Raw genomic sequence first — 43,424 nt, 5'->3', positions numbered from 1 at the left:
GGCTACGGGTCTGAGCGCACGATAAATTTTGAATAGCCACTTACCAAGAACCGTCCCAAGAGCTTCAGGTTCGGCGGTTAGCGCTACCGGGTTATAACGCTGTGCAGATTGGCCTTGCCAGACCTTCAAAACTTCGCCGTTTCTGGCAGAAGCATCGTCCCGACTCTATTTATCTGGCAACCCAGGGCCCGCTGGGCTGGGCAGCTCGACAGGCTGCACGCCAACTGAACATACCTTTAGTGGCTGGCTGGCATACTAATTTCGATCACTACTGCCATGACTACGGGGTTTCCTGGCTAGCTGCCGCCACGCGGCGATATTTACGCTACTTCCATAACGGCTGCGACCTTACCCTTGTGCCCACTCAACAACAGGCTGAAGCGCTACGCGCTCAGGATATCCGCGGTGTAAAGGTACTCTCACGCGGCATTGATGGCGATATATTTTCCCCAGCCCACCGCGACGACACCCTACGCGAACAGTGGGGGGTTAGCGAACATCAACCTGTTGCGCTGTATGTGGGCCGCTTAGCTCCAGAAAAAAACCTCGCGTTACTGCAAGAAACGCTGCAGGCCATGAGTGACGTACGCCCCGATATGGCACACGTCATTGTTGGCGATGGCCCAGGCCGCGCTCAGTTACAAAAAGCGCTACCAGATGCTCATTTCACCGGTTTTGTGAATAAACAGGCACTAGCACGCCACTATGCCAGTGCCGATATATTTATTTTCCCCTCTCAGTCAGAAACATGGGGAAATGTGGTGACTGAAGCCATGGCCAGCGGGCTAGCAGTCGTGGCCTATCACCACGCCGCCAGCGCTGAGCTGATTCAAAGCAGGCACAACGGCATCACCGTTCCCCCTGGCGATGCGCTTGCCTTTCAACAGGCTGCCGTCGCGTTATGCCAGCACCCTGCTGACTACGCTCGCCTAGGTAGAACCGCCCGCCTACGCGCGCTAGAGCAAAGCTGGCCGGGAATCGCAGAGCAGTTCTTACGCTATTTACAAAACGCCCAGGAGGCTCACCATGCGTCCGCGTCCGCTTGTCGTATTCGATCGTCTTGATGTCTTTGAATGGCAGCTTTGCCAACGGGTAACACACCTATCGCTTTATCGCCCCTGGCGGCTAACGCTGCAAACGGCAAGTAAGCTGGGAGACTGGCCTGTCTGGGTATTATTAATCGCTGCACAGCCCTGGTTACAGCCTAACGGTGCTTGGCGAATCATGCAGTACAGCGCCATCGCACTGTTTGCAGTCGCTATTTATAAGTTGGTAAAAACGCGGCTGTGTCGCGAACGTCCGTTTATCACCTACCTCGGTGGCGTCCACTGTGGCGAGCCTGCCCGAGACAAATACAGCTTCCCCAGTGGTCACACCATGCATGCGGTGATGTTCAGCGTGTTGGTCGCCGCTCATACCCCCTGGTTGCTACCTATTGTGATTCCCCTTAGTTTACTGATTGCCATTTCGCGGGTGGGGCTTGGGCTGCATTATGTCAGCGATGTCATTGCTGGCGCAGCCATGGGCTATGGCTTTGCGCTACTGAGTCTTTATTGGATGGGATAACCCTCTGCGGTTGGTCGCTCAACGCCGTATCAATAAAAGCAAAAAGCCACCAACGTGGACGCAGGTGGCTTTTGGTATTGTCGATTAACTATCTATTGTTTTAATTATCTACATATCGGGAGGCATATCGTCACGATCCTCTATTGTGGTCATAAACGATGTCTTGAACATCATATAAAGACCGACTCCCGAAAACCCTAGAAACAGCACAAACATGCATAACATCAATACCATCGCCATAGCGCTTGTCCCTGGAAGTGTGCGGCTGCGACGTTGACGTCTTCTAACCGCTACATTTTGGTTTACACCAGAGGATAGACCAAAATGTCACGCTTATTGATACAAAAGTTGTTCAAAAAATATGGAAAAGTTAAATATACATAAGAATCAAAGTGTTAAAAACAATTAATTGACGCAAAAAAACCACCTCGCTTTCACGAGATGGTGATTTTGCATCAATGCTGTTCCCTGGCGGTGATGATCAGCGTTTCCTTACACTGATAAGGGTGAGCAGGCTAAATGTCCTTTCACGTCCTTTTGCTACCATGGCTCCATGCCTTCCCTAATTACCTATTAGCCTGCTCACGCTTGTTTACTCATTGTGGCTAACGTTGTTGCAAAGCGTTTTTGGCGATTAATTCCACTTAAAAATTAAAGTCACAACATTACGGCTGTAGTCAGATTACTGCAGACAATAGGCCAAGTGCCATTTTTAACAACAAAACATATCAGAAACAATATCTTAAAAACTAACCGCAATACCAGGCTAAGAGATAAACGCCGCTATTTCATGGCTAAAACTGACACATGCGACAAAATCACACGGCCAGCCAGCGCTCAAACGACGGGAAATTGATGGCACCAACTGCCTGCAACGATTATTTTTAATGGCAGCGTACCTAAAATCTCTCTACAAGCGCTCAGCTGATGAGGATTCCTTCGATGAAGCGTGCAATGGCGATCAGTTTATTGATGATGGTGACACTTCTGGTCATAAGTGGCTGCAACACTATTCGCGGCGCAGGCGAAGATATTGAACGAGGCGGCGAAGCTATTCAGCGCTCCGCAAGTAGCTAATGGCCATGGTGACGGTTTACCTTTCACACGGCCTGGAAAGCGGACCTGGTGCCCTGAAAGTGCAAGCGCTAAAAGGGGTTGCTGAGCAGTTTGAGAACTGCGAACCCGTCGTCATGGACTACCGTGGCTTAAAAGAGCCGCAGGAGCGTTTAGCGCATTTACTTGCCGTGATTGATGAACGCAACGACACACTGGCTAACTGTGTTTTAGCGGGTTCCAGTCTCGGCGGATGGTTAAGTGCAGCGGTGAGTGCCCAGGAACCTGTGTTAGGTTGTTTTTTATTAGCCCCTGCTCTTGGCTTGCCAGATTACCCGCAAACCTCAATCACACTGCAAGCACAACACACGCATATCATTCATGGCTGGCGAGATGATGTCGTACCGCCAGGCCCAGTCATTGAACATGCCCGCTGTCAGCGACTTTCACTACGCATGATTGACGATGACCATCGCCTGCAGAACAGTCTTGATACAATACTTTCCGATTTCGAGCGGTTTTTAGAGCTGTGCCTTCAATAGCGATGTCTTTAAAAAAACGTCTCTAAAACGATGTCCTTAAAAACGATGCCTTTGAAAATAGCGCTCTTAACGCCTGACTGGCATTAGCCGATGGGCTGTTTTTTTTGTTTAATCAGTGCCTGACGATGAGCCCTCCGAGCCGCCCTCGTCATTCCCACAGGCCCTGACGGTGCGGTGACTCCATCCCAGCCTTCCGAGCCGCCCTCGTCATTCCCGCAGGCCCTTAGCGGGAATCCATGTTGACCTGGGTTTTCGGGCGGCTGCAGGTCAAGGTCAAGGTGGATTCCCGATTACCCCACTCGGGAATGACGGTGCGGTGACTCCATCCCAGCCTTCCGAGCCGCCCTCGTCATTCCCGCAGGCCCTTAGCGGGAATCCATGTTGACCTGGGTTTTCGGGCGGCTGCAGGTCAAGGTCAAGATGGATTCCCGATTACCCCACTCGGGAATGGCGGTGTGGTGACTCGGGAAAATAGTCGACATACGCCAAGCAAAGCTATACAAATGATGTACAAACAACAGGAGAATACTCATGCTTGGTCTATTTAAACGCGATCCCAAGAAAAAACTTCAGCAAGATTACGAGCGTAAATTACAGGCCGCAATGCAAGCTTCGCGCAATGGTGACATGAGAGCTAACGCCACATTGACGGAAGAAGCAGAAGCTATTCTGACTGAGATCAATCGCCTTAAAGCAGAAGAACGCTAGGACACAACGCCCATGCGCCACCATTTCATCGCTGCCATGACTCTAGGCTGGCTACCTTTAGCGGCTCATGCCAGCCGCCCTCTTCCTGGCCAGTGGTGGCAATCGCAACATGTCGTTGCTAACAGCGCTGTTTTAGCCCAAGCAATACAGCACCAGGTTGTCCTATTGGGCGAGCAGCATGATGCCGTTGACCACCACCGCTGGCAGTTGTACACCCTAGCGGGGCTTTACGCGCTGCGTGACGATATGGTCATCGGGTTAGAAATGCTGCCCCGGGAAGCGCAACCCGCACTCGATGATTGGGTTGCGGGCTTGTTATCCGAAGAAGCGCTGCTGGAACAGTCCGGCTGGGAGGAGAACTGGGGGTTTGATGCTGATCTTTACTTACCCATTCTCCATTTCGCGCGTGTTCAACAGATTCCTCTGATCGCCCTCAACATTACGCCCGAGCTGCGTCAGCGCTTAGCTCGTGACGGCTTCAGCAGCGTGCCTGCCGACCAGCGACACCATATACCTGCACCGTTACCGCCAAGCGCTGGCTATGAAATGCGCTTAAAAGAGGTATTTGACCAGCATGCAATGGGTGACGACGACCCCGCTATGCTAAGACGCTTTTTACAGGCCCAGCTTAGCTGGGATGTCGCGATGGCCGAAGGGCTGACTAACGCCGCCTTGGAGGGTAAATTGGCCGTTGGCTTAATGGGTTTAGGCCATGTAATTTACCAAGATGGTGTGCCCCACCAACTTGATGGGCTGGGGGTAGATCACACCTTCAGCTTACTGCCCTGGTCAACAGAAACCTGCGAGTCACCCGACTCTGCATTAGCAGATGCTGTTTTTGTACTGCCAGCGGCGGAGTAACCGCTGACAGATGGGTTGCGAATAGATTGGTCGCTAACAGGTTATTTGTTAAAAGAAGGGGCGGTTAGGCATCATCTGCCAGCGCAGGCAGCAGCGTTTTCAATTTACGAGTAAGAGTATTGCGCCCCCAGCCGAGCAATTCGGCAGCTTCCCCTTTGCGCCCACCGGTATGTTTCAGCGCCGTTTCAATCAGAATACGTTCAAAATCCGGCACGGCTTCTTCCAGCAGATGGGTATGGCCTTCTGCCAGGGCGTGGTCAGCCCAATCCCTGAACGCGGAACGCCAATCGCCATAAACACTACCTTCAGAAGCGCTGACCGAGAGCAGTTCTGGGGGCAAGTCCTCAATGAGAATTTCGCGGCCGGAAGCCATGACCGTTAGCCAACGGCAAATATTTTCTAATTGACGAACATTACCCGGCCACGGCAAACGGGTAAGATGCGCTTCTGCTTCGGGCGTTAACACCTTGATATCGGTGGTCAGCTCTTTGGCAGCTTCCGCTAAGAAATGACGCGTTAAACGCGGAATATCTTCCCGACGTTCGGAAAGGCGCGGCAGATGAACGCGAATCACGTTTAAGCGGTGGAACAAGTCCTCGCGAAACCGCCCATCGTCAACTAACGATTCTAGATTCTGATGGGTCGCGGCAATAATACGTACATCAACTTTTACAGGCGTATGGCCACCCACGCGATAGAATTCACCATCCGCTAACACACGCAGCAAGCGCGTTTGCGTTTCAGCGGGCATGTCACCAATTTCATCAAGAAACAGCGTTCCGCCGTTAGCCTGTTCAAAGCGACCTTGGCGCTGTTGCGCTGCCCCTGTAAACGCGCCCTTCTCATGGCCGAATAGTTCGGACTCAATCAAGTCCCGGGGAATTGCCGCCATATTCAGCGCTATAAACGGCTTGCCTGCTCGCGGGCTATGTTGATGGAGCGCCTGAGCAACACGCTCTTTACCGGTGCCAGACTCACCGTTAATTAACACCGTGATGTGGGAGTGGGAAAGCCGCCCGATGGCGCGAAACACTTCCTGCATAGCGGGCGCTTCACCAATAATCTCAGCACTCAACCCTTCCGGTACGCTGACCGGGCGCTGGCGCTCTCTTGCATGAGCGACCGCACGGCGCACCAGCGCCAGCGCTTCGTCCACATCAAAGGGTTTCGGCAGGTATTCAAAGGCGCCCCCTTGGTAAGACGCCACGGCACTGTCGAGATCCGAATGCGCGGTCATCACAATCACCGGCAGGTCAGGGTGTGCATCACGCACCCGGGACATTAAATCCAGCCCATCAATGCCGGGCATACGAATGTCAGTCACCAGCACATCCGGTGGATTTTCTAACAGTCGCTCCAGCGCGGTATCGGCGCGTTCAATACACTCTATATCCAGGTCTGGCTGCGCTAAGGCCCGCTCTAATACCCAACGGATGGCGCGGTCATCATCGACAATAACCACTCGTGCTACATCGGTTTGTGTCGCCTCAGTCATGACGCTTCTCCGGTGAAATTAACAACCAATGGAATCAGTAAACGAAATTCGGTATGCCCTGGGCGTGAGTCGCATTCGATCAATCCTTGATGTTGGTGCAAAATCGATTGAGCAATTGATAGCCCTAGGCCGCTACCTTCAGCGCGCCCAGAAACCATGGGATAGAAAAGCGTTTCACGTAACGTTTCAGGTATGCCAGGGCCATTATCAATAACCCCCACTTCACTGACTAAACGATGGCGTTCAGCCCCCAGCGTAAATTGGCGGCGTGCGCGGGTGCGCAGCATAAGTTCCGGCGAAGGCGTTGCTGCATCACTCATGGCCTGTACCGCGTTACGTGCCACATTCAACACCGCTTGAATCATTTGAGATTCATCGCCAGAAAGATCCGGCAAACTCGGGTCATAATCACGACGGATCTCAATATGCGGATGCTCGGCAATCAGCAGCGCTCGCACCCGCTCTAACACCTTATGGATATTGACCGGCTCATGTTTGACGATGCGATTGGGGCCCAACATGGAGTCGACCAAATCTCGCAGCCGATCCACCTCTTCCACAATAATATGGGTGAATTCACGCAGTGCAGGATCATCCAGATCGCGCTCCAATAATTGGGCAGCACCACGAATCCCGCCTAAGGGATTTTTAACTTCATGAGCCAAGCCCCGCGCCAACACTTTGATGGTCTCTTGCCGGGTGGTCAGCGCTTCTTCCCGGGAAATCTGCATTAGCCGATCACGGGGCTCTACTTCGAGTAATAGTTCATCGGCTGAAAGCGGGGTCACGGTGTAGTCCACCGTTAATGGCTCGCTGTTCAGCGGCGTAATGCGTGCTTCGCGTTGGGTATAGGGATGAAAGGCATCCCGCGCTTTAGCGAGGACATCATCAATACTCTCATCGCCCCCTAACAGAGTGTCTAAACTAATGCCCTGCACACGGCTAAAACTCACCGCTAGCAACGCTTCCGCTGCCGGGTTCATCCAACGAACACGGAGTTCACCGTCTAGCAGTAAGACTGCAGTGGTGAGGTGTTCAAGTAAGCGCTGGTACATGGCGTATCCTGAAGCGTCGCTGTAAAAAATAGCGTTATCGAGCGTATGAAAGAGAAACTGCAAAAAGCGCGCCAATTGGCCACTTGCACGGCTAATGAGCAGGGGGCGGGGATGTAGCGAGCCGTTATAGCGCAGTCCGAGCGGTCAGCCTGTCACTTATTGCACCATTATAGTGCGCATGACTCATCATCAATAAAAATACTCACCGCATCAGTGCGGCGCCGCAGACAGCGTTCTCCCCTTGCAAACAGACCTCTTCGTCTCACTATTCAGTGGTATAAAAAAACCCCGCCGAAGCGGGGTTTTAGGCCAGTCACACCCGAGGGAGTGATACTAGCTGCTGTGCTTAGCAATCGCTCTTAACAGCTGTAGTACATATCGAACTCAATCGGGTGAGTGGTCATGCGAATGCGCTCCACTTCTTCCATCTTGAGGTCGATGTATGCATCGATCATATCATCAGTAAACACGCCACCTTCGGTCAAGAACGCGCGGTCTGCATCGAGTGCTTCCAACGCTTGGTCCAGGCTGTTGGCAACGGTCGGTACTGACTTACCTTCTTCTGGCGGCAGGTCGTACAAGTTCTTATCCATGGCATCGCCAGGATGAATCTTATTCTTAATACCGTCGATACCCGCCATCAGCAGCGCCGCGAACGCCAGGTAGGGGTTAGCAGTCGGGTCAGGGAAACGTGTTTCAACACGCTTACCTTTCGGGCTGGCGGTATACGGAATACGGATAGAGGCAGAACGGTTACGAGCGCTATAAGCCAACATAACCGGCGCTTCAAAGCCTGGCACCAAACGCTTGTACGAGTTAGTAGACGCGTTCGTGAAGGCGTTCAGAGCACGAGCGTGTTTGATCACACCGCCAATGTAGTAAAGCGCCATTTCGGAAAGCCCAGCGTACTCGTCACCCGCGAACTGGTTCTGGCCATCTTTCCAGAACGACTGGTGTACGTGCATACCAGACCCGTTGTCGCCTACCAGCGGCTTCGGCATGAACGTAGCAGTTTTGCCGTAAGCGTGAGCCACGTTGTGGATCACGTATTTCATTTCCTGAACTTCGTCAGCTTTCTTCACCAGCGTGTTGAATTTAACGCCGATTTCGTTCTGACCCGCGTTAGCAACCTCGTGGTGGTGAACCTCAACGGTCTGGCCAATCGCTTCCAGGGTGTTACACATTGCACCACGCATGTCATGGAAACTATCAACCGGGGGAACCGGGAAGTAGCCGCCTTTAACGCGCGGGCGGTGCCCCAAGTTGCCACCTTCTACCTGATTACTGGTCGCCCAAGCACCTTCATCAGAGGTGATTTTGTACATGGAACCCTGAATGTCAGATTTCCAATGGACTTCGTCGAAAATGAAGAACTCAGGCTCAGGGCCAAAGAAGGCGGTGTCGCCCAGGCCGGTGGACTGCAGGTAAGCTTCTGCGCGCTTGGCAATAGAACGCGGGTCACGGTCATAGCCCTGCATAGTGGCAGGCTCGATGATATCGCAACGCAGGATCAGGGTAGCGTCTTCGGTGAAGGGGTCGAGGAAACCAGTGCCATCTTCAGGACGAAGAATCATGTCGGATTCGTTGATGCCTTTCCAGCCCTCGATAGAGGAACCATCGAACATCTGACCATTTTCAAAAAACTCTTCGTCCACGTCCCGTGCCGGTACGGTGACGTGCTGCTCTTTACCGCGCGTGTCGGTGAAACGCAGATCTACCCATTTAACATCATGTTCTTCGATTAGCGCGAGAGTCTTGGCTGACATAGTGTCCTCCGGTATGAACGTGGCTTAAGCTTGTGACAGTAAGCTACCGATAAAAGAGTTATTAAACAAACCGGCTATCGTTGTAGCACGCCGAGAGGCATCTGCCTACGACCCGCTAGCCGCTGCCTAATACCAAGCACGGAACATGCCAACTCTGCACCAATATGGCATAAAAAAACAACAAGCATTTGTTTTATAAAAGATAAAAAATAAAATACTGCGCTTCTTCATGTAGCATAATGCTCTGCGAAAGAACGAACTTAGCCCTAAAAAGCCACCTAGCTCAGAAAAACGCACCAATAAAGACCAACCAGAGACCCGCAAGCACCAACATGGTGCATATCAAGCATCTATTATTTTCCTCATCACTGTGAACTTTAGCTTGATACCAAAAGAAACTCACACCTACAATTGATTACAAACAGATAGATTTAATAACAAACAGGTTTCACAACACAGGAAGCCACTCACATGGGCACGGTCTGCTTTATTGTTGATGCGTCAGTCACAGGTGCCCTTTTACCACGTCACCTGCGCGCTATTCGCCAAACAGGCTTTGCAGACCACACACTTCCCATTATCGTGACCAGCGCCACCGCCGATCCGCGCGTGCCGGACATTGAGCAACGCTACCGCGCGCACTTTCTTGTTACCCCTTCCCAGCCACTGGGCGCAAGGATCAATCAAGCCGCATATCTCAGCCAAGCTGATTGGTTGCTGATTGCAATGCAGCAACGGGCGCTAACAGCCAAACTATGGTGTTTACTTTATCCCCAGCTAGACACGTACACGCTGGATGCTCTTTTGATTGGCAGCGAACCACCCCGCTTATCCGAACGCTTACTCCAGTGCTTTTTAGGCGCAGGCGTCGCTGTTCCTCCCTACATCGCCATCAGGCGCACGTGGCTAGAACGGTTGGGGGGCTTAGACCCAGAGCTAGATGAAGCAGCGCTTGCTGATTTACTACAGCGCCTTTATGCCTGCCCTACCCGTTTACAAACCTTCAGCCTGGAAACATCAGGGCTTACCCGAGACTCGCCATCAAGGAGTAACAAACCCTACCGGCCACCTCCCAACTCGCATACGGATACTTAACGTCTCTTATGGCTTAGGATCTCCTGTTGGTTAAACGCTCAAATGCTTGCCCAATAGCACTGCCCCCGCCGTCATAGTGTTAACCATACTATTCAACACGAATAAGCCAATACCATCGGCAAGAATCGGTTAATGCACTAACCAACGTGAAAACAGCACACAGAAAGGTATTACCCCCACGGCTGTTGAAGACAAGTTCTTTTGAAGACTTGTTCTTTTGAAGACAAAGCTATCCAACCAGCGAATGTGAGTGCAGCGGATCCACGACATCCCCATGCTTCAGCAGTGATTGGCTCTATCACACCAACGCACACTACACTTAAACATCACGCTATCTGATACCGCTCAACAAAAGGACACTGACAATGCATCAGCATATCGAATGGGACGAACCTGGCAGCGCAAGCGTTGTAGAGTTTTTTAAGAATGACCCCGACCACACGCCGCCCTACCCAGGCGCCATGCTCTCCGCCCGTTATCTAGGCCGCATTGTGCGGGTAAAAGTAGAAGCCTATCGTGATGAAGATGCCGTCAGCATCGGCAGCGTTGCCGCCATTCTTGACCGACACGGGCACCACCACGAATCCCACCACAAGCTTAACGTAGGCGACATCGTCCGACTTCCCGATGACAAACGCGCGATGGAACACTGGGACGAGGACGATTAAGAGTAACCGCCATCACAAACTACGAAAGCAAAGCGCGCCCTTTAAAGGGCGCGCCTTAACAAACCGTATCAACGGAAACATTTACCCCGCTTTCTGAATTTCTACCGAATGCGGGTAAGGTATTGAAACACCTTGCTTATCAAAGGCTTCTTTGACAGCTTTCGTCATATCAAATTTCACATCCCAATAATCCGCCGCATCGACCCAAAGCCGCACGGTAAGGTCCACACTACTGGCTCCCAGGTTAGTGACTTTTACCCAAGGTGCGGGATCACCATGGATACGGCTGTCAGCCTCGGCCAAGCCGCTGATGATCGCCATGGCCAGATCAGCATCATCGTCATAGCCAATCCCGAACACAAGATCGACACGGCGTGTCGAGTGATGAGAGAAGTTAGTGATGATAGCCCCCCAAGCCTGCCCATTAGGCACAATAATTTGCACGTTGTCAGGCGTCACTAACTCGGTCACGAACAGGTTAAGATCCTTAACCGTACCGGACGTGCCCCCAATATCAACAAACTGACCCAGTTTGTAAGGACGAAACACAATCAGCATAAACCCCGCCGCTAAATCACTCAGCGTGCCCTGCAACGCCAAGCCAATAGCCAGCGTGGCAGCCCCCAACACAGCAACCAGCGAAGTAGCCTGAATACCAAACAGACCCAGTACCGTAATAAATACAACCAGCAGAATGACCCACTTCACCAAGGCTGCAAGAAAGTTGCCCAGCGTTGGATCTATACGCGGTATCGCATTCACCCGCTTACGCACTAAGCTGCTGACTACCCCTGCGACAATCCAGCCCACAATTAACACCAACAATGCTTTCACGGCATTGATGATCAAAGGAACATAAGCCCCAAATTGCTCAAGAAAGTTTTCCATGACGTAATATCCTCTAGATGGCAGTTACCGACACACACAGCATTCATTATGTTAAAGCAGTTTTATTTTGGAACACTCTTTTCCTCACCATATTTAACAATTAAAGCACCATCGTGCTGATGACGCCGAAACTGAGAGAGTATTCACAACGGTTGAGCGCTGAATTACCTGGACGGCAACATCCAACTTACTAATTAATGAAGGTAATGCACATTTCGAGTAGCGCGGCGTAAGCGTTAGCGCACCCGCGAAAGTGACCCGGCAGGTGTACATTTATGGCGGTGAGCAGATAGGTAGTGCGGAATTTGTACCACTCAGGCGGGCGGCGATGCGGACTGTGGTGGCTTGCATGACCGCGATGGCGATGTGGCTGTTTCCAGCGGTCGGATGCATGTACACCCGGCATGGTTGGGCATTGGTTTGCATTTGTTGACTCCAAGCCGTGGTGGTTAAAGCTGACGTTTGCAGACGTCGCAAAACACAAGGTAAATATGCTTACCTTATGAGCCAATTTATAAGCTTTATTTACCTTGCCGGGCGAAAACAAGCCGGCACAAGACCGGCTTTAGGGATCATTCGTAGCCTTTTACAACGGCTATCAGAGCGTCTCTGTGATTGAAGATATCAGTCAGTACATTTAGATCGTGCTTAACTGATTCATTATCTTGGCGAATTTCAATTCTTTTTAAGATTTTGGAATTGAAGTGAAGGCGACAGATCGGCTTACGATTGTTGTCATCAAGCAGCACGGCGCAATACGACTTTGCATCTCGCATGAAAACCCTTTCAGGAGCTACTTCGCTGGCAACGATAGCCCGAACCATGTTGTAACCATCGATCTCTTCCTGAGTCGTGACTATCTCATCATCTGTATTTTGAGAAGGTTCTTCGGAGTCCATCTGAATGGACTGTAAGTTAACAGCACCTGACTCATCGCCACTTGTCGTAGCTAATGCCTGTTTGAGTCTTAGAGAAACCTGCTCTTTGATGTGTTGAGCCATTGCGTCGCGGATGATCGGTGTGAATTCATCAAGAACTTGCTGAGTCATCCGTCCATCAAAGAAATCTTGAGCGATGAATTTGATGAATTCGCGGGGCGGTTCTTTAAGCATCTTGCTGAATGATGCCATCGCGAGATTGGTGTATTTCAGCCGATTTGCGGTACTAAGAATGGTATCGACGTTAAAAACAGGCTTAGCAAATTTCTTCAGTTCTTCAATATCCCTTTCGTTATAGTCAGTCAGACGAAAGGTAAAAAATGGTCTGTTATCTAGCTTGTTTGTGTCATCAAGATCTGAGTAAAAGCGGTACTCAATGCCATTGGTTAAAATCGCAAACTTTGCTTCCGTGCAATTGAAATAGCGGTAGAGCTGGCTGAATTGTGCATCTGCAAGGTCTGTCGTACGGGGCTTACATTCGATGAGGATTGAAAGCACACCATCATTTTTGATGGCGTAGTCGACCTTCTCGCCTTTCTTCAAGCCAACGTCAGCCGTAAATTCAGGCAGTACCTCGGTTGGATTGAAAACGTCATATCCTAAGCTTTGTATAAATGGCATGACCATCGCATTTTTCGTCGCTTCTTCGTTGACGATGTGGTCAAGCTGCTCTCTGGCACGGCTCGCCAGTGTTGCGATTTTTTGTGCTATCTCCATGTTCCCTGCCTTTTTAGTTGGTTTGCTACACCCTCCCAAATGCCCAACGCCCTAAAAAACGAGCGCAAATTTGGAAGTTATCTGTTTCGTCCATTTCGTAGCTGGGATACAGCGAATTGTCAGATATAACTCTAATTCGGTTTCCAGGTAAATGCTGAAGACGTTTAACGTGTACTTGGCCGTCTAATTGAAAAAGAACTCCATCTAACCATTCTTTACCCAACCTCGCCATTGACCTTAGTCATACTTAGCCCACACCGATTCCACGCTAGCGCCTTCGGCTCAACGTGCTACGCTTCGCGTTACTTTTCTTATTTGGGTGATTCGCTATGCCGATGTTTCGTGTGTTGGCGGCTTCCGCGCTGGTGCTGCTCACGCTGTCTACGCAAGCCCAGGCCCAAACGTCTGCTGACTGGTCGGCTTACAATAAGCTGCAGATTTGGACGCAGCCCAACCAAGCCTCTAGCGCGATTAACCGTTTTCAACCTGCTCGTTTCTCGGTTGGGTCTGTCACTTTGAACGGTGAGTACGTCTCACCCCAGCCATTTGGCGCTATTAGCCGCGTAATGGTCGCCGCACACCATGGCTATATAAGAGGCACGATTTAACATTGTCAGTGCAACAGGATTGTCAGCACACCAGGAGCGCGTAAAATATCGGGCTCTTTTTTGGTTTTTGTAATTGTTATGTTATAACTTATTTATTGGTAGCGAGGACACTCAATGAGTGAGCATATGCATCGCCATAACAAGGAAGGTCCTTGTCATTTTTCGCTGATGTCGTTATCTGCCACGAAGCGGTTGGGTCTAGTGGCACTGCCGCTGCTGGGTTTATGGGGGTTAGTTTTGTGGGCAAGTGGGTGGCCGTTATGAGTGAGCGTTCACTTTCACGCCTGCAACTGCATGACTTGCACCTTGCCCAAGGCGGACGCACGGTACTTGAGCATGTCGATGGTGACATAAAACCCGGTGCTATTACGGCGCTTATCGGCGCTAACGGGGCGGGCAAAAGCACGCTGATCCAGGCGATTATGGGAGAACTGCGGCCTATTAGCGGCAAAGTGATTTGCACCGTTGATAAAGCACGCCGCGCATGGTTACCGCAGCAACTGGCTCTGGACCTTACCTTTCCGATGAGCGTGGAAGAGTTGGTGATGACCGGCAGTTGGCCAAGCCACGGGGCGTTGAAAGGCTACTGTGCGGCGCATTATCGCAAGGGTCGCGACATCATGGCGCGCTTAGGTATTTCTCATTTGGCCCACCGCCCTTTGGGTGAGCTTTCCGGCGGCCAGCGCCAGCGGGCGCTGATTGGCCGTACGTTGATGCAGGAAGCGGAGCTTTTGTTACTGGATGAGCCGTTTGCCAACGTGGATAGCGATACGGTGGATATTTTGATCCGTATTTTGCGCCAAATGGCCGATGAAGGCGTGACCATCATTATTGTGCTGCACGACATGGATCATCTGAGCCACCTAGCCGATGAAGTATTAATGCTAAACGGTGGCCATGGTCGCTGGGTCGCGCCTAGCGCGCTTAACCACCAACATGCATCGGCCAAGGTCGTGCCGTTTGCTTTGGGAGGTCGTCATGCTGGCACTGCTTGATGCGTGGTTTGTTGCGCCTTTCGATTATGGCTTTATGCGGCGTGCGGTCGTGGGTGGTTTGGCACTTTCGCTTGCAGCTCCTCCACTGGGCGTGTTTTTGGTGCTACGGGGCATGAGCCTGATTGGCGATGCAATGGCCCACGCTATTTTGCCTGGGGTGGCGCTGGGCTTTTTACTCGCCGGGTTCTCTCTACCGGTGATGAGCGCTGGCGGCGTTCTTTTCGGCGTGATGGTGGCGTTACTTGCCGGTGCTGTGTCGAAAATGGGCGGCCAGCGCGAAGACGCCGCCATGGCGAGCTTCTTTATTATCTCGCTGGCGGCCGGGGTATTGCTCATTTCGATGGGTGGCAGCAGCGTGGATTTAACCCATGTGCTGTTCGGCTCAATTTTGGCGATTAACTCCACAGCGCTACTGCTCATTGCCTCTATCAGCACACTGATTGTGATTATTTTGGCGATTATTTTCCGCGCGTTGGTCGTGGAGTGTTTAGACCCGCTGTTTTTACGCGGGCAAAGCCGCCGTAGCAGCTGGGTACATAGCGTTTTTTTAGGGCTATTGGTGCTTAATTTAACCGCGGGTTTCCAAACCTTGGGCACGTTAATGGCGGTGGGCTTAATGATGCTGCCTGCCACTGCAGCGCGGTTTTGGAGTAAGCGGCTGGAAGGCTTGATAGGTATTGCCGTGGTATTGGCCATGGTCGCCAGTACCGGCGGGCTATTGATTTCATTTCATCTTGATACCCCATCAGGGCCGAGCATTATTTTGCTGGCTGGGGTGGGTTATCTACTGTCGGCACTGTTCGGCCGCTATCACAGCTTAGCCGCTAAGCTGCGGCGCAAGACAACGCCGCTGGCGCTTGAACAGTCGTCATAACTCTTTGTTATTTTTGAAGGAGCGTTATATGTCGCTTTTCTCTTCATCGCGCTGGTGGGTGGGTGTTTCGGCCATGCTGGCATTGCCTGCAGCAATGGCTAGCGACCGTGTTCAGGTAGTGACCAGCTTCTCTATCTTGGCCGACATGGTCGAAAACGTGGGCGGCGAGCACGTTGACGTAACGTCGCTTGTCGGCCCTGACGGCGATGCGCATGTTTATTCACCAAGCCCAGGCGACGCCCGCGCGTTGGCCAGCGCAGATGTGGTGGTCTTTAACGGACTGCTGTTTGAGGGCTGGATGGAGCGTTTGATTGAGTCTAGCGACTATACGGGTGCATTGGTCACTGCAACCAACGGCATTCAACCCCGCGCCTTTGCCAAACACGATCATGAAGAACACGGCCATGACGATCATGGACACGACGACCATGGCCACGACGATCATGACCACGGACATGACGAGCACGATCACAGTGAACATGACCATGGTGATGACGACCCTCACGCATGGCAGGATCTACAGCAGGCAAAGGTCTACGTTACCAATATTCGCGATGGCTTAATCGAAGCAGACAGTGCCAATGCCGAAAGTTATCAAGCGAATGCTGAGCGCTATTTAGCAGCAATAGACGAGGCTGATCATGAAATTCGTGATTTGCTGAGCGATATTCCCGCTTCCGCCAGCGTGATTACCGGCCATGATTCGTTTGGTTATTTCTCAAATGCTTATGGGGTGAACTTTCTTGCTCCTGTCGGCCTGTCTACCGAAGCTGACCCCAGCGGCGCCAGCATGGCCGCGCTTGTAGATGTCATTGAGCAGGAAAACGTGCAGGCGCTGTTCCACGAGAACATGACCAACCAAGCCATCATCAACCAGCTTGCCGAAGAAACTGGCCTGCCAATTGCTGGCACACTGTATGCCGATGCGCTGGCGAGTGAGGGTGAAGCCGGCACTTACTTAGGCATGATGCGCGACGCTCGAGCACCACAACGCTACTTTCGACCCCGAACCCGGCGCGTACAACCAAGTGGGCGGTGGGCATTCGCATAGCCACGGGCATGCTCATTCCCACGACCACGACCACGACCACGACCACGACCACGACCACGACCACGACTATCATGGTCATGATCACTAAGCCAAAAAGTTAACTATTGAATACCGCCGCCGGGCGGTATTTTTTTGCGTTGCATTTTGTCCCAGGGATGGGGAGACTTGCACTACTGCTGCGAATTTTCATCCCTGCAAAGAGCCAATACCATGCGCCTGAACGCCGATTTTAGCCACTTTGCCAGTGTCACGCCGGATCAGTACCGTTGGGTGGACTCCCCCAGCGCTGGTGTAGAGCGCATGATGCTAGACCGCATTGGCGACGAAGTCGCCAGAGCCACCAGCTTGGTACGCTACGCGCCCAACAGCCAGTTCAATCGCCATACTCATGGTGGTGGTGAAGAAATTTTAGTGTTGGAAGGTGTCTTTGCCGATGAGCATGGCCGTTACCCGGCAGGCAGCTACTTACGCAACCCGATTGGCACTGGTCATACCCCACAAATAGGCGAAGAAGGCGCACTTATTCTGGTAAAGCTACACCAGTTTGATGAAAACGATATTTTGCAACTGGCCGTGCCTGCCCATAGGCTGCCCTGGCAGCCCGACCGACGGCCAGGTATTACTTACAAAATGCTGCACACCTATAGCTCAAAACAGTATGGCCCAGAGCGGGTCAGCCTAGAGCGTTGGGAAGCCGATACACTGGTGTCTTATCCACCGCTTGCCGGTGGTTTAGAGTTGTTTGTGCTGGAAGGCTCTCTTATCTGTGATGGACAGGAATACGTTACCGGCAGCTGGTGCCGCTACCCAGTAGGTGCGGCACCTCAGTTACGCGCGGGTAATGAAGGCGTGCAGCTTTATCTAAAACGCGGGCACTTAGCCACTGTTAAGCTAACCAGCTAATCTACAAAACTGTTTACAAATCTAGCCTACCAAGCCAACAAACGGCAGCAGCGTTAACAGGGCAATCAGCACCACGGCAACGATTACCAGTACGACTTGCACGGGGTGGGCAAGGAAGCGTCGCCATAATGTTGGCGCACTGCCACTGGCAACCGCTTCTTCGTGCTCTCGCCGCGCCTTAGCTTGACGCTTTTCCTGATACGCTGCCAATGCCGCTTCAGCGGCCTCACGCTGAGCAGTGTTACGCAGCCAAATGGCATCGACCCCCAGGCGAAAAAAGCCCGCCTGGGTTTCATAGACATCAAAGCCCTGCTCATCTAGTAACTGGCGTACTTCCAACGCCTCTTCATCGGTCACGTGGCGTAGCCGAAACAGCAAGTGGGCCATATTAGTCGCCCATGGCTGCCATGCGATCTGCCTGAATCACTTCAATCCAGTAGCCATCTGCATCTTTGACAAAGATAACGTCTTTCATCTTGCCCTGGTCCGCGCGCTTGATAAACGTTACTTCATGCTCATCAAACCAAGCCTCGGCAGCTTCTAAGTCAGGCACACTAAAGCAGATATGACCAAACCCTTGCGGCTCAGCGTTACCGTCATGATAGGCAAAATCCTGCTGATCTTCTGTGCCCCAGTTATGCGTCAATTCCAGTAAGCCTTTCTGACTGAAGGTCCAGGCAGTACGTGCTTGAGTATCTTCTGGCACGTTATCGCTGCTTTCGAGATTGGCTAGGAAGTAGAGCGAAAACTGCATCTCTTCGAAATCCAATCGGCGTAGCACCTGCATTCCAAAGACCTTAGAGTAGAACGCTAGCGCACGTTCGGGATCCTTCACCCGCAGCATGGTGTGATTTAAGCGAAACCCTTGGGTTTGCGGCGCTACGGGCGCGACGCCGGAATGTTGTTCGCCTTGAAAACTCATTTTGCTCTCCTGTCGCTAATGCTGATCATTGAATCCATTGAGCCTCACTTACCGCTTACCATGAGGGCTTTAGAGCCATAATACCAGCCTTTACAAGCATGTAGGCTTCACTAACGCAGTGTCACATTAAGCGCACTGGCAATACTAAACAAAAACCCTACACTTATTATTCATAAACTTTACAAAAAGCAGTTCCCGCAACATGAGCGATGCCCCACCTTTGAGGCATCCACAGGAGTTTTCCATGACTGCGATTGATATGACCCTCGGTGACCACATAACGTTAAAGCAGTTAGCCCGTGCCATACACAATGGCTTTTCACCGATTGTGGAAGTTGAATCAATGGATGGTATCTATAAGGTTCGCTTCCATCACGCGAACGGTGTCTCTGATTTAACCAATGCTGAGGGTCATGTCAGCACGTTTTTGGGCACCGGTGAAATTCGCGACACCCTTGGCCAGCTGGGCCTCACTCATGGAGTGCTTACGTTTGCCGACCAGTGTGGCGATGAAATGATTGGTGTTGAGGGTAAAGCGATGACGCCTGATGAGATGCTCACCTACGGAACACGCATCTCGTTTCGTTGATAGTTGCTCATAGCGTTGCCCAGGCTTTACAGATTGACCTAAGCCAAGGATAGTACCATCACGACAGGGGCGCCCTTGCTTAACGGGCTGAGAAGCACCCTTTGAACCTGAACCGGATAACACCGGCGTAGGGAGTCGTGGTGCAGCTGCATCACCTCCCAGCCGGGAGGATATTATGCCTTCACGCCCACTCGGCGATTATCTCCGCGACTTGCGCGCTGCCACACCGCTGGTACATTGCATTACCAACTATGTGGCGATGAATAGCACCGCTAACTTGCTATTGGCGACAGGTGCTTCCCCCGCCATGCTGCATGCTCAAGAAGAAGTGGCGGAGTTCACGGCTATGTCTGGCGCGCTATCGATTAATATTGGCACCCTCTCTTCCCCTTGGGCTGACGCCATGGCAGTCGCCGCGCGCACTGCTCATGAAAACCATATTCCGTGGGTGCTTGACCCTGTGGCTGTTGGTGCTACCGCATTTCGCCAGCGTGTTTGCGAGACGTTGCTGGCTTATCAGCCTAACGTTATTCGTGGCAATGCCTCAGAAATACAAGCACTTAACGGATTAGCCAACCAGGGGCGTGGGGTTGATGCGACGGCTAGCACCCAAGAAGCGGCAACTGCTGCCATTGCGCTGGCACAGCAACATCGCTGTGTGGTGGCGGTGACTGGCGAGAGCGATTTCATTACCGATGGCACTGAACATTATCGTCTTACAGGCGGGCATGCGCTGATGCCCCGTGTGACGACCTTGGGCTGCGGCTTGAGTGCACTGGTCGCAAGCTTTGTGGCCGCAAACCACGAGCAGCCGCTGGAGGCCAGCCTGGCCGCCTTGGCGTGTTTCAGCCTCGCTGGAAGCCGTGCAGGCGAGCAGGCTCAAGGCCCTGGCAGTTTCCAGGTGGCGCTATTGGACGCGCTGTATCAGTTATCCCCTGACGACCTTTCGACCCTTGCTCAATGGGAGGCGGTGCATGCCGTTTGATCTTTCACTCTATTTAGTCACCGATGCTGGTCTGTGCGCTGGCATGGGTCTGGAAAAAACGGTTGAAGCTGCTGTGCAGGGCGGCATTACCATGGTGCAATTACGCGATAAACACGCTAGTGACGAGCACATGATCGCCCAGGCCAAACGTCTCAAAGCGATGTTGGCTGGCAGTGGCGTCCCTCTGATCATTAATGATCGCCTGAACGTGGCGTTCGCCAGCCAAGCGGATGGCTTACATGTCGGGCAAAGCGACACGGCTGTTCAAGCAGCGCGAAGCACGCTCGGCCAGCACGCCATTATCGGGCTTTCAATTAACACCCCAGCCCAACTTCAGGAGGCACCTGTCGAATTGCTCAATTACGTCGGTTTAGGGCCCGTGTTTGCGACTGGCAGTAAACAAGACCACGCCCAGCCCATTGGCTTTGATGGGCTGGCACAGCTTGCCAATGCGTGCCAACTTCCCAGCGTCGCGATTGGCGGGTTAAAAGCTGAACACATGGCTCAAGTGAAAGCCGCTGGGGCAAACGGTGTTGCGGTTATTTCTGCTATTTGTGGCCAGCCAGACCCACGCCTGGCAGCACAGGCATTCCACGCGCAATGACCCAGCTCGACCATATCGCGGCGTTTGTAAAGGTCGCTGAGCTGGGTAGCTATACCCGCGCGGCCGAGGCGCTAGACCTTTCTCGCACGCGGGTATCTCGCCAAGTGATGGCGCTTGAAGAGGCATTGGGTGCTCGGCTTATTCAGCGCACCACCCGGCGGCTACACCTCACTGAAGCGGGCGAACGCTATCTCGTTCGTGCGCAAAGCATTTTGATCGCTTTGGACGAGGCAGCGGCAGAAATCGGCAGTGGCACCAGTACGGTGAGCGGGCAGCTGCGCATCAATGGTCCGATGAGCTTCGGCACACGCTATCTTTCACCGCTGGTTGCACGGTTTATGCAAACGCACCCGGGGCTAGAAGTGCGTTTGGATCTAAACGACCGCCGCGTTGATTTGCTGGAAGAGGGCTACGATGTCGCCATTCGTATTGGTAACCTGCCCGACTCTAGCTTAGTGGCGCGACGGCTCACCCAGTGCCGGATGCTGTTTTGCGCATCACCTGATTACCTCACCAAGCACGGCACGCCGCTGACTAGTGAAGATTTGGCATCTCACCGCTGCCTTCGCTACCGAAGCGGCCAAAACAGTGGCGATTGGCGGATTGGCCATCAACTACTCAGTATTTCTGGCCCCCTAGAGAGTAATAATGGCGATATGCTGACGCATGCAGCTGAAGCAGGCTTAGGGATAGCGCAACAGCCCAGCTTTTTAGTGACCGATAGCATTGCGAACGGGCGCCTAGTGCCGATTTTGCAGAACTTACCGCCGGCGTTGCTAGACATCCATGCGCTTTACCCAGCCCGACGCTATTTACCTGCCAAAGTAGAGCGCTTTATTGAGTTATTGGCGGCGGCGTGGGGTGACCCACCAGTATGGGAAATCGAACTCGGATTGTCGCCTTTATCGCAACAGTGAAGTGCAATAACAGTGGATTATCTCAGTGGCTTTCATCTGTAAAGTGGCACTATCGCATCCAACGTGATGCTCGCGACTAAGAGAGACGGCTATGACCACTACTAATACTTCACCACTCACCCTCCATGCCACCGCCTTGCTACGTATCAGTTTGGGCGTGATGGTCTTAGCTCACGGCTTGCTTAAGGTGTTTGTCTTCACCCTGCCAGGCACTGTCAGCTATTTTGAATCCCTGGGCTTACCGGGTGTTCTTGCTTACTTAACCATTGCTGCCGAAGTAGGTGGCGGCCTAGCACTTTTACTGGGCATCTATACTCGTTGGGTAAGCCTTGCTCTAGTCCCCGTGCTGCTAGGTGCAGCCTCGGTACACCTGGGTAATGGCTGGCTGTTCTCAAACCCGGGTGGTGGCTGGGAATTCCCTATTTTCTGGACGATTGCTCTGGTGGTACAGGCAGGCCTAGGTAGCGGTAGCGCTGTTGTCAGCCGCAAATTCGCCTAACCACTCTGCCCGCATTGGCTTCGGCTTGTGCGGGCATCATTAGCCCCCTATAGGCTAACGGAGGTACTAAGATGCTACCCAGCCTGTTTATTTCTCATGGCTCCCCCATGTTGGCGCTGAATAAAACGCCAGCCCACGCTTTCCTACGCGAACTGGGGAAGCGCCTCTCCCCTCGTGCGGTGGTCGTCGTATCAGCCCACTGGGAGAGTCTTACGCTCAAGGTCAGTACTAGCGCACAACCAGAGACGATTCATGACTTTGGCGGGTTTCCACAAGCTCTTTTCGAGTGCCAGTATCCGGCTCCTGGCAACCCTGATTTGGCTGAACAAATTGCGCTGTTACTGGGTGCCGAACGCGTAGAGCGCGGCCTTGATCACGGCGCCTGGGTACCACTTTCGCTGATGTTTCCGGAGGCCAATGTACCGGTCGTTTCCCTGTCGCTACCTGTGCGTTGGGAAAATGACGCGCTAGTCACGCTCGGCGAGCGCCTATCAGCATTGCGAAAAGAAGGGGTTCTGATTATTGGCTCGGGCAGCCTGACCCATAACTTATATGAAACCCTGCCCCAGGACAGCCCCGCCCCCGCCTGGGTAGATGAGTTTGCCCAGTGGGTGAGCGAGCACATTGCAGCCAATGATCGCCAGGCATTGCTCCACTGGGAGAGTGCTCCAAAAGCGCTGGAAAACCACCCAACCCCAGAGCACTTCCAGCCCTTGCTGGTGGCCATGGGGGCAGGTGGTGATGCAACTCAGTTACACCACAGCATTGAACATGGCGTACTGGCAATGGATGTCTATCAGTTCGCTTAAGCCGTTGGGCGAGGCTTCATCGTCGTGCGGCGGTCATGGTAAGCAATTGCCAACCCGCTGCCCATAATCAGCACACTGCCCACCCATACCCACAGATCCGGCAGCTCTCCCCAGAACCACCAGCCAAGCAGCACCGCCCACAGCATTGCAGTGTAATCGAAGGGAGCGGCAATCGCGGCAGGGGCAAAGCGGAATGCCAGGGTAATAAACGCGGTCGCGCCAATACCCAAAACACCCGAGACCAAAAAGCCAAGCCAGTGCCAGGGCTCTGGGGTTTGCCAAACCCAGGGCAAACTCAGAGCAGTGACGATAAAGGGCACTAACGTCATGTAGAACACCATTGCCCACAGGTGCTCCCTAGCACCGTAGCGCCGCGCAGTAATCATCATCAGTGCATAAAAGAAAGCCGCTCCCAAGAGGGTTAGCGTGCCAAGCTGGAACGCATCACCGCCGGGGCGAACCACAATCAGCACGCCAGCAAAGCCAACTAACGACGCCACTAATACAGGCGGATCGATCCGCTCGCCAAGCAGCGGTACTGAGAGCAACGTTACAAACAAGGGCGCCACAAAAGCGATTGCCGTGGCCTCTGCGAGTGGCAGCAGGGTTAGCCCCCAGACAAAACACACCATCGTGGCGGTATAAATCAATCCTCTGAGAAGGTGTACACGGGGGCGCTTGGTATGCAACTTGCGCAATCCGCCTGCAAAATGCGCCAACAGAGCAATGAGCGGTAATGACACGAGCGTACGAAAGAAAATAATCTGTAGCGGCGAATGGACCTCGCCTAGCCACTTCGATACCGCATCACCGAGCGCTAAGAACAGAACTCCTAAGCACATGCACAGGATACCTTTTAACGACGTTGTCACGACGCTCTCCTTTTGCCCTTTGGACACTTTATCAGCCGGGATTAACAACTAATAAAAAACCCCGCCAATGTGTCACTGACGGGGCTGCGGATCTAACGTGGCTTTACAAACTTGCGTTGACCACCATGCACTCCATCCCCTGCGCCTGGAGCGTTCTACAAGCGCGTCTGGCGCGTGCTTCGTCCAAGGCGACAACCCTGGCGCGGAATACCGGCGTTTGACCAGCTAAAGTATCGATAGCAACCCGCCCCCCCACTTCATGAGGCAGGCGCTGCGCTGCCTGACGTGCCAACTGCTCTGCTCGTGCTGCCTGGCTAAAAGCACCTACCTGGATACCCCAATCACCAGCAGTAACAGACCGTTGAGGCGTAGCTGCCAATTCGCGCTCACGTTCAATAAAAGCGTTCACCGGGTCTGGTCTACGGGTGACAGGAACTTCTGTCGGTGCCTCCATTGAGCGCGCGAGACGATCTTCAATTTCAACAGCCGGTGCAGACGCTGGTGAAGGAGAAAGGGTTGTCGCTGCCAAATTATTCGAAGCCGCTGTATTATTCGAAATCGTTACATTACTGGCCATGACAGGGCGATTAGAGGCTGGCGGTGTCGACATGGGGCGTTGGCTAGGCGCGTTAGAGCCAGAGAAAGCCATAAACTCTCTAGAAAAAGTGGTATTGGCCAGCCACGTTTGCTGGTCACGCAGCGCTGCACGAGCAAAGCTACGGTCTAACAGGTTCGCCATATGAGAATCACGAGATGAACCACTAAAGCCACCCATGACAACGCCCACCATACGGCGATCCCCGTGGACGGCCGTTGTCGCTACATTGAAACCAGATGCACGAATGAAGCCGGTTTTAAGGCCATCTGCACCGGGGTAGTTTTTCACTAAGCGGTTATGGCTGGTGTGCCGGGTACCACGATAGGTGAACTCCTGGAGCCCAAAGTAGTGGTAGTACTGTGGGAAGTCCTGCATCACGCGCACAGAGAGTGTCACCATATCCCGTGCCGTGGTGACCTGCTGATCATCAGGTAGACCCGAGGCATTACGGAACGTGGTGGCATTCATGCCTAGCTCGCGCGCTTTTGCGGTCATCAGCTGAGCGAAACGCTGCTCGCTACCACCTAATGCTTCAGCCACCACGACGGCAACATCATTAGCAGAGCGCACTGCCAACGCACGAATAGCAGAATCAACAGGAATGGTACTACCTGCAGAAAGCCACAGTTTTACAGCAGGCATGGCGGCAGCTTGAGCAGACACAGGAAGCGGCTGATTAAGACTGAGCTGGCCACTCTCCAATGCTTCAAATGTAAGATAAAGCGTCATCATTTTGGTTAACGATGCGGGGTAGCGACGCTCATCGGCATTCTCGGCGTACAGCACCTCTCCGTTTTCCAAATCCACAACAATCCCAGCATAACGCGGATTTGCATGAGCACTCGATATCGTGCTTAGCAGCAATACCATTAACGACAGCGGAAGCCACCAACGCGCGACGATCGTTGCGCATATTCCCCTTGTTGCCATACATGCCCCTTTCTTGTTTTGCTGTGATGTAACACTACCAACCATTAATCTACTTGCCACACTAAGAAATCTAAGACTAGCACGGTAACTCTTCAAGTGAATTAAGAAAGCAGTATAAAAGTTGAAAACGCAATGAAATGAATAGACCAAAAAAAACCGACCCTAAGGGGTCGGCTTTCATTTTGTTGAGCAACAACGCAGAGACTTACTCTTCTGCAGCTGCTTCTTCAACAACCGGACGGTCAACCAGCTCAACGAACGCCATGGGCGCGTTGTCGCCTGTGCGGTAACCGCACTTGAGGATGCGGATGTAACCACCCGGACGCTCGGCATAACGCGGACCTAGCTCGTTGAACAGTTTGCCGACGGCTTCTTTGGAGCGCGTGCGGGCAAATGCCAAACGGCGGTTTGCAACGCTATCCTGCTTGGCTAGGGTAATTAGCGGCTCGATAACGCGACGCAATTCCTTGGCCTTAGGCAGGGTTGTCTTGATGACTTCATGTTCGACCAGAGAGACAGACATGTTCTTAAACATGGCCTGACGATGCGAGCTGGTACGATTCAGATGACGACCACTCTTACGATGACGCATGGTTGTAATTCCTTACCAAACTGGGACTCGAGTCGACACTCACGCGGAGGCCTTGTCGTCCTTCAGGCTAGCGGGTGGCCAATTTTCCAGCCGCATGCCGAGGGACAAGCCGCGCGCTGCCAATACGTCTTTGATTTCATTCAAAGACTTTTTACCAAGATTCGGTGTCTTCAGCAGCTCAACTTCAGTGCGCTGGATAAGATCACCAATGTAGTAAATATTCTCGGCTTTTAGGCAGTTAGCGCTGCGAACTGTCAACTCAAGATCGTCTACGGGGCGCAATAGGATAGGATCAACAAGATCCTCTTCCTCTTCGACTTCCTGCTCTTTATCAGCTTCCAGGTCGACGAAGGCGGCCAGCTGCTCTTGCAGAATGGTCGCACTGCGACGGATAGCCTCTTCCGGATCCAGTGTACCGTCGGTTTCCAGATCGATAATTAACTTATCGAGGTCGGTGCGCTGCTCAACACGAGCGGCTTCAACCGAATAGGAAACACGGCGAACAGGGCTGAAGGTGGCATCCAGCTGCAGGCGGCCAATTGCACGTGTCTCTTCATCAGAGCCACGAGCGTCAGCCGGTTCGTAACCACGACCCAGCGCTACCTTAAGCTGAATTTTCAGCTCGGCACCTTCATTGACATGAGCAATGACGTGATCCGGGTTGACGATTTCGACGCTATGATCAAGCGCAATGTCGCCAGCGGTGACGACAGCTGGGCCCTGCTTGTTCAGCGAGAGCACCGCCTCATCGCGGCTGTGCATCTTGATCGCAACATCTTTCAAGTTCAGGAGGATTTCGATGACATCTTCCTGCACCCCTTCGAGCGCACTGTATTCGTGCTCTACACCGGCAATTTCAGCCTCTACCACGGCAGCGCCGGGCATGGACGAAAGCAGAATGCGACGAAGTGCATTCCCCAGGGTGTGACCAAAGCCGCGCTCGAACGGTTCGAGAACGATTTTGGCATGATGTGCGCTGATTTCTTCGACCTTGATGTCACGAGGACGAAGAAACTCTGTCACTGAACGCTGCATATGAACACCTTTCAGGCTGCCAAACGGATACTGAGTACTCTAGAGCACACTACTCAAGAGCATCTGGGCGGTTAGCTTTGCTACCCCGCCCAGGTCTCAAGAAGCAGAAATGTAAATCAAACTGCTTACTTGGAGTACAGCTCGACGATCAGGTTTTCGTTGATGTCGGCAGTCAGGTCACCGCGTTCAGGCAGAGCCTTGAAAGTGCCTTCCATCTTCTTGGCGTCGATTTCGATCCAAGCGATATCGCCACGGTTGGCCGCAATGGTCAACGAGTGTTGAATACGTGCTTGGTTCTTCGCCTTTTCGCGAACAGAAACAACGTCACCGGGCTTCACTTGGTAGGAAGCAACGTTAACGGTGCGGCCGTTCACGGAAATCGCCTTGTGGCTGACCAGCTGACGCGCTTCAGAGCGAGTCGAGCCAAAGCCCATGCGGTAGACGACGTTATCCAGTCGGGATTCAAGCAACTGCAACAATACTTCACCAGTCGCACCTTTCAGGCGAGCGGCTTCTTTGTAGTAGTTGCGGAACTGCTTTTCGAGTACGCCATACATACGGCGTACTTTCTGCTTCTCACGAAGCTGCAAGCCGTAGTCGGAAAGACGCTGACGACGCTGGCCGTGTACACCCGGGATCTGCTCGGATTTACACTTTTTCTCGAAGGGAGTAACACCGCTCTTTAAAAAGAGGTCGGTGCCTTCACGACGAGACAGTTTGCACTTCGGTCCAATATAACGAGCCATGAATCTGTCTCCTTAAACGCGGCGTTTCTTAGGCGGACGGCAGCCATTATGAGGAATGGGCGTCGCGTCAGTGATGCTTTGCACGCGGAAGCCGGCGGCATTGAGAGCGCGCACGGCGGATTCACGGCCTGGACCGGGGCCCTTGACCAGCACGTCTACGTTTTTCACACCATACTCGGCTGCAGCAGTTGCTGCACGCTCACTTGCCACTTGAGCAGCGAACGGGGTGCTCTTGCGAGAACCACGAAAACCCGAACCACCGGCTGTCGCCCAAGAAAGAGCGTTGCCCTGGCGGTCTGTGATCGTCACGATCGTGTTGTTAAAAGAGGCGTGGATATGCGCTACGGCGTCCACTACCTGCTTTTTAACCTTTTTACGGTTACTACGCGGGTTAGCCATGTTGATGTCTATTCCTGTCTTAACGTCAGCTCTCTATTAAAGAGCCTGCGTGTTATTTGCGGATCGGCTTACGCGGGCCCTTACGGGTACGCGCGTTAGTCTTAGTCCGCTGACCACGCAGCGGAAGACTACGACGATGACGCAGACCACGGTAGCAGCCTAAGTCCATGAGACGCTTAATGTTAAGCGTAACATCACGACGAAGGTCGCCTTCTACGGTGTACTTACCAACTTCAGAACGCAGGGTATCCAGCTCATCGCTAGATAGATCCTGGATCTTAGTAGTAGGCGCGATACCGGCAGCAGCACAAACGTGCTGAGCGCGGGTACGGCCAATCCCGAAGATATAGGTCAGCGAGATCGCCGCATGCTTGTTGTCCGGGATATTGACGCCTGCAATACGGGCCATCAGCTTACTCCGAAATTTGAGCGGCTTGCTCGTTTGTTCATCTACAAAAGGTGCAACAGCATACCCCTTTATAAGCCTTATGGCAAGGGGTATGCCGGCACCCGCTTAAAAACAACCCAGGTATTAACCCTGGCGCTGTTTGTGCCGCGGTTCGATACAAATGACGCGGACAGCGCCATTGCGTCGAATGATCTTACAATTACGGCACATCTTCTTTACGGAAGCTCGAACTTTCATCGTTCTCTCCAAATCGCAACGGCGCGCCTCAGCGCATAATGCCGCCGCTACCGTAGCCTTTCAGGTTGGACTTCTTCATCACCGAGTCATATTGATGCGACATGAGATGCGACTGCACCTGGGCCATGAAGTCCATGATGACCACAACCACGATCAGAAGCGAAGTTCCGCCGAAGAAAAACGGCACGTTCCACGCAACGATCAAGAACTGGGGCATCAAGGAAACCGCAGTGATATACAAGGCACCGAACAAAGTAAGACGAGTCATTACTTTATCGATATAGCGAGCGGTCTGCTCGCCGGGGCGAATGCCCGGCAGGAAGGCGCCTGACTTTTTAAGATTGTCAGCCACATCCTTGGGGTTGAAGACCAGCGCTGTGTAAAAGAAGCAGAAGAATACCACTGCCGCCGCGAAAAGCAAGATGTAAAGCGGTTGGCCGGGGCCTAACGCTTGTGATGCACGCTGTAACCACTCCATTCCTTCGCCAGCACCCACCCACTGACCAATAGAGGCCGGGAAGAGTAAAATACTGGAAGCGAAGATTGCTGGAATAACACCAGCCATATTCACTTTCAAAGGCAGGTAGCTGCTTTGGCCTGCATACATCTTATTGCCGACCTGGCGCCTGGGGTAGTTCACTTTCAAGCGGCGTTGACCGCGCTCAATGAACACCACAAACGCAACGGTAGCAATACCTAGCACTGACAGCGCTAACAGCGGAAGAACATTCCAGGCACCTTCATTACGAGCAAGCTCGAACGCTTGCCCAACGGCACTGGGCAGCCCAGCGACGATCCCCGCGAAGATCAACAGCGAAATACCGTTGCCGATGCCCTTCTCGGTGATCTGCTCACCTAGCCACATCATAAACACCGCGCCTGATACAAATGTAATCACGGCGGTGAAAAAGAAGCTGAAGTCAGCGCTGTATGCGATGCCTTGGCTAGCCAGACCGACGGACATACCGGTAGCCTGGACGAAAGCCAGTATCACCGTGCCGTAGCGCGTGTACTGGCTAATCTTGCGGCGGCCAGCCTCACCCTCTTTCTTGAGCTGTTCAAGATGAGGGGAGACCGCAGTCATGAGCTGCATGATAATCGACGCCGAAATGTAGGGCATTATGCCCAGGGCGAGGACGCTCATGCGCTCCAGGGCGCCACCCGAGAACATGTTAAACATGCCTAGAATGGTGCCCTGTTGCTCCCTAAACAAGGCAGCAAGCTGGTCAGGATTGATACCGGGAACGGGAATGTGGGCACCAATACGGTACACCACGATGGCGAGGAGCACGAAGCGCAAACGCGCCCACAGTTCACTCAGACCGCTGCCCATCGCCGGCATATTTCCTGACTTGGCCATTTAGTCCTCTACCTTGCCGCCGGCGGCTTCGATCGCTTCACGGGCACCTTTGGTGACCTTGATACCACGAACGGTAACCGCCTTTTTCAGTTCGCCAGAAAGGATGATCTTCGCATGAAGCGTCGCATCCTTTAGCACGTTGGCTTGCTTCAGAGTTTCCATAGTGACTTCGTCACCGGCAACCTTAGCAAGTTCAGCCAGACGTACTTCTTCAGATACCAATGACTTAGCAGACGTAAAGCCGAACTTCGGCAAACGACGCTGCAATGGCATCTGACCGCCTTCGAAACCAGGCTTGACGCTGCCGCCACTGCGAGATTTCTGACCTTTGTGGCCACGGCCACCGGTCTTACCAAGACCGGAGCCGATACCACGACCAACGCGCTTTTCAGCGTGTTTGGAGCCCGGTGCCGGGCTCAGGGTATTGAGTTTCATGGATTACTCTCCCTCAACGCGCACAAGGTAGTTAACCTTGTGGATCATGCCGCGTACGGCAGGGGTGTCTTCCAGCTCAACCGTATGACCGATGCGACGCAGACCCAGGCCCTTCATAGTAGCCTTGTGCTTGGGCAAAACGCCGATGGTGCTGCGGATCTGGGTAACCTTGATCGTTGCTGCCATGGTGCCTTACCCCGTGATCGCTTCGACAGACAGACCGCGCTTAGCGGCAATGTCTTCCGGTGCTTGCATGGAGGAGAGACCTTTAACAGTCGCTCGCACCACGTTAACCGGGTTGGTGGAACCGTAGCACTTGGCCAGTACATCATGGACACCAGCGAGCTCTAGTACAGAGCGCATGGCGCCGCCAGCGATGATACCGGTACCTTCAGAAGCCGGCTGCATGTACACCTTAGAAGCACCGTGACGGGCTTTTATCGGGTACTGAAGCGTATGGCCTGCAAGGTTAACCTTGACCATGTTGCGACGAGCTTGATCCATCGCTTTCTGGATCGCAACAGGCACTTCACGCGCCTTGCCACGACCAAAACCGACACGACCTTTACCATCACCAACGACGGTCAGCGCGGTGAAGCCGAAAATACGACCACCTTTGACCACCTTGGCGACGCGGTTGACCTGCACTAACTTCTCTTGCAGATCACCGCTTTGCTGTTCGTTCTTCGCCATCGTAAAACCCTTTAGAATTCCAGGCCGCCTTCACGTGCGGCGTCGGCCAGAGCCTTAACGCGACCGTGATACTTAAAGCCAGCACGATCGAAGGCCACCTGGGTGATGCCTGCTTCTTTAGCGCGTTCAGCAATCAGAGCGCCAACCTTAGAGGCGGCTTCTGCGTTGCCAGTCGCACCCTCGCGCAGTGCTTTGTCCAGCGTAGAAGCACTGGCTAGCACTTTGCCACCATCCGGCGAGATAATCTGCGCATAGATGTGACGCGGGGTACGGTTGACGCACAGGCGATACACGCCCAGCTCGCGGATCTTTGCGCGAGCGCGGCGGGCACGACGGAGACGAGATTCTTTCTTCGCGTTCATAACCCTGCCTTACTTCTTCTTGGCTTCTTTGCGACGCACCTGCTCGTCGGCGTACCGAACACCCTTGCCTTTATACGGCTCAGGGGGACGGAAGGCGCGGATTTCCGCGGCGCACTGGCCGAGCATCTGCTTGTCCGCGCTTTTCAGCACGATCACGGTGTTCTTCGGCGTTTCCGCTGAGACACCCTTAGGCAGTTCATAGTCGACCGGGTGCGAGAAGCCCAGTGAAAGATTGAGCGTCTGGCCCTTAGCTTGGGCACGATAACCGACGCCTACAATTTCGAGAGTTTTTGTGAAACCCTCGGATACGCCCGTTACCAGGTTCTGAACCAAGGCGCGGGTAGTACCGGCCATTGCCCAGCTCTTGGCAGACTCACTCGGGGCGAAGGTCAGCTGGCCATCTTCTTGACCAATCACCACGTCCTGGTGAATGGGCATAGATAGCGTGCCCTGGCCGCCTTTGGCGGTCAGCTGGCCAGCGTCGATTTTAATCTCGACACCAGCAGGCACTTTAACCGGATATTTCGCTATGCGGGACATTCCAGCCTCCTAGAATACGGTGCAGATGACTTCGCCACCGACGCCTGCTTGGCGCGCGGCACGATCGGTCATGACACCATTAGAGGTGGTGACAATCGCGATACCCAGACCATCGGCGACCTTAGGCAGGTTGTCTTTGCCCTTGTACTGGCGCAGAGACGGCTTGGAAACCCGTTGAATGTGCTCAATAACCGGCTTACCCTCAAAATATTTAAGAGTAACGGTCAGCTCGGGTTTAACGCCTTCAGCCACCGTAAAGTCGGTAATGTAGCCTTCTTCCTTTAACACGCGGGCCACTTCCACTTTCAGCTTGGAGGACGGCATGGTAGCCGTCTCCTTGGTGGCCATCTGCGCATTGCGGATACGGGTAAACATATCCGCTAGAGTGTCTTGCATGCTCATTTAATGTGCGCTCCTGATGATTCGACGTGACGTTACCAGCTGGACTTTTTCAGGCCAGGGACGTCGCCACGCATGGCGGCTTCACGCAGCTTGTTACGGCCAAGGCCGAACTTGTTGTAAAAACCGTGCGGACGGCCAGTCACGCGGCAGCGGTTACGCTGACGCACCGGGCTTGAGTCGCGCGGCAGTTGCTGCAGCTTCAGCGTCGCCTCGAAACGTTCTTCTTCAGAAGCGTTCACGTCCGAGATGATTTTCTTGAGCTCTGCGCGCTTAGCCGCAAACTTCTCGACTAGCTGAGTACGCTTGAGCTCGCGCTCTACCATACTTTTCTTAGCCATGATCCAACCCTTATTTCTTAAACGGGAAGTTCAGTGCTGCTAATAGCGCACGACCTTCCTCGTCGGTGTTGGCGGTAGTAGTGATAGTGACGTCCAGCCCCCGGATGCGATCGATCTTATCATACTCGATCTCTGGGAAGATGATCTGCTCACGCACACCCATTGAGTAATTGCCGCGACCGTCAAAAGACTTCGGATTGAGACCACGGAAGTCACGCACGCGGGGAATCGCAATGTTCACCAGGCGGTCCAGGAAGTCCCACATACGCGCTGAGCGTAGTGTAACTTTGACACCGATCGGCCAACCTTCGCGCACCTTGAAGCCCGCGATGGACTTGCGTGCCTTGGTCACCAACGGCTTTTGACCAGAGAGTTTCTCCAGGTCACCGATGGCATTGTCGATCAGTTTTTTATCACTGACCGCTTCGCCGATACCCATGTTCAGAGTCACTTTCGTGATCCGGGGTACCTGCATTACGTTGGCGTAGCTGAACTGCTCTTTGAGCTGGGCTACAACCTCGTTTTGATAACGTTCTTTCAAGTTCGCCATTTTGCTACCCGACTCGCGTTAGGCGTCGATCTGCGTCTGCGTCGACTTGTAGATACGTACCTTGGTACCGTCTTCCTTAACTTGGAAGCCGACGCGATCCGCCTTACCGGTCTCCGAATTGAAGATGGCTACGTTGGACGCGTGAATCGGAGCCTCACGCTCGACGATACCGCCCTGATTTCCCGCCATGGGATTAGGCTTGGTGTGACGTTTAATCATATTCACACCGGACACCACGAAGCGGTTTTCTAGTACCCGCTTAACAGTGCCACGTTTGCCTTTATCCTTCCCGGCGATGACGATGACTTCATCGTCACGTTTGATCTTTTGCATATCCGCCTCGCTCCTTACAGCACTTCAGGCGCTAGGGAAATGATCTTCATGAACTTCTCATTACGAAGCTCACGAGTTACCGGCCCGAAGATACGCGTGCCGATCGGCTGTTCGTTGGTGTTATTCAACAAAACCGCCGCATTTCCATCGAAACGGATCAGCGAACCGTCACTACGACGGACGCCACTACGGGTGCGAACGACTACCGCTTTCAGCACTTGGCCTTTTTTGACCTTACCGCGCGGAATCGCTTCCTTCACCGTTACCTTAATGACGTCACCAACGCGAGCGTAGCGACGGTGTGAACCGCCCAACACCTTGATGCATTGCACCCGGCGCGCTCCGCTGTTGTCGGCGACATCCAGCATTGTCTGAGTCTGAATCATCGGTTTTCTCCAAACCTAATCTGACTGCACTGATCGGCAGACTTTAGGTATTACCCCTTAGCCTGCTCAACCACCTCGACCAGCGTCCAAGCTTTCTTCTTGGAAAGCGGACGGCACTCCTGAATGGAAACCGTATCGCCTGCCTTAGCTTGGTTCGCCTCATCATGGGCGTGCAGCTTGGTGGAGCGCTTGACGTATTTTCCGTAGATCGGGTGACGCTCACGACGCTCGATCATAACGACGATGGATTTATCCATCTTATCGCTCACCACCTTGCCGGTGAGCGTACGTGTTTTTTTCTCTTCGGCCATCTTATTCACCTGCCTTCTCGTTGAGCAAAGTCTTCACACGGGCGATATCCCGGCGGACCTGCTTGAGCAGATGAGTCTGGCTCAGTTGGCCAGTGGCCTTCTGCATGCGCAGGTTAAACTGCTCGCGGAGTAGCTCGAGGAGTTGCTCTTGCAGCTCTCCTACGGACTTTTCACGAATTTCCTGGGCTTTCATCACATCACCGTCCGTTTAGCAAAGGTGGTGGACAAGGGCATCTTCTGTGCGGCCAATTCAAATGCTTCACGGGCCAGCTCTTCGGATACACCTTCAATTTCGTACAGGACCCGACCCGGTTGGATCTGGGCTACCCAGTACTCAACGGAACCTTTACCTTTACCCATACGAACTTCGAGCGGCTTCTTGGAGATCGGCTTATCAGGGAAGACGCGGATCCAAATCTTACCGCCACGTTTAACGTGACGTGTGATCGCACGACGGCCTGCTTCGATCTGGCGCGCAGTGATGCGGCCACGACCGGTTGCTTTGAGACCGTACTCCCCGAAGCTGATTTTGCTTCCGCGATGCGCCAGGCCACGGTTGCGGCCTTTCATCATCTTACGGAATTTCATACGCTTGGGCTGTAACATCGACTCGCTCTCCCCTTACCTGGAACCTTTCTTCTTGGGCGCGTTGCCGGCAGGCTGCTGTTGCTTAGCCTTGGCACGTACTTCCTCAATACCACCGAGGATTTCACCCTTGAAGATCCACACTTTGACGCCGATGACGCCGTAGGTGGTGTGAGCTTCGTAAGTGGCGTAGTCGATATCCGCACGCAACGTGTGCAACGGAACGCGACCTTCGCGGTACCATTCGGTACGTGCGATTTCGGCACCACCCAGACGACCTGACAGCTGAATCTTAATGCCGCCAGCGCCAAGACGCATTGCGTTCTGTACCGCGCGCTTCATAGCACGACGGAACATTACGCGACGCTCAAGCTGACCCGCTACGTTAGCAGCGACTAGCTTGGCATCCAGCTCCGGCTTGCGAACTTCTTCGATGTTCACATGAACCGGAACACCCATCATCTCGGTTAGATCGCGACGTAAACGGTCGACATCTTCACCTTTTTTGCCAATCACGATACCCGGACGGGCAGTGTGAATGGTGATGCGGGCATTGTTAGCCGGACGCTCGATGTGAATGCGGCTTACGGAAGCGTTCTTTAAACGCTGATCCAGGAAGCTGCGCACTTCGAGATCATTATTGAGCTTATCGGCATAAGCGCCGCGCTCGGCATACCAGACAGAAGCATGGTCTTTGACGATGCCCAGTCGAATGCCTGTTGGATTGACTTTCTGACCCATCTGGTCGACTCCTACTTCTCGGCTACCTTGACGGTGATGTGGCAGGTGCGCTTCAAGATACGATCCGCACGGCCTTTGGCGCGCGGCTTGATACGCTTGAGCGTCACGCCCTCATCGACACAGATGGTCGAGACACGCAGCTCGTCGATGTCCATGCCGTTATTTTCTTCCGCATTCGCGATGGCGGACTGAAGCACTTTCTTGACCAGTTTGGCAGCCTTCTTCGGTGAGAAGGTCAGCAGGTCAATAGCTTCGGCGACCGGTTTACCGCGCACCTGGTCAGCCACCAAACGGGCCTTCTGTGCGGATAAAGCAGCGCCACTCAGCTTAGCTGTGACTTCCATCTCTTAATCCTCTCTGGCTTACCGTTTGGCTTTCTTGTCCGCAGCATGCCCGCGATATGTGCGAGTAGCAGCGAATTCGCCAAGTTTATGACCCACCATTTCCTCGGAGACGTGCACCGGGACATGCTGGCGTCCGTTATGGACCGCAATAGTCAGACCTACCATGTTGGGCAGGATCATCGAACGACGCGACCAAGTCTTGATTGGTTTGCGATCGTTCTTCTCCACTGCAGCCTCTACCTTCTTCAAAAGATGAAGGTCAATGAAGGGACCTTTCTTTAGTGAACGTGGCACAGCCGTTACCTCTTAAGTTCTTGGCAATTTCGATTAACGCGTCTTGTTACGACGACGGATAATCAGCTTGTCGGTGCGCTTGTTCTTACGCGTCTTGTGACCCTTAGTCGGCACACCCCATGGGGATACCGGGTGACGACCACCACTGGTGCGGCCTTCACCACCACCGTGCGGGTGATCCACCGGGTTCATCGCGACACCGCGAACAGTCGGACGCACGCCTCTCCAGCGCTTCGCACCGGCCTTGCCAAGTTGACGCAGGCTGTGCTCGGAGTTGCTCACTTCGCCCAGAGTTGCGCGGCACTCAGCCAACACTTTGCGCATTTCGCCAGAGCGAAGACGTAAGGTGGCGTAGTTACCTTCACGAGCAACCAGCTGAGCGCTAGTACCGGCACTGCGAGCAATCTGCGCGCCTTTACCCGGCTTCAGTTCGATACCGTGAACGGTAGAACCAAGCGGAATATTGCGCAGCGGCAAAGCATTGCCTTTTTTGATGGGCGCGTTCACACCAGATTCCAGCACGTCACCCGCGCTGACACCTTTCGGTGCAATGATGTAACGACGCTCACCATCTGCATATTTCAATAGTGCAATATGCGCACTACGGTTCGGATCGTGCTCAAGACGCTCAACGGTGGCTGGAATGCCATCTTTGGTGCGTTTGAAGTCGATCAACCGGTAGTGCTGACGGTGACCACCGCCCACGTGGCGGGTGGTGATGCGACCGTAGTTGTTACGGCCACCGGACTTGGACTGTTTTTCCAAAAGCGGTGCATAAGCACGGCCTTTGTACAGTTCCTCACCAACGATCTTAACGACGTGGCGACGACCGGCGGATGTGGGTTTGGTCTTGACGATTGCCATTATCCGTACTCCTGCCCTTATTCGGCGCCAGAGAAGTCTTCGAGCGTTTCACCCGCAGCCAGGGTCACATACGCTTTGCGGTAACCCTTACGCAGGCCAACGCCGTGAGCAGTACGCTTAGTTTTCCCCTTCACGTTCAATACTTGAACGCTGCCGACCTTCTTGCCGAATAGTGCTTCAACGGCTTTCTTGATCTCGGGTTTGGTAGCATCAGATGCCACCTTGAAAACGTACTGGTTGCGCTCGGCTGCCATCGCGGCCTTTTCGGTCACGTGCGGTCCAAGCAGAACCTTAAATACGCGCTCCTGGTTCATGCCAGCTTCTCCTCGAATTTACGCAGGGCGGAGACGGTGACCAGAACCTTATCAAAGGCTACTAGGCTCACCGGATCAGCTGCAGCGACATCCACCACGTCAACGTGGGGAAGGTTGCGTGCGGCCAGATAGAGCTTCTCGTCAATTTCTTCGGTGACGATCAACACTTTCTCAAGGTTGAGCTCTTTCAGCTTGGCAGCTACCTGCTTGGTCTTCGGCGCTTCAACGCTAAACTCTTCAACAGCGACAAGACGCTCTTGACGTACGAGTTCAGACAGGATGGAACGCATCGCCGCACGGTACATTTTGCGGTTTACTTTCTGGCTATGGTCCTGAGGACGCGCCGCGAAAGTTACGCCGCCGCTGCGCCATAGCGGAGAGCGGATAGTACCGGCACGTGCACGACCGGTACCCTTCTGACGCCACGGCTTCTTACCACCACCACGTACGTCGGAACGGTTCTTTTGAGCGCGGGTACCTTGACGGCCACCAGCCAAATAGGCGGTTACCACCTGGTGAACCAGCGCTTCGTTGAATTCTTTGCCAAAAGTGGCATCGGCTACTTCAACGGTACCCGTGCCTGCAGCAAGATTCAGATTCATTGGTAATTATCCCCTTCAGCGAGCTTTCACGGCGCTGCGAACGATAACATCGCTACCGGTCGCGCCCGGAACAGCACCTTTGATCAGCAGCAGGTTACGCTCGGCGTCGACACGGACGATCTCAAGGCTCTGCACGGTGCAACGGGCATTACCCATTTGACCGGCCATTTTCTTGCCTTTAAATACGCGACCCGGAGTCTGACACATGCCGATAGAGCCCGGCGCGCGGTGCGACAGGGAGTTACCATGCGTGTTGTCTTGGGTACGGAAATTCCAGCGCTTAACAGCACCCTGGAAGCCTTTACCCTTAGAGGTGCCGGTCACGTCAATCATTTGACCAGCTTCGAAGAGGGATACGGTGAGTTCGCCACCCACTTCCGGAGATTCTTCGCCTTCTGCAAGACGGAATTCCATCAGTGAACGACCAGCCTCAACACCCGCCTTGGCAAACTGACCAGCTTGCGCTTTGGTGAGGTGCTTAGCTTTACGAGAACCTGTGGTGACCTGAACCGCTGCGTAACCGTCAGACTCAAGAGTCTTAACGCGCGTTACACGGTTAGGATCAACTTCAATAACGGTCACGGGCACGGAAGCGCCATCTTCGGTAAAGACACGGGTCATCCCGGCCTTTTTACCGACTAAACCGATAGTCATACTCAGTCTCCTATAGTGTACGGGGCTATCACCCGCTATGGCTGCCCTTTCCAGAGCATTCCACTAGCACATTGTGTGGCGCCTCACGGCGCGGCGGCTGCTGCTCATTCTAAAAATTAATGAGCGCTGGGCCGCAAGTGTCTAGTGTAATTAGTCGAGCTTGATTTGCACGTCTACGCCAGCGGCGAGATCGAGCTTCATCAGCGCATCAACAGTTTTCTCGGTTGGCTCAACAATATCGAGCACACGCTTGTGCGTACGAATCTCATACTGATCACGCGCATCTTTGTTGACGTGCGGTGAAATCAGAATGGTGTAACGCTCGCGGTTGGTCGGCAGCGGGATCGGACCACGAACCTGAGCACCAGTACGCTTAGCGGTTTCAACGATTTCCGCTGTGGACTGATCAATCAGGCGATGGTCGAACGCTTTCAACCGAATGCGAATCTTTTGGTTCTGCATTTGCCCTAAACTCCAATGGATGTCGACGGCGCGAGCCGTCTACCCACGCATTCAAAGGATGCGCATTATAGGCACGCCAAAAGCCCATGTCAAACATTTGCTATTGGTGCGCAGAAAAGGGGGCTCGCAAGAGCCCCCTTGATCAATCAATCAAGCAAGCTTACTTGACGATTTTTGCAACAACGCCAGCACCAACGGTACGACCACCTTCGCGAATTGCGAAGCGCAGACCTTCGTCCATAGCGATTGGAGCAATCAGGGTAACAACCATCTTAACGTTGTCGCCCGGCATTACCATTTCAACACCTTCCGGCAGTTCACAAGTACCCGTTACGTCAGTGGTACGGAAGTAGAACTGGGGACGGTAGCCTTTGAAGAAAGGCGTGTGACGACCACCTTCTTCTTTGGACAATACGTAAACTTCTGCTTCGAAGGTGGTGTGCGGGTTGATGGTGCCCGGCTTAGCCAGAACCTGGCCACGCTCGACGTCATCACGCTTAGTACCACGCAGCAGAGCGCCAACGTTCTCACCTGCACGACCTTCGTCGAGCAGCTTACGGAACATTTCAACACCGGTAACGATGGTTTTAGTGGTGTCGCGGATACCCACGATTTCCACTTCTTCGCCTGCTTTAACGATACCGCGCTCTACACGACCGGTAACGACAGTACCGCGGCCAGAGATAGAGAACACGTCTTCGATCGGCATCAGGAACGGCTGGTCGATAGCACGCTCCGGCTCAGGAATGTACTGATCCAGAGCTTTAATCAGATTCGCAACAGCAGTAGTACCCATGCCGTTCTCATCTTCACCGTTCAGAGCCATCAGCGCAGAACCAGTGATGATCGGCGTGTCGTCACCCGGGAAGTCGTACTCGTCGAGGAGTTCACGAACTTCCATCTCAACCAGCTCAAGCAGCTCTTCGTCATCGACCATGTCCGCTTTGTTCAGGAACACAACGATGAACGGAACGCCAACCTGACGAGACAGCAGGATGTGCTCACGCGTCTGCGGCATCGGGCCATCAGCAGCAGAACATACCAGGATTGCGCCATCCATCTGCGCAGCACCGGTGATCATGTTCTTGACGTAGTCAGCGTGTCCTGGGCAGTCAACGTGCGCATAGTGGCGCTCTTCAGACTGATACTCAACGTGAGACGTAGCGATGGTGATACCGCGCTCGCGCTCTTCAGGAGCGTTATCGATGGTATCAAACTCACGCCAGTCGCCGCCGAAAACCTCAGCAGACACACGGGTTAGGGCCGCTGTCAGGGTCGTTTTACCGTGGTCGACGTGACCGATGGTGCCGACGTTGACGTGCGGTTTGGAACGTTCAAATTTTTCCTTAGCCACTGCTATAACCTCTTTACGTTAGCTAACGGTTAACCGTTTTGATTGATGACGGCTTCAACGACGCTGGAGGGCGCCTCCTCGTACTTCGCGAACTCCATAGAGTAGCTCGCGCGGCCCTGGGTTTGTGAGCGCAAATCGGTTGCATAACCGAACATCTCACCCAGTGGCACCGTTGCACGAATGACTTTACCAGAAGAGGAGTCATCCATACCCTGCACCAGACCGCGACGACGGCTCAGGTCGCCCATGACGTCACCCATAAACTCTTCGGGGGTCACGATTTCGACCTTCATCACCGGCTCCAGCAGCACGGCCTTGGCCTTCCTGGCACCTTCTTTCACTGCCATAGAAGAAGCAATCTTGAACGCAGTCTCGTTAGAGTCCACGTCATGGAAGGAACCATCAAACAGCGTTACTTTAACGTCGATCATCGGGTAACCCGCGATGACACCGTTTTTGAGCTGTTCGTAGGCACCCTTCTCAACCGCAGGCACGTATTCCTTGGGAACCGCACCACCTACGATTTCAGAGTTGAACTTGAAGAACAGTTCGTCTTCGCCTTCACCCTTTTCTGCTGCAGTCAGCGGCTCAATGCGCAGCCAAACGTGACCATACTGACCACGACCACCCGACTGACGCACGAACTTGCCTTCTTGCTCAATGTTGCCGCGAATTGTTTCGCGATAAGCAACCTGAGGCTTACCGATATTGGCTTCAACCTTGAACTCGCGACGCATACGGTCAACAAGGATATCGAGGTGCAGCTCACCCATACCAGAAATAATGGTCTGGCCGGTTTCTTCGTCGGTTTTCACCTGGAAGGAAGGATCTTCCTGGGCAAGTTTACCCAGTGCAACACCCATCTTTTCCTGATCAGCCTTCGACTTCGGCTCAACGGCTACCGAGATAACCGGATCCGGGAACTCCATGCGCTCGAGAACAATTTTGTTATCGATATCGCACAGGGTGTCACCCGTGGTGACGTCTTTCAGACCGATACATGCCGCGATGTCGCCAGCAAGTACTTCCTTGATCTCTTCACGCGAATTGGCATGCATCTGAACGATACGACCAACACGCTCTTTCTTCTGCTTAACGGAGTTATAAACGCCGTCACCAGATTTCAGAACGCCCGAGTAGACGCGAATAAAGGTCAAAGTACCAACGAAGGGGTCGGTAGCGATCTTAAACGCTAACGCTGCAAACGGAGCACTATCATCAGCCTCACGAGTTGCCACGGTACCATCTTTGTCGTCCAACTCACCTTCGATCGCCTTAACTTCAGTCGGCGAAGGCATGTATTCGATAACGCCGTCAAGCACTGCCTGGACACCTTTGTTCTTAAATGCAGAACCACAGGTCACCAGAACAATGTCGTTGGCTAACGTACGCGCACGAAGACCAGCCTTGATCTCTTCAATCGACAGCTCACCGCCTTCCAAGTACTTATCCATCAGCTCTTCAGAGCCTTCGGCAGCGGCTTCAACCATTTGCTCGCGATACGTCTCGGCCGTTTCCTGCAGCTCAGCCGGAATATCAACAAGCTCATAATTCATACCCAGGCTTTCCTCATCCCACAGGATAGCCTTCATCTGAATCAGGTCGATAACGCCTTTAAAGTCTTCCTCTGTGCCCCAGTTAATCTGAATCGGCACAGTATTAGCACCTAAGCGCTCCTTCAACTGGTCAACAACCATGAAGAAATCAGCGCCAGTACGGTCCATCTTATTGACGAAGACCATACGCGGAACTTCGTACTTATCAGCCTGACGCCAGACCGTTTCGGTCTGCGGCTGAACACCGGAGGAGCCGCACAGTACAACAACAGCACCATCAAGAACACGCAAAGAACGCTCGACCTCGATAGTGAAGTCAACGTGCCCCGGGGTGTCGATGATATTAATGCGGTGCTCATCAAACTGGTGACTCATACCTTTCCAGAAGGTAGTAACAGCAGCCGAGGTGATAGTAATACCACGCTCCTGCTCCTGCTCCATCCAGTCGGTAGTCGAGGCACCTTCATGCGTTTCACCCAACTTGTGGTTCAAGCCGGTATAGAAAAGCACGCGCTCAGTCGTCGTGGTTTTACCCGCGTCAACGTGAGCGACGATACCGATATTGCGATAACGATTAAGTGGAGTCTTGCGTGCCACGGTGAAGCTCCCGTTAGTTGGCGATGCTCGTTAATTCAGCAGTGTTCATTTTGTGTATTCCACTGCCGCCATCAACAAGGATAGCGACAGCGTGTTGCAGCATGGCGAAAGAACTCTTTAGCGCAGCACAACCAACAAAACCAAACACAAACTCAGAAACGCCGAGTTTAGAAACGATAGTGAGAGAAGGCCTTGTTGGCTTCTGCCATACGGTGCACATCTTCACGCTTCTTAACAGCCGAGCCTTTGCCTTCAGCGGCATCCAGCATTTCACCTGCCAGGCGCTGAACCATCGTTTTCTCACCGCGGCGACGCGCAGCGTCCACCAACCAGCGCATTGCTAGGGCTTGGCGACGCGAAGGACGAACTTCGACCGGCACCTGATAGGTCGCACCACCAACACGGCGCGACTTTACTTCAA

The 43,424-nt window shown here is 53.3% G+C and carries 59 protein-coding genes, 3 pseudogenes and 1 riboswitch (1 of these 63 only partly in view); of the genes and pseudogenes, 20 read left to right on the top strand and 42 right to left on the bottom strand.

Features of this window, described 5'->3' with window-relative positions; genetic code table 11:
* Positions 1-53: 53 nt before the first annotated feature.
* The 4 genes and pseudogenes from INT21_RS18815 to INT21_RS18800 form a co-directional block, all read left to right on the top strand.
* A pseudogene (locus INT21_RS18815) lies at positions 54-1,064 on the top strand (glycosyltransferase family 4 protein); the annotation flags it as partial.
* Entirely contained in the window at positions 1,027-1,566 is a 540-nt protein-coding gene (locus INT21_RS18810) for a phosphatase PAP2 family protein (RefSeq protein ID WP_089039983.1), read from the top strand. The pseudogene INT21_RS18815 and the gene INT21_RS18810, both read left to right, overlap by 38 nt.
* A 942-nt stretch (positions 1,567-2,508) precedes the next feature.
* Positions 2,509-2,643: an entericidin A/B family lipoprotein gene (locus INT21_RS18805; protein ID WP_193061176.1), complete on the top strand. Its 135-nt coding sequence runs from the start codon at positions 2,509-2,511 to the stop codon at positions 2,641-2,643.
* A 5-nt stretch (positions 2,644-2,648) separates the two neighbouring features.
* Positions 2,649-3,161 carry a YqiA/YcfP family alpha/beta fold hydrolase gene (locus INT21_RS18800; protein WP_193061177.1) on the top strand — a complete coding sequence of 171 codons (513 nt, stop codon included), beginning with the start codon at positions 2,649-2,651 and terminating at the stop codon, positions 3,159-3,161.
* 365 nt (positions 3,162-3,526) lie between these two features.
* On the opposite strand, the gene INT21_RS18795 is transcribed toward INT21_RS18800, so the two are convergent.
* Positions 3,527-3,694: a hypothetical protein gene (locus INT21_RS18795; protein WP_193061178.1), complete on the bottom strand. Its 168-nt coding sequence runs from the start codon at positions 3,692-3,694 to the stop codon at positions 3,527-3,529.
* Here INT21_RS18795 and INT21_RS18790 point away from each other — a divergent pair.
* Both INT21_RS18790 and INT21_RS18785 read left to right on the top strand, forming a co-directional pair.
* A complete protein-coding gene (locus INT21_RS18790; RefSeq protein WP_193061179.1) occupies positions 3,693-3,869 on the top strand; it encodes a DUF6435 family protein in 177 nt (58 codons plus the stop codon). The two genes, INT21_RS18795 and INT21_RS18790, sit on opposite strands and share 2 nt — an antisense overlap.
* Positions 3,870-3,881: 12 nt before the next feature.
* Complete coding sequence (locus INT21_RS18785; protein ID WP_193061180.1) at positions 3,882-4,730, top strand: ChaN family lipoprotein; 849 nt, start codon at positions 3,882-3,884, stop codon at positions 4,728-4,730.
* Between the two features lie 64 nt (positions 4,731-4,794).
* Here the strand turns inward: INT21_RS18785 and glnG are convergent, their stop codons facing one another.
* The 3 genes from glnG to glnA form a co-directional block, all read right to left on the bottom strand.
* A complete protein-coding gene (glnG, locus tag INT21_RS18780) occupies positions 4,795-6,225 on the bottom strand; it encodes a nitrogen regulation protein NR(I) (protein WP_193061181.1) in 1,431 nt (476 codons plus the stop codon).
* A complete protein-coding gene (glnL, locus tag INT21_RS18775) occupies positions 6,222-7,280 on the bottom strand; it encodes a nitrogen regulation protein NR(II) (protein WP_193061182.1) in 1,059 nt (352 codons plus the stop codon). Before glnL ends, glnG begins: the two co-directional genes overlap by 4 nt.
* Before the next feature lie 359 nt (positions 7,281-7,639).
* Complete coding sequence (gene glnA / locus INT21_RS18770; protein ID WP_089039988.1) at positions 7,640-9,046, bottom strand: glutamate--ammonia ligase; 1,407 nt, start codon at positions 9,044-9,046, stop codon at positions 7,640-7,642.
* 471 nt (positions 9,047-9,517) lie between these two features.
* Here glnA and INT21_RS18765 point away from each other — a divergent pair, with 471 nt between their 5' ends.
* A complete protein-coding gene (locus INT21_RS18765) occupies positions 9,518-10,141 on the top strand; it encodes a hypothetical protein (RefSeq protein ID WP_089039989.1) in 624 nt (207 codons plus the stop codon).
* A 365-nt stretch (positions 10,142-10,506) separates the two neighbouring features.
* Entirely contained in the window at positions 10,507-10,809 is a 303-nt protein-coding gene (locus tag INT21_RS18760) for a hypothetical protein (RefSeq protein WP_193061183.1), read from the top strand.
* Between the two features lie 81 nt (positions 10,810-10,890).
* Here INT21_RS18760 and INT21_RS18755 read toward each other — a convergent pair whose 3' ends face one another.
* From INT21_RS18755 to INT21_RS20820, 3 genes are all read right to left on the bottom strand, one after another.
* Positions 10,891-11,697 carry a mechanosensitive ion channel family protein gene (locus INT21_RS18755; protein ID WP_120385919.1) on the bottom strand — a complete coding sequence of 269 codons (807 nt, stop codon included), beginning with the start codon at positions 11,695-11,697 and terminating at the stop codon, positions 10,891-10,893.
* Positions 11,698-12,269: 572 nt separating this feature from the next.
* The gene (locus INT21_RS18750; protein ID WP_193067949.1) at positions 12,270-13,352 is read right to left on the bottom strand and encodes a type I restriction endonuclease; all 1,083 of its coding nucleotides are present in this window, start codon (positions 13,350-13,352) and stop codon (positions 12,270-12,272) included.
* A gap of 25 nt (positions 13,353-13,377) precedes the next feature.
* Positions 13,378-13,584, bottom strand: a complete 207-nt coding sequence (locus INT21_RS20820; RefSeq protein WP_226912478.1) for a S24 family peptidase — start codon at positions 13,582-13,584, stop codon at positions 13,378-13,380.
* A gap of 193 nt (positions 13,585-13,777) precedes the next feature.
* Here INT21_RS20820 and INT21_RS18740 point away from each other — a divergent pair.
* The 6 genes and pseudogenes from INT21_RS18740 to INT21_RS18720 all read left to right on the top strand — a co-directional run.
* Positions 13,778-13,960, top strand: a pseudogene (locus INT21_RS18740) (hypothetical protein); the annotation flags it as partial.
* 260 nt (positions 13,961-14,220) lie between these two features.
* Positions 14,221-14,955, top strand: coding sequence for a metal ABC transporter ATP-binding protein (locus INT21_RS18735; protein WP_089039994.1), 735 nt, complete (start codon positions 14,221-14,223; stop codon positions 14,953-14,955).
* Positions 14,939-15,829 carry a metal ABC transporter permease gene (locus INT21_RS18730; RefSeq protein ID WP_193061478.1) on the top strand — a complete coding sequence of 297 codons (891 nt, stop codon included), beginning with the start codon at positions 14,939-14,941 and terminating at the stop codon, positions 15,827-15,829. Before INT21_RS18735 ends, INT21_RS18730 begins: the two co-directional genes overlap by 17 nt.
* Positions 15,830-15,857: 28 nt before the next feature.
* Entirely contained in the window at positions 15,858-16,880 is a 1,023-nt protein-coding gene (locus tag INT21_RS18725) for a metal ABC transporter solute-binding protein, Zn/Mn family (protein WP_319022710.1), read from the top strand.
* Positions 16,801-16,968 (top strand): annotated as a pseudogene (locus INT21_RS20700) (urease accessory protein UreE); the annotation flags it as partial. The gene INT21_RS18725 and the pseudogene INT21_RS20700, both read left to right, overlap by 80 nt.
* A 122-nt stretch (positions 16,969-17,090) precedes the next feature.
* On the top strand, positions 17,091-17,783 hold the full coding sequence (locus INT21_RS18720) for a cupin domain-containing protein (protein ID WP_193061476.1): 693 nt from the start codon (positions 17,091-17,093) through the stop codon (positions 17,781-17,783).
* A gap of 21 nt (positions 17,784-17,804) precedes the next feature.
* Here INT21_RS18720 and INT21_RS18715 read toward each other — a convergent pair whose 3' ends face one another.
* Both INT21_RS18715 and gloA read right to left on the bottom strand, forming a co-directional pair.
* Positions 17,805-18,170, bottom strand: a complete 366-nt coding sequence (locus INT21_RS18715) for a DUF6164 family protein (protein ID WP_193061475.1) — start codon at positions 18,168-18,170, stop codon at positions 17,805-17,807.
* A gap of 1 nt (position 18,171) precedes the next feature.
* Positions 18,172-18,705, bottom strand: a complete 534-nt coding sequence (gloA, locus tag INT21_RS18710; protein ID WP_120385930.1) for a lactoylglutathione lyase — start codon at positions 18,703-18,705, stop codon at positions 18,172-18,174.
* A gap of 244 nt (positions 18,706-18,949) precedes the next feature.
* On the opposite strand from gloA, the gene INT21_RS18705 reads away from it, so the two are divergent.
* From INT21_RS18705 to INT21_RS18680, 6 genes are all read left to right on the top strand, one after another.
* Positions 18,950-19,294 carry a hypothetical protein gene (locus INT21_RS18705; protein ID WP_089040002.1) on the top strand — a complete coding sequence of 115 codons (345 nt, stop codon included), beginning with the start codon at positions 18,950-18,952 and terminating at the stop codon, positions 19,292-19,294.
* A gap of 55 nt (positions 19,295-19,349) precedes the next feature.
* Positions 19,350-19,445, top strand: a riboswitch (TPP riboswitch).
* Positions 19,446-19,469: 24 nt separating this feature from the next.
* Positions 19,470-20,279, top strand: coding sequence for a hydroxyethylthiazole kinase (thiM, locus tag INT21_RS18700; protein WP_193061474.1), 810 nt, complete (start codon positions 19,470-19,472; stop codon positions 20,277-20,279).
* A complete protein-coding gene (gene thiE / locus INT21_RS18695; protein ID WP_193061473.1) occupies positions 20,269-20,883 on the top strand; it encodes a thiamine phosphate synthase in 615 nt (204 codons plus the stop codon). Before thiM ends, thiE begins: the two co-directional genes overlap by 11 nt.
* Positions 20,880-21,800 carry a LysR family transcriptional regulator gene (locus INT21_RS18690; RefSeq protein ID WP_193061472.1) on the top strand — a complete coding sequence of 307 codons (921 nt, stop codon included), beginning with the start codon at positions 20,880-20,882 and terminating at the stop codon, positions 21,798-21,800. The genes thiE and INT21_RS18690 overlap by 4 nt, the downstream gene beginning before the upstream one ends.
* 91 nt (positions 21,801-21,891) lie before the next feature.
* Positions 21,892-22,299 (top strand): DoxX family protein, encoded by a 408-nt coding sequence (locus INT21_RS18685; RefSeq protein ID WP_193061471.1) that lies wholly within the window; start codon positions 21,892-21,894, stop codon positions 22,297-22,299.
* Between the two features lie 71 nt (positions 22,300-22,370).
* Positions 22,371-23,108 (top strand): DODA-type extradiol aromatic ring-opening family dioxygenase, encoded by a 738-nt coding sequence (locus tag INT21_RS18680; RefSeq protein ID WP_193061470.1) that lies wholly within the window; start codon positions 22,371-22,373, stop codon positions 23,106-23,108.
* Here INT21_RS18680 and INT21_RS18675 read toward each other — a convergent pair.
* The 33 genes from INT21_RS18675 to rpsG all read right to left on the bottom strand — a co-directional run.
* On the bottom strand, positions 23,105-23,980 hold the full coding sequence (locus tag INT21_RS18675; RefSeq protein ID WP_319021989.1) for a DMT family transporter: 876 nt from the start codon (positions 23,978-23,980) through the stop codon (positions 23,105-23,107). The two genes, INT21_RS18680 and INT21_RS18675, sit on opposite strands and share 4 nt — an antisense overlap.
* Positions 23,981-24,083: 103 nt before the next feature.
* Complete coding sequence (locus INT21_RS18670) at positions 24,084-25,508, bottom strand: serine hydrolase (RefSeq protein ID WP_193061469.1); 1,425 nt, start codon at positions 25,506-25,508, stop codon at positions 24,084-24,086.
* 205 nt (positions 25,509-25,713) lie between these two features.
* The gene (rplQ, locus tag INT21_RS18665; protein WP_009723880.1) at positions 25,714-26,100 is read right to left on the bottom strand and encodes a 50S ribosomal protein L17; all 387 of its coding nucleotides are present in this window, start codon (positions 26,098-26,100) and stop codon (positions 25,714-25,716) included.
* Positions 26,101-26,139: 39 nt separating this feature from the next.
* On the bottom strand, positions 26,140-27,135 hold the full coding sequence (locus tag INT21_RS18660) for a DNA-directed RNA polymerase subunit alpha (protein WP_009723881.1): 996 nt from the start codon (positions 27,133-27,135) through the stop codon (positions 26,140-26,142).
* A gap of 125 nt (positions 27,136-27,260) precedes the next feature.
* Positions 27,261-27,881: a 30S ribosomal protein S4 gene (gene rpsD, locus INT21_RS18655; RefSeq protein WP_009723882.1), complete on the bottom strand. Its 621-nt coding sequence runs from the start codon at positions 27,879-27,881 to the stop codon at positions 27,261-27,263.
* A gap of 12 nt (positions 27,882-27,893) precedes the next feature.
* Positions 27,894-28,280, bottom strand: a complete 387-nt coding sequence (gene rpsK / locus INT21_RS18650) for a 30S ribosomal protein S11 (protein ID WP_009723883.1) — start codon at positions 28,278-28,280, stop codon at positions 27,894-27,896.
* Positions 28,281-28,332: 52 nt separating this feature from the next.
* The gene (gene rpsM / locus INT21_RS18645) at positions 28,333-28,689 is read right to left on the bottom strand and encodes a 30S ribosomal protein S13 (RefSeq protein WP_009723884.1); all 357 of its coding nucleotides are present in this window, start codon (positions 28,687-28,689) and stop codon (positions 28,333-28,335) included.
* A 123-nt stretch (positions 28,690-28,812) separates the two neighbouring features.
* A complete protein-coding gene (rpmJ, locus tag INT21_RS18640; protein ID WP_009099023.1) occupies positions 28,813-28,926 on the bottom strand; it encodes a 50S ribosomal protein L36 in 114 nt (37 codons plus the stop codon).
* A gap of 28 nt (positions 28,927-28,954) precedes the next feature.
* The gene (gene secY, locus INT21_RS18635; protein WP_038480406.1) at positions 28,955-30,286 is read right to left on the bottom strand and encodes a preprotein translocase subunit SecY; all 1,332 of its coding nucleotides are present in this window, start codon (positions 30,284-30,286) and stop codon (positions 28,955-28,957) included.
* Positions 30,287-30,721, bottom strand: a complete 435-nt coding sequence (gene rplO / locus INT21_RS18630; RefSeq protein ID WP_038480402.1) for a 50S ribosomal protein L15 — start codon at positions 30,719-30,721, stop codon at positions 30,287-30,289.
* Between the two features lie 3 nt (positions 30,722-30,724).
* Positions 30,725-30,907: a 50S ribosomal protein L30 gene (rpmD, locus tag INT21_RS18625; RefSeq protein WP_009723888.1), complete on the bottom strand. Its 183-nt coding sequence runs from the start codon at positions 30,905-30,907 to the stop codon at positions 30,725-30,727.
* A 6-nt stretch (positions 30,908-30,913) separates the two neighbouring features.
* Positions 30,914-31,414 carry a 30S ribosomal protein S5 gene (rpsE, locus tag INT21_RS18620; RefSeq protein ID WP_009723889.1) on the bottom strand — a complete coding sequence of 167 codons (501 nt, stop codon included), beginning with the start codon at positions 31,412-31,414 and terminating at the stop codon, positions 30,914-30,916.
* 11 nt (positions 31,415-31,425) lie between these two features.
* Positions 31,426-31,776, bottom strand: coding sequence for a 50S ribosomal protein L18 (gene rplR / locus INT21_RS18615; protein ID WP_009723890.1), 351 nt, complete (start codon positions 31,774-31,776; stop codon positions 31,426-31,428).
* Between the two features lie 9 nt (positions 31,777-31,785).
* Positions 31,786-32,316, bottom strand: a complete 531-nt coding sequence (gene rplF, locus INT21_RS18610; RefSeq protein ID WP_038480399.1) for a 50S ribosomal protein L6 — start codon at positions 32,314-32,316, stop codon at positions 31,786-31,788.
* A gap of 9 nt (positions 32,317-32,325) precedes the next feature.
* The gene (gene rpsH, locus INT21_RS18605; RefSeq protein ID WP_009723892.1) at positions 32,326-32,718 is read right to left on the bottom strand and encodes a 30S ribosomal protein S8; all 393 of its coding nucleotides are present in this window, start codon (positions 32,716-32,718) and stop codon (positions 32,326-32,328) included.
* 32 nt (positions 32,719-32,750) lie between these two features.
* Positions 32,751-33,056 (bottom strand): 30S ribosomal protein S14, encoded by a 306-nt coding sequence (gene rpsN / locus INT21_RS18600; protein ID WP_125744946.1) that lies wholly within the window; start codon positions 33,054-33,056, stop codon positions 32,751-32,753.
* Between the two features lie 10 nt (positions 33,057-33,066).
* Entirely contained in the window at positions 33,067-33,606 is a 540-nt protein-coding gene (gene rplE, locus INT21_RS18595; protein ID WP_009723894.1) for a 50S ribosomal protein L5, read from the bottom strand.
* Positions 33,607-33,624: 18 nt separating this feature from the next.
* Positions 33,625-33,939, bottom strand: coding sequence for a 50S ribosomal protein L24 (gene rplX, locus INT21_RS18590; protein ID WP_009723895.1), 315 nt, complete (start codon positions 33,937-33,939; stop codon positions 33,625-33,627).
* A 14-nt stretch (positions 33,940-33,953) separates the two neighbouring features.
* Positions 33,954-34,325: a 50S ribosomal protein L14 gene (gene rplN, locus INT21_RS18585; protein WP_009723896.1), complete on the bottom strand. Its 372-nt coding sequence runs from the start codon at positions 34,323-34,325 to the stop codon at positions 33,954-33,956.
* Between the two features lie 50 nt (positions 34,326-34,375).
* Entirely contained in the window at positions 34,376-34,636 is a 261-nt protein-coding gene (gene rpsQ / locus INT21_RS18580) for a 30S ribosomal protein S17 (RefSeq protein ID WP_009723897.1), read from the bottom strand.
* A gap of 1 nt (position 34,637) precedes the next feature.
* Positions 34,638-34,829, bottom strand: coding sequence for a 50S ribosomal protein L29 (gene rpmC, locus INT21_RS18575; RefSeq protein ID WP_125744944.1), 192 nt, complete (start codon positions 34,827-34,829; stop codon positions 34,638-34,640).
* Positions 34,829-35,242: a 50S ribosomal protein L16 gene (gene rplP, locus INT21_RS18570; RefSeq protein WP_007112000.1), complete on the bottom strand. Its 414-nt coding sequence runs from the start codon at positions 35,240-35,242 to the stop codon at positions 34,829-34,831. Before rplP ends, rpmC begins: the two co-directional genes overlap by 1 nt.
* A gap of 15 nt (positions 35,243-35,257) precedes the next feature.
* Positions 35,258-35,962 (bottom strand): 30S ribosomal protein S3, encoded by a 705-nt coding sequence (gene rpsC, locus INT21_RS18565; protein ID WP_038480389.1) that lies wholly within the window; start codon positions 35,960-35,962, stop codon positions 35,258-35,260.
* Between the two features lie 11 nt (positions 35,963-35,973).
* Positions 35,974-36,306 (bottom strand): 50S ribosomal protein L22, encoded by a 333-nt coding sequence (gene rplV / locus INT21_RS18560; protein ID WP_038480386.1) that lies wholly within the window; start codon positions 36,304-36,306, stop codon positions 35,974-35,976.
* Between the two features lie 18 nt (positions 36,307-36,324).
* Entirely contained in the window at positions 36,325-36,600 is a 276-nt protein-coding gene (gene rpsS, locus INT21_RS18555; protein WP_009098993.1) for a 30S ribosomal protein S19, read from the bottom strand.
* Positions 36,601-36,633: 33 nt separating this feature from the next.
* Complete coding sequence (rplB, locus tag INT21_RS18550) at positions 36,634-37,464, bottom strand: 50S ribosomal protein L2 (protein ID WP_009723901.1); 831 nt, start codon at positions 37,462-37,464, stop codon at positions 36,634-36,636.
* 17 nt (positions 37,465-37,481) lie between these two features.
* Positions 37,482-37,778, bottom strand: a complete 297-nt coding sequence (rplW, locus tag INT21_RS18545) for a 50S ribosomal protein L23 (RefSeq protein ID WP_009723902.1) — start codon at positions 37,776-37,778, stop codon at positions 37,482-37,484.
* Positions 37,775-38,380, bottom strand: coding sequence for a 50S ribosomal protein L4 (gene rplD, locus INT21_RS18540; RefSeq protein WP_038480381.1), 606 nt, complete (start codon positions 38,378-38,380; stop codon positions 37,775-37,777). The genes rplW and rplD overlap by 4 nt, the downstream gene beginning before the upstream one ends.
* 15 nt (positions 38,381-38,395) lie before the next feature.
* A complete protein-coding gene (rplC, locus tag INT21_RS18535; protein WP_009723904.1) occupies positions 38,396-39,034 on the bottom strand; it encodes a 50S ribosomal protein L3 in 639 nt (212 codons plus the stop codon).
* 150 nt (positions 39,035-39,184) lie between these two features.
* Positions 39,185-39,496 carry a 30S ribosomal protein S10 gene (rpsJ, locus tag INT21_RS18530; RefSeq protein ID WP_009098983.1) on the bottom strand — a complete coding sequence of 104 codons (312 nt, stop codon included), beginning with the start codon at positions 39,494-39,496 and terminating at the stop codon, positions 39,185-39,187.
* Between the two features lie 160 nt (positions 39,497-39,656).
* The gene (tuf, locus tag INT21_RS18525; protein ID WP_089040010.1) at positions 39,657-40,850 is read right to left on the bottom strand and encodes an elongation factor Tu; all 1,194 of its coding nucleotides are present in this window, start codon (positions 40,848-40,850) and stop codon (positions 39,657-39,659) included.
* A gap of 29 nt (positions 40,851-40,879) precedes the next feature.
* Positions 40,880-43,003 (bottom strand): elongation factor G, encoded by a 2,124-nt coding sequence (fusA, locus tag INT21_RS18520; RefSeq protein ID WP_089040011.1) that lies wholly within the window; start codon positions 43,001-43,003, stop codon positions 40,880-40,882.
* A gap of 167 nt (positions 43,004-43,170) precedes the next feature.
* A protein-coding gene (gene rpsG, locus INT21_RS18515; protein WP_018917738.1) for a 30S ribosomal protein S7 crosses the window boundary here: on the bottom strand, positions 43,171-43,424 show its 3' portion. The gene runs 217 nt beyond the window's last position; 254 of the gene's 471 nt are visible here — the last part of the coding sequence; its start codon lies beyond the right edge, outside the window; it ends in the stop codon at positions 43,171-43,173.

Source organism: Halomonas sp. 3F2F, assembly GCF_014897805.1.
In the GTDB taxonomy this organism is placed as follows: Bacteria; Pseudomonadota; Gammaproteobacteria; order Pseudomonadales; family Halomonadaceae; genus Vreelandella.
Note: the sequence above shows the minus strand (reverse complement) of the source record. Positions and strands in the feature narration are given on the sequence as shown.

Excerpts from the sequence above, each read along its gene's own strand:
- INT21_RS18810 (WP_089039983.1), top strand. The coding sequence starts at position 1,027 with ATGCGTCCGCGTCCGCTTGTCGTATTCGATCGTCTTGATGTCTTTGAA.
- INT21_RS18805 (WP_193061176.1), top strand. The coding sequence starts at position 2,509 with ATGAAGCGTGCAATGGCGATCAGTTTATTGATGATGGTGACACTTCTG.
- INT21_RS18800 (WP_193061177.1), top strand. The coding sequence starts at position 2,649 with ATGGTGACGGTTTACCTTTCACACGGCCTGGAAAGCGGACCTGGTGCC.
- INT21_RS18790 (WP_193061179.1), top strand. The coding sequence starts at position 3,693 with ATGCTTGGTCTATTTAAACGCGATCCCAAGAAAAAACTTCAGCAAGAT.
- INT21_RS18795 (WP_193061178.1), bottom strand. The coding sequence starts at position 3,694 with ATGAGTATTCTCCTGTTGTTTGTACATCATTTGTATAGCTTTGCTTGG.
- INT21_RS18785 (WP_193061180.1), top strand. The coding sequence starts at position 3,882 with ATGCGCCACCATTTCATCGCTGCCATGACTCTAGGCTGGCTACCTTTA.
- glnG (WP_193061181.1), bottom strand. The coding sequence starts at position 6,225 with ATGACTGAGGCGACACAAACCGATGTAGCACGAGTGGTTATTGTCGAT.
- glnL (WP_193061182.1), bottom strand. The coding sequence starts at position 7,280 with ATGTACCAGCGCTTACTTGAACACCTCACCACTGCAGTCTTACTGCTA.
- glnA (WP_089039988.1), bottom strand. The coding sequence starts at position 9,046 with ATGTCAGCCAAGACTCTCGCGCTAATCGAAGAACATGATGTTAAATGG.
- INT21_RS18765 (WP_089039989.1), top strand. The coding sequence starts at position 9,518 with ATGGGCACGGTCTGCTTTATTGTTGATGCGTCAGTCACAGGTGCCCTT.
- INT21_RS18760 (WP_193061183.1), top strand. The coding sequence starts at position 10,507 with ATGCATCAGCATATCGAATGGGACGAACCTGGCAGCGCAAGCGTTGTA.
- INT21_RS18755 (WP_120385919.1), bottom strand. The coding sequence starts at position 11,697 with ATGGAAAACTTTCTTGAGCAATTTGGGGCTTATGTTCCTTTGATCATC.
- INT21_RS18750 (WP_193067949.1), bottom strand. The coding sequence starts at position 13,352 with ATGGAGATAGCACAAAAAATCGCAACACTGGCGAGCCGTGCCAGAGAG.
- INT21_RS20820 (WP_226912478.1), bottom strand. The coding sequence starts at position 13,584 with ATGGCGAGGTTGGGTAAAGAATGGTTAGATGGAGTTCTTTTTCAATTA.
- INT21_RS18735 (WP_089039994.1), top strand. The coding sequence starts at position 14,221 with ATGAGTGAGCGTTCACTTTCACGCCTGCAACTGCATGACTTGCACCTT.
- INT21_RS18730 (WP_193061478.1), top strand. The coding sequence starts at position 14,939 with ATGCTGGCACTGCTTGATGCGTGGTTTGTTGCGCCTTTCGATTATGGC.
- INT21_RS18725 (WP_319022710.1), top strand. The coding sequence starts at position 15,858 with ATGTCGCTTTTCTCTTCATCGCGCTGGTGGGTGGGTGTTTCGGCCATG.
- INT21_RS18720 (WP_193061476.1), top strand. The coding sequence starts at position 17,091 with ATGCGCCTGAACGCCGATTTTAGCCACTTTGCCAGTGTCACGCCGGAT.
- INT21_RS18715 (WP_193061475.1), bottom strand. The coding sequence starts at position 18,170 with ATGGCCCACTTGCTGTTTCGGCTACGCCACGTGACCGATGAAGAGGCG.
- gloA (WP_120385930.1), bottom strand. The coding sequence starts at position 18,705 with ATGAGTTTTCAAGGCGAACAACATTCCGGCGTCGCGCCCGTAGCGCCG.
- INT21_RS18705 (WP_089040002.1), top strand. The coding sequence starts at position 18,950 with ATGACTGCGATTGATATGACCCTCGGTGACCACATAACGTTAAAGCAG.
- thiM (WP_193061474.1), top strand. The coding sequence starts at position 19,470 with ATGCCTTCACGCCCACTCGGCGATTATCTCCGCGACTTGCGCGCTGCC.
- thiE (WP_193061473.1), top strand. The coding sequence starts at position 20,269 with ATGCCGTTTGATCTTTCACTCTATTTAGTCACCGATGCTGGTCTGTGC.
- INT21_RS18690 (WP_193061472.1), top strand. The coding sequence starts at position 20,880 with ATGACCCAGCTCGACCATATCGCGGCGTTTGTAAAGGTCGCTGAGCTG.
- INT21_RS18685 (WP_193061471.1), top strand. The coding sequence starts at position 21,892 with ATGACCACTACTAATACTTCACCACTCACCCTCCATGCCACCGCCTTG.
- INT21_RS18680 (WP_193061470.1), top strand. The coding sequence starts at position 22,371 with ATGCTACCCAGCCTGTTTATTTCTCATGGCTCCCCCATGTTGGCGCTG.
- INT21_RS18670 (WP_193061469.1), bottom strand. The coding sequence starts at position 25,508 with ATGGCAACAAGGGGAATATGCGCAACGATCGTCGCGCGTTGGTGGCTT.
- rplQ (WP_009723880.1), bottom strand. The coding sequence starts at position 26,100 with ATGCGTCATCGTAAGAGTGGTCGTCATCTGAATCGTACCAGCTCGCAT.
- INT21_RS18660 (WP_009723881.1), bottom strand. The coding sequence starts at position 27,135 with ATGCAGCGTTCAGTGACAGAGTTTCTTCGTCCTCGTGACATCAAGGTC.
- rpsD (WP_009723882.1), bottom strand. The coding sequence starts at position 27,881 with ATGGCTCGTTATATTGGACCGAAGTGCAAACTGTCTCGTCGTGAAGGC.
- rpsK (WP_009723883.1), bottom strand. The coding sequence starts at position 28,280 with ATGGCTAACCCGCGTAGTAACCGTAAAAAGGTTAAAAAGCAGGTAGTG.
- rpsM (WP_009723884.1), bottom strand. The coding sequence starts at position 28,689 with ATGGCCCGTATTGCAGGCGTCAATATCCCGGACAACAAGCATGCGGCG.
- rpmJ (WP_009099023.1), bottom strand. The coding sequence starts at position 28,926 with ATGAAAGTTCGAGCTTCCGTAAAGAAGATGTGCCGTAATTGTAAGATC.
- secY (WP_038480406.1), bottom strand. The coding sequence starts at position 30,286 with ATGGCCAAGTCAGGAAATATGCCGGCGATGGGCAGCGGTCTGAGTGAA.
- rplO (WP_038480402.1), bottom strand. The coding sequence starts at position 30,721 with ATGAAACTCAATACCCTGAGCCCGGCACCGGGCTCCAAACACGCTGAA.
- rpmD (WP_009723888.1), bottom strand. The coding sequence starts at position 30,907 with ATGGCAGCAACGATCAAGGTTACCCAGATCCGCAGCACCATCGGCGTT.
- rpsE (WP_009723889.1), bottom strand. The coding sequence starts at position 31,414 with ATGGCGAAGAACGAACAGCAAAGCGGTGATCTGCAAGAGAAGTTAGTG.
- rplR (WP_009723890.1), bottom strand. The coding sequence starts at position 31,776 with ATGAACGCGAAGAAAGAATCTCGTCTCCGTCGTGCCCGCCGCGCTCGC.
- rplF (WP_038480399.1), bottom strand. The coding sequence starts at position 32,316 with ATGTCCCGCATAGCGAAATATCCGGTTAAAGTGCCTGCTGGTGTCGAG.
- rpsH (WP_009723892.1), bottom strand. The coding sequence starts at position 32,718 with ATGAGCATGCAAGACACTCTAGCGGATATGTTTACCCGTATCCGCAAT.
- rpsN (WP_125744946.1), bottom strand. The coding sequence starts at position 33,056 with ATGGCTAAGAAAAGTATGGTAGAGCGCGAGCTCAAGCGTACTCAGCTA.
- rplE (WP_009723894.1), bottom strand. The coding sequence starts at position 33,606 with ATGGCGAACTTGAAAGAACGTTATCAAAACGAGGTTGTAGCCCAGCTC.
- rplX (WP_009723895.1), bottom strand. The coding sequence starts at position 33,939 with ATGCAAAAGATCAAACGTGACGATGAAGTCATCGTCATCGCCGGGAAG.
- rplN (WP_009723896.1), bottom strand. The coding sequence starts at position 34,325 with ATGATTCAGACTCAGACAATGCTGGATGTCGCCGACAACAGCGGAGCG.
- rpsQ (WP_009723897.1), bottom strand. The coding sequence starts at position 34,636 with ATGGCCGAAGAGAAAAAAACACGTACGCTCACCGGCAAGGTGGTGAGC.
- rpmC (WP_125744944.1), bottom strand. The coding sequence starts at position 34,829 with ATGAAAGCCCAGGAAATTCGTGAAAAGTCCGTAGGAGAGCTGCAAGAG.
- rplP (WP_007112000.1), bottom strand. The coding sequence starts at position 35,242 with ATGTTACAGCCCAAGCGTATGAAATTCCGTAAGATGATGAAAGGCCGC.
- rpsC (WP_038480389.1), bottom strand. The coding sequence starts at position 35,962 with ATGGGTCAGAAAGTCAATCCAACAGGCATTCGACTGGGCATCGTCAAA.
- rplV (WP_038480386.1), bottom strand. The coding sequence starts at position 36,306 with ATGGAAGTCACAGCTAAGCTGAGTGGCGCTGCTTTATCCGCACAGAAG.
- rplB (WP_009723901.1), bottom strand. The coding sequence starts at position 37,464 with ATGGCAATCGTCAAGACCAAACCCACATCCGCCGGTCGTCGCCACGTC.
- rplW (WP_009723902.1), bottom strand. The coding sequence starts at position 37,778 with ATGAACCAGGAGCGCGTATTTAAGGTTCTGCTTGGACCGCACGTGACC.
- rplD (WP_038480381.1), bottom strand. The coding sequence starts at position 38,380 with ATGAATCTGAATCTTGCTGCAGGCACGGGTACCGTTGAAGTAGCCGAT.
- rplC (WP_009723904.1), bottom strand. The coding sequence starts at position 39,034 with ATGACTATCGGTTTAGTCGGTAAAAAGGCCGGGATGACCCGTGTCTTT.
- rpsJ (WP_009098983.1), bottom strand. The coding sequence starts at position 39,496 with ATGCAGAACCAAAAGATTCGCATTCGGTTGAAAGCGTTCGACCATCGC.